Genomic DNA, 57,040 nt, shown 5'->3' on the forward strand with positions numbered 1-57,040 from the left:
CTCGCGCACTTCATCGCTGTAAACGATCAGATCCCTGATGGCGGAGGGCGTTGTCGGAGTGGTCACGGCGTGTGCCTTTCTGTTTTCGTCCGGCAGCTCGGGCCGGGTCAATTCTGCAGGTCTTATAGGCGCAAGGCGGAGATGCGCCAAGATTGGAATTTGTCCATATGGTCAAAAGCTGGCGAGGGCATCCCAGGAGAGCTCTTCCGCGAGGGCGCCGGTGCTGCGCAAGGTCAGGGCTGCAGCTGCAAGGCCAAGAGGGACTGCTCGCGTCAGGCCATAGCCTCTGGCGAGCGCCGCGACTGTTCCGGCAGTTAATGCATCGCCAGCCCCGGTGACATCGACGATATCTGTTTGAAGCGGTGCGAACCGGTGAAGTTTCCCGCTTTCGAGCACCAGCACATCAGATGCTGCACTGGTCAGGACAAAACTCTTGAGGCCGGTCTGCGACAAGGCCGCCGCGAGGTCTTCGGAAGACGTGTCGCGGGAAAGCCCTGTAAGTGTGGCCGCTTCGCCGCGGTTCAGCATCAGGCAATCCAGTTTGCCGAGAACCCCACGCAGCCGGACTGCCTTGGCATCCGAAACGGCATTGGCAACAAGACGCCCAGGCAAGGCACGCCCCGTCAGCCGGACCAGCATTGCAGCGGGCAGGTTGGCATCCAGAAACCAGATCGTATCGTCCGTCGCGGTTGCTGCGAGGTCCATGACGATACCGTCGAAGAGATCCTCCGGAGCTTCGGACAGAACACGGTCGTCAACGCAGGCGGCCGCAAGATCGCCTGCCGGATTATGCAGCGCGAGGTACTGGCCCGTTGCGAAACCTTTCCGGGCCTTCACATGCAGCTCGAGCCCTTCCTGGCTGAGCTGGCGGGAAAGCATGTCTGCAGCGCCGTCTTCTCCAACCGCTCCCACAAGGCGTGTTCCAACCCCGAGCCGAACCAGTGCACGGGCAATGTTCGTGGCAACGCCGCCAGGCTTCGCACTCAGTCTCGACGGGGTTGACGTTTCAGGGCGGATCGGCTCGCTGGCATGGGCGATCGTATCGTAATGGATCGCACCGATTGCGATGACGGGGGAGGAGATGTCTGAAGTCACGTTCTGGACTGTCTCATGAAAAGCCGGCATCAGAACAGAAGCGTTCGATGCGCCGGTACTGGCAACCGTTGAAAGCGCGGGCTAGCAGATTAAGCGGGGGGCGGCAACAACCTGGTACGATCCGAAAAAGGGACACCTGAAACAGGAAACGCAGAGCATCGGGAAGAAAGGCGGCGCATATGCGCCCAAGCATCTTACACCGACTGAGACTGAAGCCAAGAAAACGGCCGGCGCGGTGGCGTCTGCCTTAAGCCGATGGACCGGCTCCGGGTCTTTCGAGATGCGCGGCAACCCGTTTGCCGTTGCCGGCGCTTCGGTCACCTTGACTGGCTTCGGAGCTGCGATCGAAAGCATCAAATGGGTTTCAACCGTGGTCACTCATACGATTGATCCGGAGGGGGGCGGTTGGACAACGATGGTGGAAGTGGAGACGAAAGAGTGACGCGCGAGTTCGTTTCAAAAGTCTACTTAACGTTATTTAAGCTAGTCGGTTTTCCCTTCAGTATCGGTCAGAGGTCCGAACAAACCGCCAAAAGTTGTTTGTCCGGATGGTTTGACGTCAATGTCGTTTTGTTGTGCAAATTCTTCGAATGTTTTTTCGGTTTCATCCAACAATTCAGGTGGGCGTGCGGGATCGTAAGTACATCCGCTGAAAGAGTTAGATTTAAAAAAAACAGTCGAAAGTCCAGCAGACGAGAAATCACAAGATCGAAATATGCATTTTTGTGGAGCCGAAAGTACCCAACCGAGAAGACCTGCGAGGCTAACTGCCGGTCTAATTTTATAGCTTTTAAACTCACAATTTACAAAACGGCCGTCCATTGCTTCGATTGCATGCGAGTTCCTAAGGCCACTCAGATCCGAGCTCATGTTGTCGAAGACACAGTTAGCGAAGTGCCATCGATTTCCGGCTTTGTTCATTGTATCGATCGCTTCGTCAGAGAATTTAATACTCGCGCCTCTAATGAACTGATTTGGTATTTCACTTATTGGAACAAAGCTCGGTTTCTCCGAGAATGGATTGGTGCCAAGACTGGGTTCAGAGAAGGTGAACAGAATTGTATCTGTGAGAATCCGAGGGGGGGAATGTTCCGCACATTTTCGGAATATTTTTCGGATCTGATTGCTTCTTCTGATGCTGTCGGCACGTATAGCTTGACTCTCAGAATACACCCCCATCTGGGAGGCAACGACCTCATCGGATATCAGCTGAAGCGCATAGGTGGAATACTTATCGTTGGCTGCGGTGGCAACAGTTTCAAGCATGGCAATCGCCATGGTCTTATTACGCTCTTCTGGTTTTTGCAGGAGCTCGTTTGCCTTCTCAAGCAGAAGTCCAAGCTCAATTTCATCTTTGCTATCATTGGCCCGCTTCGCTTCTTCAACCTGTCTAGCGGTGATTACACCCCGCCACAGAACAGAAAAGAAGGTCGCTGCGGCCGCAAGGCCGACAAGGAAGGGAGTCGCAGCTCTTGCGCGCTTATCAAAATCTTCTCCTCCGAAGACAAAGACGTAGAGAAAAGCAAGCATGTATCCAGAGACAGCTATTGCTATCATGAGCAGCGTAATTTTTTTCCAGTCTCGCTCACCCAATTCGGATGCAACATCAGCGTAGTGAAGAACGCGGTTCCACTTTTGCGAAATGTGGTTTTTTCTAAAGAAACGCCAATAAACTCTGAGGCTTTTCATTTTGGTTTTCCCCGTTTTCACGGACACAAGCCGCTGATCGTCTTTCCGGCCGTTTTGCCTCCCTGATGGACGGTCCGGACCAAGGTCCGGACGGCGGGCCTCCAACGCCAATCTTCAGCCCGCCCGGTAGCCTAAGACAACCACCGCGCCCGGTGCATCGCGCGATGCTCGGGTTTTATGGATGAGTCGCCATAAGGTTGTCACTCACGATGAATGAAATCCGCTGCGGCTCTTGCCGCAAACTCTTGATGAAGTCGGCCGAGCGAGCGATTGTTGGCCCTGTAGAAATTAAATGTCCCCGATGTGGGACGTTGAATAACCTGAGGCCCCTAGAGCCCTTCTCCGAACGCCCAGAGCGCCATATTCCGGAGAAAACATGTCCTGGCAACTCTTCCAACAAGACGCCCTGACTTGGCTGCATGATCAGTCAGCCGAACAATATGACGCCCTCGTTACCGATCCGCCGTACAGCTCTGGCGGATTGCATGCCGGCAGCCGAACGGCGGACAGTGCCAACAGCAAGTACGTGAATGACCCCAAAAAGTATCCGGAGTTTTCAGGCGAAAACCGCGACCAGCATTCCTACATGCTCTGGTCAACCCTTTGGCTCACTGAAGCCTACCGCGTTCTCAAGCCCGGCTCACCGTTCATCGTCTTCACTGATTGGCGGCAGCTTTCGGTCATGATCGATGCAGTCCAGGCAGCCGGGTTCACCTACCGGGGGTGTGTTCCCTGGGACAAGACGGAAGCCTGCCGTCCGGCCAAAGGACGGTTTCGCCAGCAGGCTGAGTTCATCCTGTGGGGATCTAAAGGGGCTTGGCACGATAAGGATGGTCCCACCTATCCAGGGGTCATCCGTTGCGGCGTAATGGCAGCAGGCCCCAAACTTCATACCACGGGTAAACCGCTGCCTTTGATGGATGCACTCGTCCAGGTGTGCCCACTTGGCACCGTGCTCGATCCCTTCACAGGTTCTGGTACAACCGGTGTTGCAGCCCTTCGCGCTGGCCGCCGTTTTATCGGTTGCGAGAGGGAAGCAGCTTATTACGACATTGCTAGTCAGAGGCTTTCAAAGGTGGTGTGAAGTTTTCATGATAATAGCATTTCGCTTACGTTGTCCGACACCAGAGCAAAAACGGAAGTCAATTCAATGGCACCATTGAGTTTCAATGTGATCGGTTTCACCTTCGTGAAACGCATGAAAGCGCTTTACGAAAGCTATCGCGTAGCGGCCAAAGAACTGACGATTTCACTTGGTGCCAAGGTGCGTCAGCTAGAGGACTACAAACTCGGTGTAACAAATGGTTCTCCGCCTATCGAAGAACGCGATGAGGACGGATACCTCCTTTGGTCGCAAGAGCAAGTCTTGGAACTCGACATAGATGCGATCAACGACGCGCTCCACGGTCTTCGGAATAGTTTTGCGATTGCAGTCTTCCATGCTTGGGAAGCTTCCATTCAAATGCAGTCTCGCTTTAAGGCTGGTGAAAAGGCCACTATCAAAAGCTACAACGAACTAGTAAAAGCCGCATCTCTTATGAACATTCAAGTTCAACCTGAACTTCGTAAGATTTGCACATTGGTAAACTTGCTGAAGCATCAAAACCCCATCCTAGGAAAAAAACTGGCGTCTCAATGGCCAGAAGTACTACCCAGCAATGTTGCGACTGGAATTAATGTCGATTGGTACGAAGTGGTTCGACTTAGTGACGCAGATATGGAGTTTGTTTTCGATATAGTTTCTAAATCGGGACCGGACGTCGGACTCACAGCTTAAGAAAAATTTGTTAGAGGTGCAGTTTGCAGTTGTTGGGTCATGCAGATCCCGTTGCATCTGAGGTGGATCACTTATGACATCTAAAAACGAAAAACTCGGGCGTTCATCGACCATAAATTGGATGTTCCTTGGATCAGCAGCTTGGGTCGCATTAGGCGTTGGCGTCCTCTGGTTGAGTTCATCCGAGTGCGATTCTGATGTTCAAAAAGCGGTAATATCTTGCCTAACCGCAAACGAACTGGGTGACTTCTTGGCGGGCTTTTTTGCACCGCTTGCTTTTGCATGGTTGGCCTATGCCGTTGTGATCCAATCAAAGGAACTTTCAGCACAAAAAGAGGAGTTACGGCTAACTCGCAAAGAAATGGAGTTGACCAGAGAGGTCGCAATCGAAGCCAAAGACGCGACACGCGCCCAGGCGGAGGAAGCACGACGCAGTGCAGAGTTGTTTGGCACACAAACGAAGTTGATGGAGGAAAACCAGCAGAGTGAACGCCAGGCTAGGGCACACGAAGACTTTGAATATCTCGTATCTTCGCTAAGCCAGACGCTATTCGAAGCTGCAGTTTTATTGACACCGAAAAACATGGTGGGAGTTCGACGGGAGGAGGGAGTGCGGGGGTTCCTAGTCTCATTGAACCATTGCAATGCGATTTTATCTCAGTGGAGAGAAACCACCGATCCATCTCCTATCGATCGACAAATGCAGGGGCTGGCAAAAGCAGGAAATGTGGCCAAGGCTTTTGCAGACCTACTTCCGGAACTTTCGAACGTCGACAAACTCGTTTTCAAGGATTGGGGCTTACTAGAGCTAAGCAGGCTAATTGAAGAGGTCAATTCCGAAAAGTTGGTTGCCAAGTGAAGTTGCGCGAATCGCCAAACGAAGTTGCGCGCTACAGGAATCACGGGATGTTCCAATCAATAGATTACGCTAGGTAAGTTCTAAAATCGATAAGTGAGAACATATTGGAAACAAACAGCCATTTTCATTTTAATACCAATCGGTTTTGCCGACTTGTCAAATGAGAACAAAATGTGTACAAAGGCTCTCATTGAAACGGCGCGTCCATCGTGGAATAAGGAGCGTAAGCCATGTCGCAAAGTACACTTCGTCTCGTAGAAAGCAGCCAGATGGATAAGACAAAAGCGCTGGACGCAGCGCTCAGCCAAATCGAACGCGCCTTCGGCAAAGGTTCCATCATGAAGATGGGGCAGGGCCAGGTGGTTGAGGTGCAAGCCGTCTCGACCGGGTCGCTCGGACTTGATATCGCGCTTGGGATCGGCGGTCTGCCGCGCGGCCGTATCGTCGAGATCTACGGGCCTGAGTCTTCGGGTAAAACCACGCTTGCCCTGCATGCGGTTGCCGAAGCCCAGAAGACCGGTGGTATCTGCGCCTTTGTCGATGCGGAGCACGCGCTGGATCCGATCTATGCACGCAAGCTTGGCGTCGATATCGACAATCTGCTGATCTCCCAGCCGGACGCTGGTGAACAGGCACTTGAAATTGCCGACACGCTGGTGCGGTCCGGCGCCATCGATGTTCTGGTCATCGACTCGGTCGCCGCGCTGACGCCGAAGGCAGAACTCGAAGGCGAGATGGGCGACAGCCTGCCGGGCATGCAGGCCCGTCTGATGAGCCAGGCTCTTCGCAAGCTGACTGCTTCGATTTCCAAGTCGAAGTGCATGGTGATCTTCATCAACCAGATCCGCATGAAGATCGGCGTGATGTTTGGTTCTCCGGAAACCACGACCGGCGGTAACGCGCTCAAGTTCTATGCCTCCGTCCGTTTGGATATCCGCCGTATCGGTGCGATCAAGGACCGGGACGAAGTGGTCGGCAACCAGACCCGCGTGAAAGTCGTCAAGAACAAGCTTGCGCCTCCTTTCCGTCAGGTGGAATTCGACATCGTCTATGGTGAAGGTGTCTCCAAGACCGGCGAACTCATTGACCTCGGCGTCAAGGGCAACATCGTTGAAAAGTCGGGTGCCTGGTTCTCCTACAACAGCCAGCGTCTTGGCCAGGGCCGGGAAAACGCCAAGCAGTTTCTGAAGGACAATCCGGAAATTGCCGATGAAATCGAACTTGCGATCCGCCAGAACGCCGGCCTGATCGCCGATGCGATCATTGATCCGGACGCTGCATCGGAAGAAGCCGAGGACTGATCCTCAGCTTCCGGTTAGCGCTTACAAGAGCTCCGGACGTTTGTCCGGTCTTCCAAGGGCCTCCTTCCGCACTCCGGAAGGGGGCCTTTTGCTTTTCGGGACCCGCAACGGAGCGAAATCGGAAGAGGTCAGATCCTGTCGGAGCGATTGTCCTGCGCATGACGGCAGCCTTCATTCCGGAAATCGCCTGTTTCCCGGTAGCTTTCCTTTGGGTCGGGTCCGTGCAACCGCTGGACAGGGTTGGAGGTGAAAGTTAAAAGGCTGTTCCGGCGCGGATCGGAGACCCGGATCCAGCGCCTTCAAGATTTTCAACAGGCCCTCATATGCGGGGCTGTGACCGATGCGAGATCCGAATGACCGGCGTAAATGAAATCCGCTCTGCCTTTCTGGACTATTTCAAGACAAACGGCCACGAAGTGGTCGAGTCCGGGCCGCTGGTGCCGCGTAACGATCCGACCCTGATGTTTGCGAACGCGGGCATGAACCAGTTCAAGAACGTGTTCACCGGCCTGGAAAAGCGCGACTATTCCCGTGCGGTCACGGCACAGAAATGCGTTCGCGCCGGCGGCAAGCATAACGATCTGGATAACGTCGGTTACACCGCGCGCCACCACACCTTCTTCGAGATGCTGGGCAACTTCTCCTTTGGTGATTATTTCAAGGACCAGGCGATCGAACTGGCCTGGAACCTCGTCAACAAGGAATTCGGCCTGCCGAAGGACAAGCTGCTGGTAACCGTCTTTGCCGAAGACGATCAGGCGTTCGATCTTTGGAAGAAGATCGCAGGTCTCAGCGAAGACCGGATCATCCGTATCGCGACGTCGGACAATTTCTGGTCCATGGGCGATACCGGTCCGTGCGGCCCGTGTTCCGAAATCTTCTACGACCATGGCGACCACATCTGGGGCGGCCCTCCGGGCTCTGCGGAAGAAGATGGCGACCGGTTCATCGAGATCTGGAACCTCGTCTTCATGCAGTACGAACAGACGCCGGAAAAGCGTCTCGACCTGCCACGTCCGTCCATCGACACCGGCATGGGCATCGAACGGATCGCCGCTGTCATGCAGGGCGTCCACAACAACTACGACATCGACCTCTTCAAGGCACTGATCGCGGCGTCCGTCAACGCAACGGGTGTTGAAGCGGAAGGCGACGCCACCGGCAGCCACCGCGTGATTGCCGACCATCTGCGCTCCACGAGCTTCCTGATTGCCGATGGCGTGCTTCCGTCCAACGAGGGTCGCGGCTATGTGCTGCGCCGGATCATGCGCCGCGGCATGCGCCACGCCCATCTTCTGGGTGCGAGCGAACCGCTGATGCACAAGCTGGTTCCGGCGCTGGTGCGTGAAATGGGCCGTGCCTATCCGGAGCTGAGCCGCGCTGAAGATCTGATCACAGAAACGCTGAAGCTGGAAGAAACGCGTTTCCGCAAGACGCTGGAGCGTGGTCTCGGCCTGCTGGACACCGCAACCGAAGGCCTTGAGGCCGGCGGTCGTCTGGACGGGGAAACCGCGTTCAAGCTTTATGACACCTACGGCTTTCCGCTGGACCTGACCCAGGACGCGCTCAGAACGCGCGACATTTCGGTTGATACGGATGGCTTCGATGCTGCAATGGAGCGCCAGAAAGCGGAAGCCCGTGCGGCCTGGTCCGGGTCTGGCAGCGCAGCGACGGAGGCAGTCTGGTTCGCACTGAAGGAAAAGCACGGCGCCACGGACTTCCTCGGCTATGAGACCGAGACGGCCGAAGGTGTCGTTGCCGGTCTTGCAGCTGAAGACAAGGAAGTTGCCAAGCTGTCTGCAGGTGAAAGCGGTTTCGTGGTTCTCAACCAGACGCCGTTTTACGGCGAAAGCGGCGGCCAGGTGGGCGACACCGGCTGGATGCTGGCCAATGGCGTCAAGGTTGCCGTGACCAATACGCAGAAGAAGGCCGAAGGGCTCTTCGTTCATTCGGTCACCGTGGAAGAAGGCGAGCTGGTTCCGGGCCTTGCCCTGGAACTGAAGGTCGACCATTCCCGCCGCAAGTCGATCCGGTCCAACCACTCGGCTACGCACCTTGTGCATGAGGCCTTGCGCGAGGTCCTTGGCAATCACGTCGCTCAGAAGGGTTCGCTGGTAACGCCGGAGCGCCTGCGGTTCGACTTCTCGCATCCCAAGCCGGTGAGCGATGAGGAGCTGGCAACGGTCGAGGGCTTTGCCAACGAGATCGTGCTGCAGAACGCGCCTGTCGATACACGCCTGATGGCAGTCGATGATGCTATCGAAGCTGGCGCCATGGCTCTGTTCGGCGAGAAATACGGGGACGAGGTTCGCGTCGTTTCCATGGGGACCGCTCTCCATGGCCCCAAGCAGGGCAAGCCTTATTCGCTTGAACTGTGCGGCGGTACACATGTGAAGCGTACCGGCGACATCGGTCTGGTGACACTGGTTTCCGAAGGTGCGGTTGCTGCCGGCGTTCGCCGTATCGAGGCGCTGACTGGCGCAGAAGCCCGTGAATATCTGGATGCCCAGGACAAGCGCATGCGCGAACTGGCCAGCCTGCTGAAGATCAGCGCTGACGATGTTCCGGCTCGCGTGGCTCAGCTGGTTGAAGATCGCAAGAAGCTGGAGCGCGAACTGGCGGATGCCAAGAAGAAGCTCGCCATGGGCGGTGGAGCGGAAGGCGGCGCGCCGGTGAAGGACGCCGGCGCGTTCAAGCTGATGGCGCGTATCGTCGAGGGGATCAACCCGAAGGATCTGAAAGGCATGGCCGACGAGGCCAAGACCCAGCTCGGGTCTGGCGTGGTCGTTCTGATCAGCGTTGCCGAAGACGACAAGGCCGCCATCGTGACTGCCGTCACGCAGGATCTGACCGACAAGGTCAGCGCCGTGGATCTGGTGCGGATCGGTTCGGAAGCGCTCGGCGGCCGCGGTGGTGGCGGTCGGCCTGATATGGCACAGGCCGGTGGACCGGATGGGTCCAAGGCCGACACAGCCGTTGCCGCAATCGAGGCACACCTCACGGGGCTCTGATGGTCCTTCGGACAATCAAAATTGAAAAGGGCGGTCCCATCAGGGCCGCCCTTGTTCGTTTAAGATGCTCGGGCACTTCCCGGGGCGAAATTACACAAGCCCCTCCTTGGTCATCCCGGACACAGCAAAGCGAAGATCCGGGGACGGAGAGCCCTATCGCTCTCGGCATGGCCTCTTGAGGTCCTGCAAGGCTTGTCGCTCCCCGGTCCCGGCTCGCGCTTCGCTTGGCCGGGATGACGACGGAGGGGATATTGGTTGTTTTGTGGGGAAGGCGGCCCTACTGGCGCTTTTCCCGCTCGCCTGAAGGCATCAGGTCTTTTCCTCGCTACCAAGTTCAAACATGCCCCTCTTTGGTCATCCCGGACGCAGTGAAGCGAAGATCCAGGATCGGGGAGCTCTATTGCTCTCGGTATCGCCTCTTGAGGTCCTGCAAGGCTTGTCGTTCCCCGGTCCCGGCTCGCGCTGTGCTTGGCCGGGGTCACGTTGGAGGGGGGCGTCGTTTGAGGTGACCTGGTCAGGGCTGCCTCTGGTGGCCTGCCGGTTGGTTCAGTTCAGCAAAGCAGTCACTGCCAGCGCGGCTGCTGCGAAGAACGTCGAGACCAGCAACATTTTCAGCACGATGTGGTGAGGCGTGGTTTCTGCGGCGCGAACCTTGTCGGTGTCTATGGTCATGGTGTCCTCCTTCAGTTCGGTTGGCTATCCATGGAGATGGGGCCTGCGACAAAATTGCCCAATCACGTTCCGCTCACCCCTATGCACAGCTTCGTGCGGCGCGGTGAGGGCTGTCCGCGTGGAGAGCTTTGTCGTAGCCTGTCTTTCGGCTATTCATGAAAACGCGAGCAAAATCAGAAACGGGGGGCTCGGTGTCCGGCCACGAATTCAAACGGGCGCTCTATGAGGTGCTTGAGGACACGGGCAAACGCCGCATCGGCGCGCGCTTGCTGCGGAACTTCCTGATCGTCCTCATCCTGATCAACATCGCGCTTGCGGTGTTGGAAACCGTGCCGGAAATCCGAGACATCCTGAGCACGCATCTGCGTCTGATCCAGTTGGGCAGCGGACTTGTCTTTCTGGCCGAATACGTCATGCGTCTTTACGTGGCCGATCTCCATCCGCCGCTGCGCCGTTACGGGCCGGTGTTTTCCAGGCTGCGTTATGCGATCCAGCCAGATGCGATCATTGATCTGATCGGGGCCCTGCCGCTTTTGTTCGTGTTGTTCCTGCCCAATCAGGCGGTCACGATGGTCGTCATCCTGAGGCTGCTGCGCTTCCTGAAGCTGGCCCGGTATTCACCGGCGTTGCGTTCGTTGATTTCCGCCGTCGGCAACGAGCGCAGGGCTCTGCTCGGATCGAGCATGATCATCTTCGGGGTCATCCTGATGGCTGCCACCTTGATGTATCTGATCGAGCATGACGACCAGCCGGAAAAGTTCCGCAGCATTCTGCACGGCATCTATTGGGCGATTACCACTGTGACGACCGTCGGCTATGGCGATGTCGTGCCGGTCACCAATCTCGGCAAGACGGTTGGGGGTATCGTCATGCTGATGGGCTACGGGCTGATAGCCTTGCCGGTCGGCATCATTGCTTCGGCCTTTGCCCGGGAAATCCATAGCCGGGATTTTGTCGTCACCTGGTCGATGGTGGCGCGCGTGCCCTTGTTCGAAGACCTGAAGGCGACGGAGATTGCCGAAGTTGCGAAGTTGCTGCAGTCGCTTCGCGTGCGCAAGGGCGGTACGATTGCCGAGCAGGGCGATGTTGCGGACAAGATGTATTTCATCGCCGACGGAGAAGTCGAAATCCGGCTGCAGCACGACACGGTCTATCTGGGAGAAGGCAGTTTCTTTGGCGAATTGGCACTGATCAATCAGACACCCAGAACCGCGAAAGTGGTCGCTTACAAGGATTGCCAGCTTCTGGTGCTGGAAGCGGAAGCCCTCAAACACCTGATGGACAGGGATGAAGGGCTGGCCAAGAAGATCATGGATGAAGCGCGAGACCGTGTTGCGGCGGGAAAACGTGTGCTGGGCGAGCTGGCGGAAGAGGAACTTCAGCAGTCGGGCGTGTTTGCATCTTCAGAGAACACCGACCAGGAGCCGGAGCTTTTCCAGGGGGACGATTCCAAGGACGAAGCCGACTCTGAAGATGACATGATGGAGGAAGTTGCCGGAACGCAGAAGGATCCGGCAAAGTAGGCCTGTCGAAAGGGCGCTCAGTAGGGTGTCAGGCCACGGGGTACCTGGGCGTAGAGCGGATCGCCCTGCCAGAAGACATCTGTCGGGCCGACGACAAAGTCGACCAGGTTCCATCGGTTAAACTGGTAACGCAACAAGGCGAAGGTGACGAGGCCATCCATATACTCCGCCTGCGAGGCGAACGTCGTGCGGGACAGGTCAATGACGCCACCACCTGGGCGCTGCGGCGAAACCTGGACGAAAGCCCAGCCATGGCCGGAACGCATCCAGTTGACCACGAACTCGACCGGGGGCCCCACCCTTGCTTCCATCATCGGACGCATCGCATCGAGTATGTCCTTGCGCTCGGCAGTGCCGCGGGAGGGCTCGTGGACTGTTTGTGCCGATGCTGCCAAACCGGCACACATCAGCAAAAGGCTGCTCAAGAAAACAATTACAAGCTTTTGAAACTTCATCTAAAAATCCCCTTCTTCATAAAATGATTCAATGTTGTGCCTGCCTGAATGTAAATGGAGCAACGGGCGTCGTGGAACGGCAAAAGACTAACATGTTTGCAGTGGTTCTGACCTGCGGAAAAGATAAAGGCCTGACGCCTAATCGCACTCAACCAGACGGTTCGGTTTTTCTGAAACTGTCGCGTTCCTTGAACATCTGCAGCCATGAGGACAGCTTCGGCGCCGAACGCAGAAGCAACCGGCCTTCTTCTGACAGCTCGAAGAGAGCAAGCATCGGGACCGCATGGCAGTCGGCGAGGGTGAGTTGATCGCCCATCAGGAATGGACCTTCCGTCACAAGCGCTTCCAGTGTTTCGACGATCGTTCTTGCCCGGCCGAGCGCCGAGGCGATCTTGACTTCATCCGCGGGGGCGCCGCCAGAGGGCTTTGACACCCGTTCGACGAAGATGTCCCAGACGAGGGTCTTGTAGGCGTAATTGTCGAGGATGGAGAGAAGCTGAGCCATGCGCGCCCGCGGTTGTGGAGAGGCTGGCTGAAGCGGAGGGCCGTCGAAGGCTTCATCGATGTAGCGCAGGATGGCCGCTGTTTCGAACAGGGTGAAGTCGCCATGCTTCAGTGTGGGGATCTTGCCGAAAGGCTGCAGCTCAAGATAGCTTTCCGGCGGTCCACCCGGGGCAAACACATCGATCGGGACAAGCTCGTAGGCGATCCCCTTTTCGATAAGTGCCATTCGGGCCGAGCGCACATAGACCGAATAGTCCGCACCATAAAGTTCAATCATCGAGACCCTCCGTTCAAACGGTCGAGACGCAGCCTGTCACGGTTGTCGGTCAGGCGCCACACGCTGGCGAAGGTAGCGCCAAGGACACCGAGGCCGGTAGCGCCGCCAAGCAGAAACATGATCATGAGCTGGTATTTGACTGCTTCACGCGGATCGACCCCGGACAGGATCTGCCCTGTCATCATTCCGGGCAATGACACGACGCCTGTTGCCGCCATGGCGTTGATGATCGGCGTGAATCCTGACCGCAGTGCCTGACGGGAGAAGGGGCGTGTCGCTTCCCAGCGGGTGCAGCCCAAGAGCAACTGGGCTTCCACGTCGCGTCGCCCGCGGGCAAGCGACGTGTGAAGCGTATCAAGGCCGAGGCTGACCCCGGTCATTGTGTTGCCGAGCACCATGCCGAAAAGCGGCAGTGCATATTGCGGCATCCAGACCGGGTCGGGGCGGATGAGCCCTGCCAGGGCGTAGATCGTGACGAGCGTGCCTGCGACCAGCATGACGGCGACGCCGAGCCCCGGGCCCCAGAGGCCAGCAAGGCGACGGTCCTGCCGCGCCCAGATTTCGCGCCCTGCGAAAGCCAGCATCACGGCAGCAGCCAGCAGTGTCCACAACAGGGATCCGGCAAAGAAGATTGCCTTTAGGACAAGCCCGACCAGGATCAGCTGCACGCTCATTCTCAAGGCCGAAATGATGAGCGTGCGGGTGAGGCCGAGATCAAGCACGATCGAAAAAACCGCGTTCAACAGCAGGAACACCGAGGCGGCCACGAGGTCCCAATAGGTGAGGGCGAGATAACCGGTCACGCGGGCGCCCCCTGGCCAGCACCTGCCGTCAGCTGGCCTTTTTCCATGACAAGCCGTCGTGCCCCGAGCCGTTCGGGCTGGCCGGGGTCGTGCGTGACGATCAGAAGGGCGCGATTGGCAGCAAGCTGGTGTTTCAGGAGAGTTTCGACCAGGTCAACGGAAGGCGGGTCCAACGCGGAGGTGGGTTCATCCAGCAGAAGAACCTGCGGTGCTGTCTGGAGAGCGCGCACAAGGGCAAGGCGTTGGCGCTCACCGGTGGAAAGCCGGGAGACCTCCCAGGGGAGCGCATCGGCAAGACCAACCTCGCGCAGCAGGTTGGGAAGGTCGGAAGTTTCGGCGAAATGATCCTGAACACGGTCCGCCCACCAGCCGCTTTCGGCAGGCACGTAAGCCACCTTTCGGCGCCATTCAGGAGCCGGCATGGCGTCGCGCACCGTGCCATCCAGGGCAACATGGCCGGTGCTTTCATCGAGATCGGCAATTGCTCTGAGAAACAGGGATTTGCCTGCGCCGGAGGGTCCTGAAATCGCAACGGCTTCGCCCGCTTGCAAGGCAAGGTCCAGGGGGCCGATCAGAGGCGTCTTCAATTCGCGGATCGTCAACACCGTCCTCTCCTCTGGCTACCAGCCGGGTGAGCCTAGCGCGGGCCGGGAAGAGGGACAATCGGCAGGTTGTTGTTGGGCCGAAAGGCAAAACACCGCGGACAATGTCCGCGGTGTCGCTCCTTCGGCCTTCACAGGCAATGCCTTAGTGTGCGGCCATGGCCTTGGCCAGGTTCTCGTCGATCTTGTCCAGGAAGCCGGTAGTGGTGAGCCAGGCCTGATCCGGGCCGACGAGCAGGGCAAGGTCCTTCGTCATGTGGCCGGCTTCCACCGTGTCGATGCAGACCTTTTCCAGCGTCTGGGCGAAACGGGCAAGCTCCTGGTTGTCGTCGAGCTTGGCCCTGTGCGCGAGCCCGCGGGTCCAGGCGAAGATCGAGGCAATCGAGTTGGTCGATGTGCTCTCGCCCTTCTGGTGCTGGCGATAGTGGCGTGTGACCGTGCCGTGGGCGGCTTCCGCTTCCACCGTCTTGCCGTCCGGTGTCATCAGAACGGACGTCATCAGGCCGAGCGAGCCGAACCCCTGGGCAACCGTGTCTGACTGGACGTCACCGTCGTAGTTCTTGCAGGCCCAGACGTACCCGCCGGACCATTTCAGAGCGGAGGCGACCATGTCGTCGATCAGCCGGTGTTCGTACCAGATGCCGGCTTCCGCATACTTGTCCTTGAATTCGGCCTCGTAGATCTCCTGGAACAGGTCCTTGAAGCGGCCGTCATAAGCTTTCAGGATCGTGTTCTTGGTGGAGAGGTAACAGGGCACTTTTCTGTTGAGCGCGTAGTTCAGCGAAGCGCGGGCAAAATCGCGGATTGAGTCGTCGAGATTGTACATCGCCATGGCGACGCCGGCGGACGGCGCGCCATAGACTTCGTGTTCGATCACCTGTCCGTCTTCACCGGTGAAGGTGATGGTCAGCTTGCCCTTGCCGGGAAAGCGGAAGTCGGTGGCGCGATACTGGTCGCCAAAGGCATGGCGGCCGACGATGATCGGCTGGGTCCAGCCCGGCACCAGGCGCGGCACGTTCTGCATGATGATCGGCTCACGGAAGATAACGCCGCCAAGGATGTTGCGGATCGTGCCGTTGGGCGAACGGTACATGCGCTTCAGGCCGAATTCCTCAACCCGCGCTTCATCCGGTGTAATGGTGGCGCATTTGACACCGACGCCATGTTCCTTGATGGCGTTGGCCGCATCGACCGTGATCTGGTCGTCGGTCTCGTCGCGTTTCTGGATCGACAGATCGAAGTAGAGCAGGTCGATGTCGAGATAGGGGTGGATCAGCTTGTCCTTGATAAAGGCCCAGATGATCCGGGTCATCTCGTCGCCGTCGAGCTCGACGACCGGATTGTCGACTTTGATCTTTGCCATGGGACGCATTGCCTCGCGGGTCTGGAAAATGGGAAGGCGAAACGGAAATCTGAATGGTGCGAGTTGTACCTGATTTCTATTGTGTGCGCTTGTATACAATGTTGCGTCGCGAAGCAAGGGGGCTGTTCAGTTTGCTCCGGACCATGCCTCGAAGAAGGTTCTTGAATGGAAGTCTTCATAGGTGTTCCGAAGATTGCCCAAGGTTTGCGGCTAAATTTCGGACCTAAAGTTTTTCCTGATGCTCCCGGATTTCCTGCGCATGCGGCCGTACCAGATCGGCCACCGTCACTTGCCCAAGCTTTACCTGGAACGTTTTGCGTGCCGCCTCCAGCGCGGCTGAAGTTGCCCGGTTGGCGGCCTGTTCCAAAAGGCAGGTGGGGGCGTCGGCGGATTGACCGACGGCAAAAAGCTGTGGTGAGCCGAGGGCGGCATAGACCTCTGCCAGAGAGATGCTGTCCAGGCTCTTGGCCAGCACCCAGCCGCCGCCATGACCCTTGGTGGCCCCGACGAAACCCGCTTCCCGCAGCCCCGCCATGGTGCGCCGGACCAGGGAAGGGTTGGTGTTGAGCATCTTCCCGATCTGATCGGACGTCACAGGGGCTTCTGTCTGGTCCAGATGCAGGAGCACGTGAAGCACGCGCGGCAATCGGCTGTCGGTTCGCATGGAAATCTCCGTTTGGAAAACCTTATGCCGGATTCGGTTACGTGACAAATCAAGGCACATGAGATTGACGTGCGTGATTTTGTAACTTTATAAGTAACAAAATCGAGTTCACGCCTTGCCAGGAGTTCTGAATGTCACTTTTGTTTGACGGTGCGACCAGGGAGAGGCGCAATCGCTGGGCGGCGCTGGCCGCGCTCTACCTTGCCATGTTCATGAATATTCTCGATGTGTCGGTGGTCAATCTGGCGCTGCCGTCCATCCGCCGGGGGCTTGGCGCCACGGACACCCAGCTGGAATGGGTGCTGGTTGTTTATGTACTGGCCTTTGCCGCCGGTTTGCTGCCTTTCGGCCGGTTTGGAGACGTGGTCGGCAGGGGGCGGGTCTTCCGCTGGGGTGTCGCCGGGTTTACCGCCAGTTCCCTGGCATGCGGTCTGGCGCCTGATATAGGCACCCTGATTACCGCCCGCGGCCTGCAGGGGCTCTGCGCGGCAATGATGGTGCCGCAGGTACTTGCCATTGTTCACGTGATCTTTCCGGCAGAGGAAAAAGGCAAGGCCATCGGCCTGTTCGGCTCCGTCAGCGCACTTGGGGCCGTGGCGGGGCCGCTGGTGGGCGGGGCAATCGTGGCGGCCGATGTCTTCGGGCTGGGCTGGCGGCCGATCTTTCTGATCAATCTGCCTGTCGGGCTGATCTCGCTGGCCGGCGCTCTTCGCTTTCTGCCGCACCTTGAGACCGAAAACCGGGTGACGCCGGATTGGTCCGGAACGTTTCTTTTCGCCCTTGCAGTGCTGTCGCTGGTGTTTCCGCTTGTGGAAGGCAGGCAATTCGGCTGGCCGTTCTGGTGTTTTGCCTTGATGGGGCTAAGCGCGGTTCTGGCTGTTCTGTTCTACCGGCTGCAGGTTCAGAAGGCGCGCCTCGGCCAGGCGCAGCTTCTGCCGGTGCTGCTGACAGGGGACCGCGTGTTTGTTGCGGGCGTCGCGTTTGTCGCGCTGTTCTTTTCCGGTCTTGCAGGCATGTTCTTCATGATGGCGCTCTTCCTGCAGGCAGGCCTTGGATTATCGCCCATGACAGCCGGGCTCATCCTGGCGCCACATCCGGTTGGCGTCATCCTTGCGTCCGCGATGACAGGCCGCTTCGGAGCCCGCTATCAGGCGGCAAGGATCAGCCTTGCCATGCTGGCTGTTTTCTGCGGTCTGGTGGCGGTGCGCCTGCTCGTTTCCAATGGGACATCGGCAAGCCTGCTGGTGTTGCCATTCCTGATTGTCGGACTTGGAACGGGAACGGTGATCCCGGCATTGTTCCAGCTCGTGCTGTCGCGGGTTTCCGGACCGGATGCGGGAGCAGGGTCCGGAGTTCTCCAGGCCTTCCAGCAGATCGGCATGGCGCTTGGCATCGCGGTGCAGGGCCAGATCTTCTTCCAGGTTCTGGCGGCTGGTCGTAGTGAGGCTCTGTACCGGGATGCCGCGGCTGCAGCGTTGCTCTATCCGGCGAGTTCGTGTTTCGGGCTGGCTGTGCTTGCCGTTGGTCTTGCCTGTAAATTCCGCTCTGGATGAATTGTGGATTCAATGCTGCTGCTGGCGGACAGCACTGGCGCGTGCGGGCCGCTTTGGACAACAAACCTGAAAAACTGCCCACGAACCAACAATGTCAAGAACAGCATTTTCAGAAGCTGATCAGACGCACGGCGATTTGAGGCGTTGGTTGTGAGTCCCATCCAGCGGTACAGAAATCGGATCAAGTTGAGCGTGTGATCGATTCAAATCTTCCGTAGATGCCGGTCCGGATTGGTAATTCTACGCGGGCAAGGTTTCTCGTGAATTTAGTAGTGATTAGGAAAAATTGACGAGCAATTTGACCGACGTGAAAGAAATAGATGCTCGTGGGTTCAATAGTTCCAGAATAGGGCCGTATTTCCTCTTTCAGGTTCAGAATTTGTTGAGGCGGGTGCCGAAACACTTCTGGTATCGGGTCGCACTTCGACCCGGGCAACGCAATGGACCGAAGGGGCTTGTTTCGTGCTCGAAACCGTTCGATCAAGAGGAAACGCGCTGTTCAAGCGCGTCTTTGTGCGGGCAACGCTTTATGGCGTGTTCGGATTGCTGGCTTTTTCGCTGGTTCTGATCGGCATCGATTATCTGACACAGACGGACAAGATCGAGGAACGCCTTGCTCGGACTGCTCACGACAAGGCGCTGTTTGTCACCAATATCGCGGCGCGCGAAATCGCCAACAAGAACTATGGTGAAGTCGAGCGGCTTTTGAATGCGATTGCGGGTGACAAATACATCATCGCAGCCAAGGCCTATAGCCGTTTCGGTCAGGAGTTTGCCAGCGACTTCACCTCCGCAGAACCCTCGAGCGCCGTGCAGTTCAACGAAGACGCCCTGAATGTAGCGCAGTCGGGCAAGGCTCAGTATTCGGAAACCGCCGACATGATCGAATACATCCTGCCGGTTTCCCGCAGCGGGGAAGTGGTGGGGTCCGTTCTGGTGCGCATTTCGAAGCACGAGCTTGCGGGCGTTCTGAGGGAAAAGATTGTTCAGGTGGTATTGATCCTGGCGGTTCTTCTTCTTGCCTTCGTACCCGTGATTGCTGCCCTCATGTACCGGGCGACGGCAGGTGTCAGCCGCGTGACGCAGGCAGCCAATGAGGCCGCAGCCGGCTACCTCGACTGCAATCTGGAAACTGATGCACCGGGCGAGGTGGGTGACCTGCAAACCGCGTTCCGCGGAATGATGGTCAAGCTGCGCGAGAACATTCTGCGGATCGAGGAACTCGCCTACACCGATCGCATCACCGGTTTGCCCAACAGGGCCAAGCTGGACAATGTCGCGATGACGCTGATCGACCTGCGCCCCAAGGAAACAGGCAGCGTTCTTTACATCGGACTGGACCGCTTCAAACTGATCAACGACATGCACGGGCATGCCGTAGGCGACAAGCTGTTGCGGCTGGTTGGCAACCGGTTGGCTGTACTGGTCGACGAGCTGGCCAAGCCTCTGACGTCAAAACCCCCCTGCGTTGCCCGGTTTTCCGGCGACGAATTCGTCGTACTGTTACCCGGCGTCGATGATCTGCCGACGCTTGCCAAGTTGTCCAGAACGATGGTCGAGCGGCTGGGTGGGGCCTATAGAATTGGGCGGCTTTCCCTTTCGCTGACCGTCAGCGCGGGGATCGCGAGATACCCGGAGCACGGTACAACGGCCGAGGAAGTTCTGCGAAACGCCAACATGGCCATGTATGAAGCAAAGGGGGCAGGCAGGGCTCAGTCGATCGCCTACAACGATATCATTCGCGAACGGATGACCGAGCGCGAACAGATCCGGCACAGGCTGCAAAGCGCGCTGAGAGACCGCACGCTATCCGTTCACTACCAGCCGAAGGTCGACATTTCGTCCGGCAAGATTGTCGGTTCTGAAGCGCTGCTGCGCTGGAACGATGCCGAACTCGGGTCCGTGCCGCCCTACAAGTTCATTCCCGTGGCAGAAGAATGCGGCCTGATCGTTCCGATCGGGGAATTCGTGCTGGCATCCGCGCTCTCCGACATGAAATCGCTGCACCGGCAGAATGTCGATGTATCTGTCGCCGTGAATGTTGCGCCGGCGCAGCTGCAGGCGAAGGGATTTACCGGCAGAATGCTCGGGATCATTGGCGAGAGCGGGTTCTCGACGGAGAAGCTGGAACTGGAAGTGACGGAATCGAGCCTTGTCGACTATTCGCAGAACCTTCTGGATCAGATCCTGCCGATCAAGAAAGAAGGCGTCAAATTTGCAATCGACGACTTCGGCACCGGCTATTCCTCGCTGCACAGTCTCGCAAGCATGCCGTTCGACACGCTGAAGATCGACCGGTCCTTCATCATGGACATTGCCAATTGCGAGGATCGACGGACCATCGTCGAGCTGATCCTGATGCTGGCAAGACAGCTCAATCTCAACACCGTGTCGGAAGGGGTCGAGACCCAGTTGCAGATGGATTACATCAATCTGTGGGGCGGGACGCTCGGCCAGGGCTACTTGTGGAGCCCGGCGGTGCGGTTCGGCGAGTTCTCGCGAATGGTCATGAAGCGGCAAGGAGAGGCGAATGCGGCCGAGCCCTGGAGGCAGGCAGCCTCCTGAACTCCGATGAGGAATGTCCTGACGGCCGTATTTGCCTAGTCGTGTACGTCGACCAGACCTTCAAACAGAGCGTTTTTTGATCCGTCGGACAGGCATTCCACGGTCAGCGCCTCCGTGAAGGCCTGCTGGTCAGAGGCTTCGACGGGGCTTTCTGCGAGTAGCGTCAGGATCTCGTTGCCCAGGCGCAACAGCTCCGGACGGACATCCTTGATCAGGTCGGGTACGTTCTGCGGACGAGCTTCACCGCTCTCCCAGCGTTCGATCCAGCAGGTTTGAATGTCCTTGGCCGCATCGATCTGCGCCTGGAAAAACAAGGTGACATTGTCAGCCGACAGGCCGTTTTCGACGGCCTTTTCGCGGGCTGCATCCAGCACCACCTTTTCCCTCGGCAGATCCTCGACAGGTTTGTCGTTATCCGCTTTCCAGGCTGCAACCGACTGCATGAACGAAAGACGTTCGTTGATAGCGCCGAACAGCTTGTCAGGTGCCGCCCAGCCAGGAGTGACGGTGGCAGCAAGAAGCGATACCGCGAGAGCGGTCAGGGGAATCGATTTCAACATGGCCGAAGACTTTCACAGGTCACCGCCCGCGGCAAGTCTTTGGTTGTGGTCTACTTCTTTTCAACCGAACGGCTGATCTCGGTGATCACGCCGAATGCGACGGCGGCCATGATCTTCAATAGTCCGCTGTCGAGCGCCTGTTCGCGTGTCAGATTGCCAAGGAAAAAACCCGGTCTTGGTTCAGTGACTGCACCCAGAGTAACGCCGGCCAGAAGTGCCAGCTGAATGCAGCCAAGGAAAAAGACGACACCAGCGATAAGCGTTCCCAATTTGGTAAAGGGCATTGCAAACTCTCATGATGTGCTTTGTATGCGAGTGAGGTTATCTTTCGTTAGGGTTTCTGCAAGTAAAAATCACAATTACCCTAAATACAGAAAAGTTTAATAAACAAAGGTTTTGATTTTTATCTTTGATTGGATGCTTCAAAGGTCAGATTTTTCAGGTGGCTGACGCAATTTCCTGAAGAAGTGTTTCGAGATCTGAAGCTTGTCGATGGTGCTGATCCGGCTGATTTCGGTGGCGGCCTTCAGGCGGCAAAATTTCGGTGCAATGTCGCATTCAGACCGAATATGGCGAAAATTCGCTTGCAGAATATCGCCAATCCTTGCAAATCTAGACGATGCGATGGTTTCGCCCGAACAAGCGTAAGGGCGGATGAAATGGGAACACGGTGAGGCGTACCCAACAGGGACCAATACCGTGGCTGCCCCCGCAACTGTATGCGACGAGCAAAGCCCTACAAGCCACTGGAGCGATCCGGGAAGGCGGGCGGCGCAGAGACTCGCGAGCCAGGAAACCTGCCATCCAGCGGTCCCATCGGGGCCGGTTCACACCATCTGCTCGCGCACGGAGGGTGCGCAAAGGAGAAATGACATGCATATCGAACCGGGCATCGTCGACGGTGCCAAAATCGTACTCAGCTACGGTACCGCGGCTGCTTCCTTCGGCCTTCTGGGCAAAATGGCTCTCGACACGATCCGCAAAAGCGGCGTTCTCAGCCTTGCCGTTCGCTCCGTCATCACGACGGTTGCCGTATTCTGCTTCTTTGAAATCCTGCCGCATTACCCGGTCGGTGTTTCCGAAGTGCACTTCATCCTGGGCTCCACGCTGTTCCTGATGTTCGGCGCTGGTCCGGCAGCAATCGGCCTTGCTGCAGGCCTTCTGCTTCAGGGGGCGCTGGTTGCTCCTTTCGACCTGCCGCAGTACGGCATCAACGTCACCACGCTGCTTGTGCCGCTGTGGGGTGTCAGCCTGCTGGCAAACCGCATCATTCCGGAAAAGACCGCCTATGTTGACGTTTCCTACGTTCAGGCACTGGCTCTTTCCACCACGTTCCAGGCCGGTATCGTTGGCTGGGTCGCGTTCTGGGCATTCTACGGCCAGGGCTTCGGCGCCGAGAACATGGTTTCCGTCGGTTCCTTCGGCTTTGCCTACATGCTGGTGATCCTGGGCGAGCCGCTGGCTGACCTGGCTGTTCTGGCCGCTGCCAAGACCCTGGCACCGCTGACGAAGAACCTTGCTTTCGAAAACAGGCTGCACAACGCGGCAGCTTAAGTCTTCGGCTTTTTGCTGAATTCAAGTCACGAAGGGCGGCCCCGGGGCCGCCCTTTTTGTTTGTCGTTCCGACGACGCCTTGACAACGAACAATCAGAGCTTCGTTGCCTCGGTGGAGCGGATCTTCTTCCAGTTGGCTTCCGCCTTGGCGATGGTACCGGACTGGTCTTTCTGGAACTCGCGGAAGATGGCCTCGTTCAGGAACAGATAAAGCTTGCCGTCGACAACGGCCGCGAACTGCGGATCGCCGTCGAACTTCTTGCCGACTGAAACACCGAAGGTGCAGAAGCCGCCGTTTTGCGGCAGGTACTGATCCGGATGCGCGGTAAAGGCATCCATGGCTTCCTGCGATGCGAAGTAGTAGGCAACACCGTCGTGGACGGCCGTATATTGTGCGGTTCCGTCAATCCGGTTGCCCAGGCTGACAAAGGCCACGGGGTCGACACCATGAAGACCGAGCGGGCTGCCGGCGGCGGTCAGGCCGCTGGAGGTGTTGTATTCGTCCGCGGCCATTGCCGGGGCCGACAGAGCGGCAAGAGACAGCAGCGTTGCGGCAATGGCGGATTTCATCAAGGACATGTTCTACTCCTGAAAGAGTGTGAAGGTTGAAGGCCGGATTTGCTCCGGTGTCTCTACCTTGCGTCCGAAGCTGAGGCGTCTCCATGTTCGCAAGTTCCCGAAGATTTGCAGATCGTCCGGATTGCAGCTCAAAAAAACACCGGCGTGAAGGCCGGTGTCATTGTGCGCTGAAGGGGGGCTGTCAGGCGGCCTGCGCAACCGTTTCCTGCGGTTTGGCAAGGCTGACCACTGTCAGAACGGCAATGGCGTTTACCAGGTAATAGGCGAAGTCGAGGCCGGTGAAGCCAAGTGCGAAGGGAGCTGCCAGGAACACGATGCCGACGGCAAAATCGACCGCCAGATGAACCGAATAGGGCAGAATGCGGATGATGCCGGTCTGGTGATCTGTCAGGATCGTCAGCGCCAGGGCCGCAAAGCCTGTCAGGAACGATAGCCAGAAGGCGATCGGGTTGGATTGGCCGAGATCAAGGAATACGGGCAGGGAAATAAGGCCGATCGCGACGGGATAATCGAGATAGGCGTGCATGGTCTTGGTGACGAAGCGAACAGACATCTTTCAGGTGCTCCAGGTTGGTTTCATGCGGGCGAATTGCCCACGAGCCCAAAGATGTTGGTCGACTTCGGTTCTATCCATGCACGAAAGTCCCTGAAAATTGACCGATCGTCCGGGAGCCTTGCGCTTTGCGGTGTTGAGGCAAAAATGCGGGAGTAGCACTTCAACCGGAACCGGCCTTTCATGAAACATGACGCCCTGACCCAGATCCTGGATGCCTTGAAGCTACGAGGATCCGTCTATTTCCATACCTGCTTTTCGCCGCCCTGGGCCGTGCGGGTGCCGGCCTTCGGCAATGTCGCGCGGTTTCACATGGCAATGCGTGGTGGCTGCTGGCTGGCGGTGGATGGTGTTGAAAAGCCGATCCGCCTTGCGACCGGCGATCTCGCCGTCATTCCGCACGGGGCCGCTCATATCCTGAGCGATGAACCGGACCGTCCCGCGGCCGAAGTGGACGAGGTCGTGCGGCAATCCGGTTATACGGGGGAAGGCGCGCTCTATTACGGCGGTCCGGACGAGGAGCTGGCCTGTAAACTGTTCTGTGGCCATTTCGAATTCGAGGAAGGCTCGGTCCATCCGCTGCTCGATGCCTTGCCCGCCGTCATTCATCTGCCCAACACACAGACGATGAACGCCTTCTGGCTGGAAGCAGTGATGCGATTTGTTGCCAGCGAGGTGCGCGCCGGGCAGCCGGGGTCCGAGGCGATCATCCACCGGTTGACGGAGATCATCTTCATCCAGGTGGTGCGAACGTTCGTCGACAGGGAGGGGGACAGGGCCGGATGCCTGGCGGCTGTGCTCAACCCGAAGCTCGGGCGCAGCATGTCCAAGATCCATCTGGCGCCGGAAAAGCCCTGGACGGTGGAGAGCCTTGCCCGGGAGGCTGGCATGTCCCGGACGGTTTTTGCAGACAGGTTTACGAACCTCGTCGGCATGACGCCGCTGGCCTATGTCACCCACTGGCGCATGGAACGGGCACGGCGCGACATTCGGGAGACGGATCTGCCCCTGATCGATATTGCCGAAAACATCGGCTACAGCTCGGAAGCCGCCTTTAACCGGGCCTTCAAGCGTCAATTCAACCAGACGCCCGGACAAGTGCGACGGCAGGGCCCGGCAGTGCCAGCCTGATGTGAATCAGTTGGCGGCCAGATAGGCCGGCAGATCGGCAACGCTCTCGAGAACGGCATCCGCCAGGGTTTCCAGGTCGTGGCGCGCGCTTGTGCCCGTCAGGACACCGATACATAGTCCGGCGCCCGCCGAACGGGCCATTTCCAGATCATGCGTGTTGTCGCCGACAACGGCGATCCGGTCCACTGCAAGACCTGTTGCCTCCGCAAAGCCGCGAACCATGCCCGGTTCCGGCTTCGGGCCAAAACCCGTGTCGTAACCCGTGACGAAGGCAAAACGGGGCGCAAGCCCGGTGCCGGCGAGAAAGGCCCTAATGGCCGCTTCGCTGTCGCTGCTGGCAACACCCAAAGTGAACCCGGTTCCGCTCAAGGTCTCGACCGCATCAGGAATGCCGGGGAGCGGTGCTGCATCATGCATGCAGCCGATGAATACCCGGTCGAGATCTGCGGTCAGCGGGCCTTCCTGAAAATCAGCACCGCAGGCAATCCAGGCCGCCGCGATTTCCGCAGAGTTGCCGGCTGCAAGCAGGGACCCAGCCGCGGACTTTCCGGTCACCAGATCCATGCCGGTCTGTTCCAGCAACCTGTCGGCCAGGGCGCGGTCGCCTCTGGCTGCATGGAGCGAGGTTTCGCGATAGGCCGGTGCCCATGTCGCGTCGAAATCCAGCAGGGTGCCGTCCTTGTCGAAGAGGATGGCGGTGATGTTGCCTGTGAGGTTGTTCAAGTCCGGTCTCCCGTGGATTTCAGGTTGGACCGCAATGTGTCGAGGGCGGATTTCAAATCCTCGAAAGCCTTTTCCGAAAGACCGGATGCCTCAGCCACACACTGCGGCACGGCAGCCGCCTTTTCCCGAAGCGCTTTACCCTTGGCTGTCAGGCAGACATTGACGACGCGCTGGTCCTCCAGATCGCGGACGCGGGAGACAAGCTCCATTGCTTCCAGGCGTTTAATCATCGGTGTCAGCGTGTTGTATTCCAGGCTGAGCGCATCGCCGATATCCTTGACCGTCCTCTCGTTTCTGCGCCAAAGCAGGGTCATCACCAGATACTGCGGATAGGTGAGGCCGAGCTCCTCCAGCAAAGACCGGTAAAGGTGATTGAAGGCCAGATTGGCCTCATAGACGGCAAAACAGAGAAAATCGTCGAGATCTCCGCCTAAGGCGTCCGGGCCGGTGTTCTTCAAGGGCTTCGAGGCGCCCTTGTTTTCAGTGCGTTCTGACATGAAACGTTCCTAAGCAGCATTTTTTTTCTTGGCAAGCGTTGACAGAGCGAACTTGCCGATACATATACATCGCACACGATTAAATCGTACACGAGTTAAATGGAGATCATCCGATGGAAAACAAGATCGTTGGGCCGCAGGTCAACCGTCGCCAGGCGCTGATTGGCGGCGGTGTCCTTGGGCTCGGTCTGGTGATGGCGCCGAAGTTCGGTGCCGCAAAACAACTGCTTGAACAGGAGAATCTGAAAATGACGACTTTCACGACATCCGATGGCGCAGAGCTTTTCTACAAGGACTGGGGGCAGGGTCAGCCGATCGTCTTCTCCCATGGCTGGCCGCTGTCGGCTGATGCCTGGGACGCGCAAATGCTGTTTTTCGGCCAGAACGGTTTTCGGGTGATTGCCCATGACCGCCGCGGCCACGGCCGCTCCAGCCAGCCCTGGGACGGCAACAACATGGACCGCTATGCGGACGATCTTGCCGAACTGATCGAGCATCTGGATTTGAAGAACGTGATCCTGATCGGTCATTCCACCGGTGGTGGCGAGGTTGCCCATTATGTTGGCCGGCATGGCAATGACCGGGTCGCCAAGGTCGTTCTCGTCGGTGCTGTGCCGCCGCTGATGCTGAAAACGGCAGACAATCCGGACGGCACGCCGATGGAGGTGTTCGACGGTATTCGCCAGGGGACCGCCTACAACCGGTCGCAGTTCTTCAGGGATCTGACGGTGCCGTTCTACGGTTTCAACCGCGATGGGGTCGACACCAACGAGGGTCTGCAGGAAAGCTTCTGGCTGCAGGGCATGGCCGGCGGCATCAAGGGTCAGTACGACTGTATCCGCGAGTTCTCGGAAGTCGACTACACCGGTGACCTGAGGGCCATCAAGGTGCCAACGCTGATCGTGCATGGCGACGACGACCAGATCGTGCCCATCAAGGCTTCTGCCCACCGGGCGGCGGAAATCGTCGATGATGCCACCTTGAAGATCTATGAAGGCGGCGGCCACGGACTTGCTCAATTGCAGGCCGAGGAGTTCAACAACGACGTTCTGGCATTCATCCGCGGATAAGCGGTGTCGGCAAAAACGGGCGGCTCGGTGAGCCGCCCTTTTTCGTTGCCAGCCTCAAATCGTCTCCCCCGCACGAAGCGCAGCAAAGACCCGGGCCCGGATCTGCTGCACGGGAAGGTCAACTAAGGTAACCTTGCGTCATGAGCCCCCGAGAATGTCCTGCACCCAGGCATTAGCGCTTTTCGGGGCTAGTGTCTGACTGTTGCCCCACGCTCGTTGAGAAGGAGATCGAACAGAAACGGCACATTCATGGAGCCGAAACGGCTTGCGCGTGCGACGCCTTCGTCGGAGATCTCCACAATGCCGAACATCTTGTAGAGGCGGAAAAGATAGTTCGAAGACTGGTCCAGATCGAAATCGTAGCGGGGATCGGAAAAGAACATCCGGAAGGTGTGCAGCGCCTCGAGCGGGAAACCCGTGTGATGCTCCCGCAGATTGTCGAATTTCGTGCAGAAGTCTTCCAGCGTTTCCCTGTTGCCATCCAGCTCTTCCATCTGGATGCGCTGGGCGATTACAAAGTCGGCGATATGTTCCTTGCCGTAGTCGGTCAGGCCGCGTTCGATCAGGTGCCCCTGCAGCTCATCGGGCAGGGGCTTTTCCGTGGTTCTCATGTAGCCGAGGTGTTCCAGACGGGCATAAAGTTCGTTCGTGACGCTGCCGGGCCCTGTCAGAAAGACTGGTTCGTGCTCATCGTCCATGAGCTGTATGGCACCGCGCAGGGTCGAAAAATCGCCATCGCTGAGTGCATGCACCAGAAAACTCGTGTCCGGCCACCATTTGGCTGATTGCGGGTCGTTTGTCGCCGAGAAGAGAATGAACTCTTCCCCGGCTCCATTCCGGACAACCGGCTGATGGTTCTGGTTTTGAAGGACCATTTGAAATGAGCTCCCTGGCGCAAAAAAGAGGGCGGCCGGAGCCGCCCTACTTCTACCCAAGGGTGTATTTGCAAATCAACCGATAATGGCGTTGAGCGTTGCGCTCGGACGCATGACGGCGTTCACCTTTTCCTGCGGAGCATGGTAGTAGCCACCGGTGTCGGCGGGTGAACCCTGAACGCCGTTGAGCTCGGCAACAATGGCATCTTCCTTGGAAGAGAGCGCTTCGGCGATCGGTGCGAAATGCGCCTTCAGCTCGGCGTCCTTGTCCTGTGCTGCCAGTGCTTGTGCCCAGTAAAGCGCGACGTAGAAGTGGCTGCCGCGGTTGTCCAGGCCACCGACCTTGCGGGACGGGGACTTGTCGTTGTCGAGCAGCTTCTCGACGGCCTTGTCAAGCGCGTCCGCCAAAACCTGTGCCTTGTCGTTGCCCTTGACGTTCGCCAGGTGTTCCAGCGATGCACCGAGGGCACAGAACTCGCCCAGGCTGTCCCAGCGCAGGTAGTTTTCTTCCATCAGCTGCTGAACGTGCTTGGGAGCGGAGCCGCCTGCACCGGTTTCGAAAAGACCGCCACCGTTCATCAGCGGAACGATGGACAGCATCTTGGCCGAGGTGCCGACTTCCAGGATCGGGTAGAGGTCGGTCAGGTAGTCACGCAGCACGTTGCCGGTGATGGAGATCGTGTCTTCGCCGCGGGCGATACGCTCGGTGGAATACTTCGCCGCATCGGCCGGAGCCATGATCTGCAGGTCGAGACCGGAAGTGTCGTGTTCCGGCAGATAGGCTTCCACCTTCTTGATCAGTTCCGCGTCATGAGCGCGGGTCTTGTCCAGCCAGAAGACGCCCGGCATGCCGGACAGACGAGCGCGGGTGACGCCGAGCTTGACCCAGTCGCGGATCGGCGCGTCCTTGGTGCGGCATGCGCGCCAGATGTCGCCTTCTTCAACGGCATGTTCGATCAGGGTGTTGCCGGCAGCGTCGACGATGCGGATGGTGCCGTCAGCCGGCGCCTTGAAGGTCTGCGGATGCGAGCCGTATTCTTCGGCCTTCTGGGCCATCAGGCCGACGTTCGGCACGGTGCCCATCTTGGCCGGATCGAGCGCGCCGTTTTCACGGCAGAAGTCGATCACGGCGGAGTAGACGCCGGCATAGGAGCTGTCCGGGATCACGCACTTGGCGTCGCCTTCCTTGCCGTCCGGGCCCCAGCCCTTGCCGCCTGCGCGGATCAGCGCCGGCATGGAGGCGTCGATGATGACGTCGGAAGAGACATGCAGGTTGGTGATGCCCTTGTCGGAGTTCACCATGTACATGGCCGGGCCGTTGTCGAGAGCGGCCTTGATGTCGGAATTGATCTCGGCGGCCTTGTCTGCCGGCAGCGTGGCGACCTTGGCTTCCAGATCACCGATGCCGAGGTCCGGATTGACGCCGAGTTCGGCAAAGGTTGCGGCGTGCTTGTCGAAGACGTCCTTCAGGAACGCCCGCACACAGTAACCGAAGATGATCGGGTCGGAGACCTTCATCATGGTTGCCTTCATGTGCAGCGAGAACAGGATACCCATGTCCTTGGCATCCTGGATTTCCTTTTCCAGGAAAGCGAACAACGCCTTGGCGCTCATGTAGGTGCCGTCGACGACGTCGCCTTCGTCCAGGGCAAAGTCGCCCTTGAGAACCGTTGCGGTTCCGTTCTTGCCGACGAATTCGATCTTCGCCTTGCCTGCGGAGCCGGCAGAAACGGTCACCGACTTTTCGTTGGAGAAGAAGTCGTTTTCACCCATGGTGGCGACGTGGGTCTTGGAAGACGGCAGCCATTCACCCATGCGGTGAGGGTTCTTCTTGGCGTATTCCTTGACGGCTTTCGGCGCGCGGCGGTCGGAGTTGCCTTCGCGCAGCACCGGGTTCACGGCAGAACCCTTGATCGCGTCATACTTGGCCTTGACGGTCTTTTCCTCGTCCGTCTTCGGCTCGGACGGATACTCAGGCAGCTTGTAACCCTGGGCCTGAAGTTCCTTGATGGCGGCGTTGAGCTGCGGCTGCGATGCCGAGATGTTCGGCAGCTTGATGACATTGGCGTCCGGCTGCTTGACCATTTCTCCGAGGACCGCAAGATCGTCGGACTGCTTCTGTGCGTCCGTCAGATACTCGGGGAAGTTCGCCAGGATACGGCCTGCGAGGGAGATATCCTTGGTACCGACGGTCAAACCGGCTGCCTTGGTGAAGGAGCGGATGATCGGCAGGAACGAGGCGCTGGCCAGTTCCGGTGCTTCGTCGACCTTGGTGTAGATAATGTCGGCCATGACAGTCACATTTCCTAGCGTTCGAACATTGGTCAAAGGAGTGGTGCGGGACCGCTCCCGATGAATTTCGACATGCGTATACAATTGTACGCAATCAATTGAAAGCCCTCCGGAAGGCGAAGGCTGTGAAGTCCGCAGGTGTTCTAGCAAAGCCGCCGGAAAAGGCAATCAGGAGTGGAGGGAGTGGCATCGGCCCGAGCCTGATTTGAACCGGGCAGACTGGCGTTCCGACGGAGGTTGGCCGGCAGTTACGGGCGATCTGCCGGAAACGTTCCGACCGGGGCCGGAATATCCATCAGGCTGAAGGAAGGGACGGTCTGCGTCAGGCTGACTTGCGAACGAGGAAGCCTTGCAGGTCGGCAATGTTCATTGGTTTGCTGAAGGCATATCCTTGAACGTAATTTACACCGAGCATGCGCAGCTTGTTGATCGAGTCTTCCGTTTCGACCCCTTCGGCAAGGGCTTCGATGCCGAGCCCGTGTGCCATGTCGACGATTGTCTTGATCAGCTTGAACTGCTCCGGATTGCTGGACAGCGGAGAAATCAGGGCCCGGTCGATCTTCAGAAGATCGGGTTTAAGCTTTGTCAGCGCGATAATCGATGCATGGCCGGTACCGAAATCGTCGATTTCTATTCGAATGCCGAGCTTGCGCAGGGCGTTGACGGTTTCGACTTCATCGTCCGACAGCGTATCGAAGAAGACCGACTCGACCAGCTCGAATGCGATTTCGGCACGGACCTTTGGCAGGTTCTGGATGTATTCGGCAAGTCCGGGTTCCGCCAGCCTCTGGTAGCTGACGTTGAAGCTCACCTTCGGAAAAACGACCCCCGTGCGTTCCTGGGCCAGGATAAGATCGAGCGCTTTCGACATGATGTGGCTGTCGAAGGCAGCCGCCTTGCCCGCTTCCTGAACCGCGTCCAGGAAAGCTGCGGGACCGAGAATGCCCTGCTTGGGATGGTTCCAGCGGGCGAGCACTTCAATCCCGACAATAGCACCTGTCCGTGTGTCATGCTGGGTCTGGAAATAAGGCTCGAACTCGTCGTTTTCCAACCCGTAGAGGACCGCTTCGGCGGTTTTCATCAGATGCTGCGCATCTTTCTTCAGGCCTGGATTGAACATCACAGCCCTGTTCTTTCCGGCCTTCTTGGCTTCGTAAAGCGCGATGTCCGCGTCGACCATCATGCTGTCGAGCTTGCCACCGCTTATGCTGGAATGGGTTACACCAACCGAGGCGCCCACGCGAAGCTTGGTTTTCGAGACGACATGGGGACGTTGCATCCAGCTTTTCAGTCCCTCAAGGAAATCGGTTTGCTGGTCTGCGCCGATCGCAGGAGACGCCACCACGAATTCATCGCCGCCAATACGAGCGATGATCGAGTTGACGGGAGCAATCGCATTCAGTCTTTCCCCCACCAGCACAAGCAGCTTGTCGCCGGCTGCATGGCCGACTGTGTCATTGATGTTCTTGAAACCGTCCAGGTCGATCTGGAACAGGGTCATGTCGGGCAGGGTGCCGTCGTCCTGGCGCAGCTTTCCGATGGCGTGGCGAAGTCCGCGGCGGTTCAGCAGGCCGGTCAGGTCGTCGTGGATAGAGCGATGGTGCGCTTCAAGCCTTGCGCTTTCCATGTGGTCGAGAAATCTCTTGAGTGAAGCGGCAATATAGATGCCGCCCAGGCAATTGATTGTTCCCAGGATGTAGTGGTTCATCAGATGCCACCAGGAATAACTGGAGGAAGGCCAGACAAGTTCCGGGTGGAGGAGCGTCAGCACCGAATGATGGACAAGGGCGGCAACAGTGGTCATCAGCACCGATCGCCAGCAGACGTAGGCAATGATGATCGACGTATTGATGAAATAAAGCATATGCACTTCAAGCATATACTCGCCATTGTGGATGTCGGAGGCGACGTAGAGCCCGAACATCCATGTGGAATTGATCGCGACGGTCACGATCAGCCGCGTGCGCAAGGCCGACGCGTCGGCCATGACAGTTGCCGTCGTGACGGCACCGATCAAGGCCAGAGGAAGGGCAACAAAAAGCACTGAGCCGCCGGTAAGATAAGATGCGATAACGGCTATTGCTGCAGCCAGCCAGAAGTACCAGACGAGAATCCAGCTCACAGCCTGGCGAAGTCGCTGCACGTTCAGTGCCGAAACATCGACCCAGAAATTATTCATAAACGAAGGTTTCATTCGACCGGTCGTGCCTCCGATAGTCTGGGGCCGTGCTGGTCGATACCGCACAACCGTGCAAATTCGGCATTGAGCAGAAAAAGTGCGTTGGAAGATTTCAGACTTTGCGACTGTTGCGCGGATTGCGGAATGGCAACCACCATCCAGTCGAAAGGTCCGGGTGCTGCGATGGGGGCTCCGGTAAGCGCTACCGAAGTGAAGCTTTGTCGTTCAGAAAACCAGGGCGGAAATACAGCCACTGCCTGCAGTCCCACCGCACCGGCGTTCTTTGTCACAAGCAGTCCCGCACTGAACAACACGGCAACGCAAAGCATTGAAACTGCTGGACAATAAGTCCGGAAGATGATTGCTGATTTCCGCACGAAATACACCCTAATTGAAGCGTGAAAAGCAGTATCCCATGCACTTATTGAGGGTGTGTAAAGTTGAGATTGTATCTTTCCTGCAATTTATCTCAAATATTAACAATAAGATGGTTGTGTCCCTGGGTAATATTTGCAGTGTTGTTTAATCTTAGGGGTAATCGCGTGATTTCAGGATGTCTGGACTTCCAGGCCTTCGGAAGGCGTTGGGCAATCCATTCGCGCATGCTTCAATCTCAGGCTTCGACGCTCTCCGGTTGCCAGAACGCGGAAGCGCCTTCGGGAAAGCCTGCCAGCACCCGGTCGAGCTCCCGCTCGTCGATTGAAGACCGGCGCAGGGCCGCCGCGATATCCTCAATTGCGCTGTTCGGTGCCAGGTTGTGATGCCGGCGGACCGACTTGACTTCGCGGATCAGTGTTTCCCGGTCAGGGAAGGCAGGTGGCAACAGGCCGGACGGATGCCAGTCCTCGACGAAAATCGCCCGGGTCACGGCCGGAAGAATATTGGCGAAAGCAAGGGCCTGTTCCGTCGTCAGATGATCGCGGAAGGTATGCAGGACGGCGCGTAGCGTGTGATAGGCCTGATGATGGGTCTGCAGCATGCAGGTATCACGAACATCCTGGATGAAGGCATCAAACTCCACCGATGCGCGGAAATAGGTTTGCGGCATGGGCATTCCTGTTCACTCCCGTTGTGCCTTTTGGTTTTACATCCTTTCCGCCGGAAAGCGGCAGGTTTTCGCACGCCCTTTTGCGAGAGGGGCCGATTGGCGTCCGAATGCACAATCCTGTGGCGCGTGGCCTTTCCTTTAAGTCTTTTCATCGGGCGTTCCTTCCGTTACATCCCCGCTTCATGAGCAAGAATGCACACATCAGAGACGAAGCCCGCGCCGTGACGGCCAAGCCGCCGGCGGTGATCCTTTGCGAGCCGCAGCTTGGCGAGAACATCGGCACGGCGGCAAGGGCGATGGCGAATTTCGGTCTGGTGGATCTGCGGATCGTCAATCCGCGCGACGGCTGGCCGAGTGAGAAGGCAAGAGCCGCGGCAAGCCGGGCGGATCACGTCATCGACAAGGTGCAGGTTTTCGACAGTGTCGAAGCGGCTATTGCCGATCTGCAATTCGTCTTCGCCACCACGGCCCGCTCGCGCGAAGTGCCCAAGCCTGTGCGGGGGCCTGATGAAGCTGCCAAAAAATCCGTCGAACTTGGAGAACAGGGCGCCGCGACCGGTTATCTGTTCGGCCGAGAGCGCTGGGGCCTCAACAACGAGGAAGTTGCTCTCGCCGACGAGATCGTCACGCTGCCTGTCGATCCGGATTTTGCCTCGCTGAACATTGCGCAGGCAGTGCTGGTGTGTGCCTATGAATGGCGCAAGACCGCGACGTCCGGCGCATTGCCCTTTATCCTGTCGGAAGAAGTGCATCCTCCGGCGAAGAAGGACGAAGTGCTGCGTTTCTTCGAGCACCTGGAAGGGGCACTCGACAAGGCTACCTTCTTCCGTCCGCCGGAGCGGCGGCCGCATATGGTGCGCACGCTGCGCAACATCTTCCAGAAGGCGGAGTTGACCGACCAGGAAGTGCGCGCGCTGCGTGGTGTCGTGGCCTCGCTGGAAAAACGGGAAACGCGACCGCGCAAGGACAGATCAGGTTCAGGCAGCGAAGAATAGAGGCAGATCTTGCAGGGTTCGGGGCCGGTACTCTTTTTCGATTCAGGTCTTGGCGGGCTCACGGTGCTGCGCGAAGCGCGATATCTGCTGCCTTATGAGCCGCTCCTTTATGTCGCCGACGATGCGGCCTTTCCCATCGGCCGCTGGCCGGAAGCGGAATTGAAAGAACGGATCGTATCCCTTTTCGACGATCTGATTGCCGAACACGGCCCCAAGGCGGTGGTGATCGCCTGCAATACAGCCTTCACCCTCGCAGGGGACGCCTTGCGCGAGAGACATCCTGACGTGCCTTTTGTCGGTACTGTTCCGGCAATCAAGCCGGCGGCGGAGCGCACCTCATCCGGGCTGATCTCGGTTCTGGCAACGCCGGGCACGGTGCGCAGAACCTACACACGTAGCCTGATCGAGAGTTTTGCCAGCCAGTGCCATGTCCGGCTTGTCGGATCGGACAAGCTGGCGGAACTGGCCGAAAAACACCTGCGTGGTGACACTGTCTCCGACGCAGATCTTCTGCCGGAAATCTCTGACTGTTTCCTGGAACAGGACGGCAAGCGAACCGACATCGTCGTGCTGGCATGCACCCATTATCCGTTTCTTGCCAACCGTTTCCGCAGGATTGCTCCCTGGCCGGTCGACTGGCTGGATCCCGCGGAAGCCATTGCCCGCCAGTTGGTCCGTGTTCTGGGGGAGGGGGCCGCAAGTGAGCCTTCGCGCCATCTGCCAGATCGGGCGATCTTCACCTCCGGTACGAAGGATGCGGGGGTGTCACGGCTGTTGGCCGGGTTCGGTCTGGTGCTGGACTGATTGGCAGCATAGTCACAAAGGCCTTTTTCCCCTGGCCATCGGTCGCCCGGATCTTTTCGACGAACCGAGCCACACAGCAACGTTAGGCATCATCCCGAACGCGCGCGCCTTTGAGAAGTGCGCTCAGTGCCGTGTCCCACCGGTCAGGTGAGAAAACGGAACGTGTTCCCTGGGAAGGGTAGACGTTTGGCTTGGCCTCACGCAGCCAGGCATTTGACGGCCAGGCCGTCGTCGGAGCGCTTGGCGGCGCGCTTCAGTTCCATGATCTCGTGGTTGAGCGTATCGGGATGCAGCGTCAGGCCCTTGGGCAGGCTGAGGATCGATATGGAACACTGCAGCAGCGGGAACTGCCGCGTCGTGCCGAAGCGGTCCTGGGCTTCGATGAAGCCGCGTTCCCGGTGCTCGGGTTCATAGAAGCTTTCCACATCCAGGCGGAATGCACGTTTCAGCGCCAGCATGCGCGCAGCAACATCGGTCTGGTCGACATTCTGGAAACCGGCGAAGAAATCGTCGCCGCCGATATGGCCGTAAAACGTGCCTGACCCCGAAATATGACGCTGCAGCAGTTCGCTGAACAGAATGATCGCCCGGTCGCCCTGGCGATAGCCATAGGTGTCGTTGAACGGCTTGAAGTTATCGAAGTCGAAATAACACATGTGCCGGTCGTACGTGCCTTTGCGCCCGCTTTCGGCGATGAACCTTGAAATGGCGCCATTGCCGGGCAGGCGGGTCAGCGGGTTCTGGTCCTGCGCTTCCTGAAGACGCTTTTCGTGAATGATCTTCAGGAGAGACGTGGCTGACAGGAAACCGGCATAGCGGAAGTTCTCGGTGATGATGATGCCATCCGAATTGATAGAGGAGGCAAAGGTCACCAGCAGCATGTCGGCATTGGAATCGATGTCGGCGATCGGGCAGGCGCGCACAAAAGAGCGCAGCGGGAAATCGAGGGCCGCCTTGGCATCGTCGTCGTCCGGTGCGCCCGCATAAAGATAGGCCTTCAGGTCGCGTTCGTGGATCAGGCCGCGCGGCTCGTTGTTGGCATCCACAACCGGAACCACACTGGCCTCCTGGTTATGGACCACCATGTCGAGCAGGTCGTTCATGGAAGCGTTCGACTGGATGGTCGGTACCTTGATCAGCTCGTTGCGGATCCGGTCCAGCTCCTCCCGGCGCTTGCGGCCGACACCCGGCGCGCGCACATGGTCATAAAAGAGCTTGGCGGAAGAGGCTTCCTGGAACGGCTTGGCGACGAAGTAGCCCTGGATCAGGTCGCAGCCGGCTTCCCGGCAGGCCTTGAACTCGCTCTCCGTTTCAACACCTTCGGCAATCACCCTTGCGCCCAGCACGTGCGCCAGGTTGGCCACCGTGGTGACAAACAGCTTGCGCCTTGCGTCGCAATCGATGCCGTTCAGGAAGAAACGGTCGATCTTGACGTAGTCGGGCGACATGTCGTGCAGCAGCCGCAGCTCGGAGGAGCCCCGGCCGAAATCGTCAAGCGCGATCAGGAAGCCCAACTGGCGCAGATCGTTGACGGCGTGGTGGGTAACGTCGGTGAAGGTCTGCTGGTGCCGCTCGGAAAATTCCAGGCAGATCTGGTTCACCTGCAAGCCGGCTTCCGCCACAAGGCCTGCCAGCCGCATGCGCGGATCGTTGTCCTGGCCGAGGTCGCGTCCATCCAGCTTGAAATAGAGTTTGGTGCCCTGGGCGATCTTCAAACTGCCGAAGCGGTTCATCGCCTTTTCCAGAAGATGGGCTTCCAACTGGGGCAGATACCCTTCGGCGTGGGCAAAATCGATCAGTTCGTCAGGCGATTGCGCACCGACAAGATCGCAGTTCCGGATCTGGGCCTCATAGCCGTAAACAACACCGGTGCCGATATCGACGACCGGCTGAAGGGCATAATCCAGTTTCGCCAGCGTGTCCTTCGGCGTACGACAGAGCAAGCCGGGCGCTTCCGGAACTGTCTGAAGAACTGGTTGACGATTCGCTGACATTCTAGATCCTATTGCCGAGGTCCGGCCGATAAGCTTCCGTTGTTTGATGGGGTCTCGGAACAGTCCGTTGCACTGATATTATTCGCTATGGTTGCAACGGCGATTGCATAGTGAAAAGCTGCAATTAAAAATCTCTAAATGTATGCATTGTTTTCCCCATTTTGTGGACGCTACGTCATAAATTATGGCAATGAATTCCATCTGAACCGTTAAATATGCCTGCTTGTCCGACAAAATAAGCAGAATTGGCCGGGTTCGGCGGGTCTTTTCCGAAGCGGACCGGGTGCACGGATTGACATTTCAAGGCTCTGCCTGTATCTCCGCGCGGTCCGGCAGACAATGTCTTCCGGATCTACGCACCCGTGGGCATCCGGCCGGCGCCGTCTAGCCGGGTCCCTGTCGATCTGACCTTTCCGTCGCAAGACGGGTTGTGACGATAAAGGAGGGCGCGTTTCCTTTTAAATAACAACGCGAATTCAAAGGAAACCGCGATGTCGAAGCGCCATAGCGTTAAGTACAAAATTGACCGCCGGATGGGCGAAAACATCTGGGGTCGTCCGAAGAGCCCGGCCAACAAGCGTGAATACGGCCCGGGTCAGCACGGCCAGCGCCGCAAGGGCAAGCTGTCCGACTTCGGTGTTCAGCTCCGCGCAAAGCAGAAGCTGAAAGGCTACTACGGCAACATTTCCGAAAAGCAGTTCCGCAAGGTTTATGCTGAAGCGTCCCGTATGAAGGGTGACACTTCCGAAAACCTGATCGGCCTGCTGGAGCGCCGTCTGGACGCCATCGTCTACCGTGCGAAGTTCGTCCCGACCGTTTTCGCAGCACGTCAGTTCATCAACCACGGCCACGTGAAGGTGAACGGCAAGCGCGTCAACATCTCGAGCTACCAGATCCGTCCGGGTGACGTGATCGAAGTTCGTGAGAAGTCCAAGCAGCTCGCCCTGGTTCTGGAAGCAACCCAGTCCGCAGAGCGTGATGTTCCGGATTATATCGACGTCGACCACAACAAGATGACCGCGACCTACTCCCGCGTTCCGGGCTTCTCTGACGTACCGTACCCGGTACAGATGGAACCGAACCTGGTGGTTGAGTTCTATTCGCGCTAATCAGCGCCGAATACGGTTTGACGGAAAGGCCCGCCTCTGGCGGGCCTTTTCTTTTTGCCGGCCCTTGTTTGAGACGGATGCCGGGCGTCAGATGTCGTTTCGCGGTATTCGAAGAACTTGACCCGGGAAAATAACGTTTGGACTGCTTAGGATGTGCTGGTTGGCATCGAAGATCGGTTGATAGTCGCCGTTGCCATACTGGTCTTGCGCGATCTTGGTCAGGGTATCACCCGACTTCACCGTGTAGGGCTGCCAGCCACCGTATCCCGCCAGGATCCTGGGGCCGAACAGGACAGGGATGACGACGGACGGGCCATTTTCGTTGCCGGTGTCGTCGGCCAGGGTCAGGAACAGGCGATTGAGCTGAAACTGGTTGGTGTCCGGGATATCGATATATCCCTGGAACTGCTTGAGGCCGAGTGAGCCGACCTGGGTGAAGGAGGCATATTCGTCGTGACCTTCGGAAACCCGAATGCTCAAGGTTCCTTCGAATGCGGTCGCATTGCCCGCGATCAGTATTCTTGATCCCACCAAATCGAACGGCTGTGGTTGCTGAATATCCAGAGTTACAGTCATATCAATACCTTCCGCGTAAAAAGTCTCAGGTATCTTCCGCTGCCCCCAGCCGACACTGACAAAGGTACAACGTTTTGGCGGAAAAACGATAGATGCAACTTTGCCGGGGGTCTGCGCTCACGGCTGGAGACCCCCGGTCTTGGTGGATTTGCCCGGCCGCTATTCGTCGGTCAGGGCTAACGCCGGTTATTGAACCCCGATTTCCTTGTAGTAACGGGCAGCGCCCGGGTGGAACGTGGCCGTGCCGAGTGTCTGTGCAGCATAGTCTGGCGACAAGGCCTTGGCCCAGGGGGCATCGGTTGTGATGCTGCCAAGGTTTTCCCAGAAGGCCTTGGTGATCCGGTAGACGAGTTCTTCGTCAAGGTCCGCACGCACACCGATCCCCACTGCCGTGTCGTTCGACATGACCGGACCGTCATTCACCTGATTCTCGTAGAGACCTGCCGGAATTTCAGCCCGCTGGCGGAACTTGCCGAGGAACTTGTCGACCTCTTCACCCTGATCGTCTTCCGGTCCGATGAAGCGGACTGTCTCGGTTTCGGTGAACTGGATGAACTGCTGGCACGGGTCGATGCAACCGTTGACATACATTTCCACCTTGCCGTCCAGGAAGGACTGGAAGCCGGTCGCCCAGTTTGCCTTGATGGCGTCGTAGTCCTCACCGGCGACTAGTCCGGTGGTGGCCTCGATCCAGCCCTTGGCTGCGTTGTAAGCACCGCCTCCTTGCGGTCCGAGGAAGACCGTTGCACCTTCGATGTCGTCCAGAACGGTGATGTCGCTGTCACCACGAACGGCGAAGTGATACTGGCCGTAGGGGAACCACATCAGCACCTGCACATTCTTGGCAAGTTCCGGGGCTTCCGGCTCGTTCTTGTACATGGCCGCACCGTTGCTCATCAGGATGTGGATGGTCGGCGAGATCATGTACATGTCGAGATTGCCGCGAGCGGTTTCCATCTGGTGAAGCGTTGCCGCGCCGCCGCCTGCGACTTCGATGGAAACATCATCGAGCTTGTTCGTCACGATGTTGGCGAAGGTCGCCATGGTGATTGCCTGACCGAGGCTTGGCTCGATGGTCTGCATCTTGAGCGTGGTGTCTTGAGCCGACGCAGAGCCGGCCAGTATCAGGCCCGCAAGGGCTGTAAAGGCAAATCGTTTCATTCCGTCCTCCCGTGGAAAATTGCTCTTTTCATTGTGATGGATTGGGCGCGGCGGCAGGGCTCCGGTGCCGCATTGCGTGAAAGGCGAGGTCCGCCAGGATCAGAACCGCGGCTGCACCGGCAATGGCCACATTCGGCACCAGAACCAGCAGGCCGAGGCAAATGCGCAAAATACGCTCCCAGTACGGCAGGCGCCCCCGGTCGAACCCGGCCAAAGCGGAAGCGATCGACCACATGGCGAGCGCGAAAGCGGCGATGATCCAGAAGAACGCTCCCCAGGAGACTGTCGCGAGATCGACCATCGCCTTGCTGTCCGGCGCGCCGGTGCCGAACCAGGCGAACAGCACCTGCAGCTTGTAGAGAACCGCCGGGTGATAGACGAAGACAAAGGGAATCAGGAAGCCGGCAATGCCGATCCGGGCGGCTTCGAAACCCGTGCGGATCGGGTCGGCCCCGGCAATCGGGGCGGCGGCAAAGGCGGCGAGCGCAACGGGCGGGGTAACCGTGGACATGACCGCAAAGAAGACCACGAACAGGTGCAGCGTCAGTTCGGGGATACCAACCGCATCAATGCCGGAAGAGAGCGCGATCACGATAATGAAATAGGTCGCGCCAGGCGGCAGACCCATGCCGAGCACGATGGCGCCGAGGGCAACGACGATGAGTACGAGCGGCAACGGCCCACTGGCCAGCTGTGTCAGCAACAGCGCAAGGCGGCCGGCAAAACCGGACACCTGGATCAGGCCGACGATCAGTCCGATAGCCGTAACGATGACGACGATTGTAGCTGCCATGCGACCCGCGTTGACGAACGCCTGCCAGAGGCGTGTGCGGGACCGGAATTCGCTGAACAGGACCAGCGCGGAGACGATGGCGGCAACAAAGCCGTAGAACCCCGCCTTGGGTACGGACGGCTGGCTGAACAGGAAATAGGTAAGGACACCCAGCGGCACGACAAAGACAAGGCACTGCACCCATTCCTTGCCTGTCAGCGGCGGCCGTTGCTCCTTCGGCAGGGCCCCGATGCCAAGACGCCGGGCCTCGAAATAGACGGTCAGGAAGGTAGCGAAATAGAACATGATCGCGGGCAGGATGGCCGACACGACGATGTAGCGGTATTCCAGCCCGATCTGCCCGGCGACGAAGAAGGCGACGACCCCCATCACCGGCGGCATGATCTGACCGCCGGTGGAGGCGGCAGCTTCCACGGCGCCGGCAAAGGCGGGCTTGAAGCCGGATTTCTTGATGACCGGAATGGTCATCACGCCGGTGGAGACGACGTTGGAGATGGCCGCGCCGGAGAGCGTGCCGAATAGGGCGGAGGAGGCGACCGCCGCGTGAGCGGCACCGCCGACGAGCCCTCCGGTGAGCCGGTTGGCGATCTTCATCAGCAGGTCGCCCGCGCCCGAAGCCATCATCACCGCACCGAAAACGATGAAGATCAGCACGCTGCCGGACACGACCTGCAGGGGCTGACCGAACTGGCCTCCGGTCTGGGCCCAGAAGTTCAACACCATGGCGCGCAGGCTCTGCCCGAATGTGGAGTCGGATCCGGCCAGAATGCCGGTCCAGTCCGGCAGGTAGCCGCGAATGAAGAAATAGACCACCCAGAACAGGCAGAAGGCGACGATGAAGCCGCCGAACATGCGCCAGGTCAGATAAAGCGTAATGGCGGAGGCGATCGGGAACATCACGAAGTCGATGGGGCTGGCGCTTGGCAGTGCCCCGCCGTCGGTCGCGAAGATCTTCAGCATCCAGGACACAAAGGCGGCGAGCGCAAGCAGCGTCAGCGCCCAGTTGAGCCAGCGCCAGGCGCGGCCCCGGTGCAGTGTCAGCAGACAGATGGCAAAGGAAAAGACGATTGGCAGGCCGATGATCAGCCCGGTCGGCAGCAGGAAGGATCGTTCGAACGAGCGGTAACCGGCACCCATCCAATGATCACGCAACAGGGCGCGCTGATCGCGGCGCGACAGTTCATCGAAGCCTTGTGTTGTGGTCTCGATGAACCAGCGGACAAAATCCGTGATCGGGCCGGAGGCCGCATATGTAACGATCACGAGCACGAAAAGCACGGCGAGACAGTCGGCAATCCACTTGTCGCTACGGGCAATAGCCGGGGCGTCGCCTGTTGCCGTGCTCACCTCAACGTCCTCCCTTTTCGGGCGAAACATGATCCTGCAGGGCAGGGCCGCGATAGGCCTCGGTCAGTTCCTCCGGCACTTCCGATCCATCCTTCAGGAACGGAAGAATACCGCGCCGGGCGGACTTGCCGCGCATGGCGGCGATATCGGCATCCGACCGCGTCACGCGCTGCGACATACGCCGGCCCCAGCGGGCCAGAAGGTCGTACATGCGGGCGATCTCGGCCTCATGGTCGTCCGTCTTGGCCAGGTCGTGGAATTCGTCGGGATCGTTCTGCAGGTCGAACAGCATCGGCCGGAAACCGCCTTCGGCATGGATCAGCTTGAAGCGGCCGTCGAACACCATGAAGAGACGGGCATCCCAGGTGCTGACGCCAAGGGAGGCGCACATGGGGGTGACGGAATAGTCGTATTCGCTGATGACCGCCTCTCGCCAGTCGGGCGTCTCCCCGCGCAGCCAGGGGCTCAGACTGCGGCCTTCCAGGATGTGACCGACTTCGGCCCCGCCGGCAGCTTCCAGAAATGTCGGGGCAAGGTCGATCGCCTCCACCAGTGCGTCGCAGGTGGTGCCTCTTGTGGCATCGGCTTCGGAGCGCGGATCATAGACGATCATCGGGATCTTGACCGAAGGCTCGTGGAACAGGTCCTTTTCGCCGAGCCAGTGGTCACCGAGATAATCGCCGTGGTCGGAGGTGAGCACGATCATCGTGTCCTCCATCCGGCCGGTCTCTTCCAGGTAGTCCAGGAGCCTGCCGAGCTGGTCGTCGCATTGCTTGATCAGGCCCATGTAGGCGGGAATGACCTTTCGGCGCACATCTTCCTGCTGAAAGGCAGCTGCGATCTTGTTGGCCATGAAAGCCGCGTAGACAGGGTGGGCGTTGTCGCGCTCGACATCGGCGCGGACCGCTGCGGGAACATGGTTCTGCCCGTACATGTCGTGGTAGGGCGCCGGCACGATGTATGGCCAATGGGGCTTGATGTAGCTGACATGCGCGCACCATGGGGCTTTCGCCTGTTCGATGAATTCGATCGTGCGGGTCGTCAGCCAGGGTGTTTCGCTGTCTTCCTCGCGAATATTGGCGGGCTTGTCCGCATTGTCGAACATCCAGCCGGACGCCTTCTCGCCGTTTTCGACGCCGGCGTTGGCGAAATCCGCCCAGGGGTTCTCTCCCGCATAACCACGGGACTTGAGGTATTCGTTGTAAGGCGACCGTTTTTCGTCATAAAAGCCGTCCGGCCCTTCGCCCCAGAGCCCGTCGTCCCGCACCCAGACATCAAATCCGCACTCGGCCTGCCGGGCGCCTATGATGCTGTCCGGGGACAGCCCGAGCCGGGTCATGCCTTCCGCATCCACCTTCATGTGCGTCTTGCCGATAAGCCAGCAGTCCATGCCGGACTTGCGCAGGTGATCGCCGAGCGTGTGTTCGCCGACCCGGAGCGGGAAGCCATTCCACTGTGCCCCATGGGAGGACGCATAGCGCCCGGTGTAGAAGCTCATCCGGCTGGCGCCACATATGGGAGATTGCACATAGGCATTGGTAAAGCGCACGCCCCTGGCGGCAACCCGGTCAAAATTCGGGGTGTGCAGATACGGGTGTCCCGCGCAGCTCAGATAGTCGAAGCGCAGCTGGTCGTACATGACGAACAGGATATTCACTCAGATGTCCTCCCAAGGTGCCGCTTCTGCGGCCTTCTTGGGGGGAAGACTAGCACTCCGGAGGTATATCCCTCAATTAACTCGAACTCATGGATATAACTTCAGGTTATACTCATTCAGGTCTGAGGAGCGCAATTGCGGCCTTCCTCGCGAACGATGTCTGCAAAGGCGAGGGCAGCAGGCGTCAGCAGCCTTTCCTTGGTCCAGGTAAGGGCAATATCCACCGTCAGCATGCTCAGGTCGACAGGCAGCGCCGTCACGGACCACCGTTCCCTGACCTCGTCCACAATGAGCGATGGAAACGAACAGACGATGTCGGACTGTTCCAGAACGGACAGGATACTGAGGATCGAATCGGAGCGGATGACAGGATCGGGCCCTTGCAGACCGTGCAGGCGGAAGAAGTCCTGAAAAAGAGGCCGGCGGCTGCTCGGACCGATAACGGCCCATCGTGCATTCAACAGATCCTGCGGTTTTGACAGGTCCTTCAGGTAGGACTGCTGGCCGGCAAGGAAGGTCACCGATGTCGTCAGCAGTGGTTCGACATGAAGCCCTGCCTTGGGCTGTCCGTCAGGAGCCGGGCCGATGACGAAATCCGCTTCGCCCGACCTCAGCGCGTGAAAGGCCTTCGGGGCGTGGCCTCCGGTGATGTTCAGCTCGATGCCCGGAAACCGGTTCTGAAACCGGCGCAGCACAGGAGGAATGATCTTCAGCGCGGCGAGCGGCGAGACCACGACCGAAATCATGCCGACATATTGCCCGCGTGACTGGGCGACATCTTCCGAGAGCTTTTTCAGGTCGCTTTGGATGCGGCGGCAGCGGTCGATGACAGTCTGGCCTTCCAGTGTCGGCACGATGCCGCTCGGCACCCGGTGAAACAGAACAACGCCGAGATCGCCCTCGATCTTCTTCAACGCCTTGGTGATTGCGGGCTGAGATTTCCCAAGGACCTTCGCGGCCGCGGCCAGGCTTCCAAGGGTCGCGACAGCGTCGATCAGTTCCACATATTGGGCTTTCACGCCATGGGCCTTCCGGTTGATTTCTGGCAGTGCCAGACTGTGCCAAAGTTCGGTTGATCAGGCTACAGAGCGCTGCATTTCGGCTTGGGACAAGGGGCGAAAACCGCCGTTATCGGGCTTGCAGCTGGCGCTGGTACTTGCTCTCATGGTTTTCGCAACAGGTGTGATCAATTCCATTTGGTTATCGGTCGATCCTGTCTTCCCATTATTCTTGGCAACGGACTTTCACTAGGTTCCCTTAGGTGGGAGTTGACGTCCGTCGCCGGTCGTCGGTCCCGTCAAGTGGAGGAGACATCAATGAACAAGATACACAAGGGCCTTTGTGCGGGCCTGCTCGCGTCCGTCTTTGCTTTCGGTGCGCTGCCCGCGCAGGCCGAGACCTACATCGTTGCCGTTGGCGCGGCTTCCAACAGCTTGCAGGGCCGCAGCGCGCAGAAGTTTGCCGAGGAGCTGCAGGCGCGCCTCGGCGATGCCGACAAGGTCGAATTTTATGCCGACGCACAGCTGGGCGACGAGAAGGAGCTGATGCAGAAGCTGCGTCTCGGCACCGTGCAGTTCACCCTGATTTCGTCCATCATGACCAACGTGGCGCCGGAATTCGCTCTGTTCGATATGCCGTTCCTCGTCAAGGACCGCGAGCATCTGAAGGCCATCGACGCCAATCTGGTCAAGACGGAGCTGGCTCCCAAGGCGGAAGCCGCCGGTCTTCATGTGATTTCGACCTGGGAAAACGGGTTCCGCCAGATCACGAACAACTCCCGCCCGATCAACACTCCGGCTGACCTGGACGGGCTGAAAATCCGTACACCGTCTTCCGAGTGGCGCGTCGCGATGTTCAAGGAGTGGGGCTCCAACCCGACGCCGATGGCATTTTCGGAAGTGTTCGTGGCCCTGCAGACCGGCACCATGGACGGGCAGGAAAATCCGCTCACCAACATTGTCGGCGCCAATTTTCAGGAAGTTCAGAAGTATCTCAGCCTGACAGGTCACGTCTATTCGCCGACCTACCTGACGACGGGTGCCGGAACCTGGGGCAAGCTGCCGGAAAACGTCAAGACGGCCGTATCGGAAGTTGCCGCTTCGGTGCAGGACTGGTCGCTCAATGAAGGCGAGACTGCGGACAGGGAGCTGGTCGACAAGGTGCGTGCCGCCGGGGTCGAGGTGAACGAGGCCGACAAGTCCGCTTTCATCGCAGCATCTGCGCCGATCTACGAAGCCTTTGCAGCAAAGGTTGAGGGTGGCGACAAGCTGGTGGGGCTGGCGCAGAGCCTTGCCGACTGATCAAACAAGCAACTGACAAAACAGCCGGCCGGACCAACCGGCCGGCAATTTCTCTGGGAGGAGCCATGATTGCTTTGTTCGAGCGCCTTTTGTTGCGCGCAATCGAGGCTGTCTGCATCGCACTTCTGCTCGCCTTGACGGGAGCGGTCATCTACTCGACGACAATGCGCTACCTGGGGGCTTCGCCGTCCTGGTACGACGAACTGGCCAGCGTGATGCTGGCGTGGTTGACCTACTTCGGCGCGACCTACGCTGTCTTCATGCGGCATCACATGTCCTTTTCCGGCCTGGTTACTGCCATGCCGAGAGGGCTGGCGGTGGCGCTGACGGCCTTTTCTGAGCTGCTCGTCATCGCCTTCTTCGCAATTGTTGCCTGGTACGGCTATGCGGTTCTGGCGGTTGCCAAGTGGGATTCACTCCTCAGCCTTCCGTGGATGACGCTCGACATCGTGCAATCGGTCATCCCCATCACCTCAGGTCTCATGATCATCGGAACGCTGCTGACGCTGCCACGCACGTTGCGCGACGCTGCCGCCGGCGTTGATCGGGAACACGCGGAAATCGAACACGCAATTGCCGAGGCTGAAGAAGAGGCCAAGGCCATGCACGCACGTGAGGGCACGCGATGATCCTTCTTCTGACAACGATCGTCCTCATCGGACTGATCCTGATCAACGTGCCGATTGCCGTGGCAATCGGGATTGTCGCTCTCGGCGGGTTCGTCCTGACTTCGGGTACGGACCGGCTCTACGACATGGCCATCGCGCTCTATTCGGGCTCGACCTCGTTTCCGCTGATCGCCATTCCGCTGTTCATCCTTGCCGGTAACCTGATGAACACGTCAGGCATTTCCGTCAGGCTGATCAACTTTGTCACTGCTCTCATCGGCTTTGTCCGTGGCGGGCTGGGCATGGTCAACATCGGTGTTTCGATGGTCTTTGCCGAAATTTCCGGGTCAGCCGTGGCCGATGTGGCCGCCACCGGTACAGTGCTGATCCCGGAAATGAAGAAACGCGGCTATTCCCGAACGCTTGCGGCGGCAATCACCTCGTCTTCGGCGTCCCTTGCCATCATCATTCCGCCGTCCATTCCCATGATCCTTTATGGTGCAATTGCCGAAACTTCGGTGCTGAAGCTGTTCGTGGCCGGTATCGTTCCGGGCGTTCTCGGCGGCGGACTGCTGATGATCGTCACCTATATTCTGGCGGTTCGCTACAACCTGCCGCGCGCTGAAGGCTTCGACCTTCGCCACGTTGCCAAAACCTTCCGGGAAGCTTTCTGGGCGCTCACCATGCCGGTGATCATCCTGGGCGGCATATTCTCCGGTATTGTCACGGCAACGGAAGGCGCCGGGCTGGCGGTACTGGCGGCCCTGGTGATCGGCCTGTTCATCTACCGGGATCTCGATGTCCGGCGCCTGCGCAAGACCATGCTGGAAGGTATCAGTCAGACGGGTGTGGTCATGCTGCTGGTGGCAACATCCGCCGCGCTCGGGCTGTTCCTGACGCAGGCCCAGGTGCCGCAGCAACTGGCCGCGCAGATCACCGAACTGACCACCAATCCCTTCATCGTGCTGGCCTTGCTCAACCTGCTCTTGCTGGTGCTTGGCATGTTCCTGCACGGGGCGGCGGCAATCATCCTGGTCGTGCCGGTGGTCATGCCGCTGGTGAATGCGGTTGGCATCGACCCGATCCATTTCGGCATCATGGTGACACTCAACCTTGCCATCGGTCAGCAGACACCGCCTGTTGCCTCGGTGCTGATCACATCCTGCTCGATTGCCAAGGCGGGCATCTGGGAAACGTCCCGTGCCAACCTGCCGTTCATCGGCGTGCTCGCCCTGATCCTGCTTCTGGTGACCTACGTTCCCCAGGTTTCCCTTGCTTTGACGGAGTTTATTCAATGACGACGCCCAAACCGCGTTTGGTTCTGACCCTTGGCGATCCGGCGGGTATCGGCTCTGAACTGGTCGCCCGGCTTCTTGCCGAGGAGGAAGCCCGCCAGGCGGCGGATATCCTGATCCTTGGAGACGAGGGAGAGCTGAAAACCGGCATGGAGATCGCCGGTGTCCGTTTCGACTATCAGGTCGTCTCATCGGCTGCGTTGCCCGAGCAAGGGTCCGGGGTTCCGGCATTCCTGCAGGTTGGCAAGGCTCCGGAAGGTGGCTGGAAACGTGCCGAGGTGAGCGCGGAAGGTGGCGCGCATTGCCTGGAAACGCTTGGCATGGGGGTCGACATGGTTCGGGCAGGCAAGGCGGATGCGCTGGTCTTTGCCCCGCTCAACAAGGCATCACTTCATTCGGCCGGCATGAGCCAGTCGGACGAGCTGCACTGGTTTGCCGACCGGCTGGGCCACAATGGCAGTGTCTCGGAACTCAACGTGATGGACGGTCTATGGACCAGCCGGGTAACGAGCCACATCGCCCTGCGCGATGTTGCCGACCTCATCACCGAAGACAAGATCATCGAGGCTGCGCGGCTGATCCATTCGGCCTTGAAGGATGCCGGTTTCGAGAGCCCGCGGATTGGTGTCTGCGGCCTTAATCCGCACAATGGCGACAACGGCAATTTCGGAACGGAAGAAATCGAGATCATCACGCCTGCAGTCGAACGTGCCAAGGCGCTGGGCCTGCCTGTGGAAGGGCCTTATCCCTCCGACACCATTTTCCTGAAAGCGGTCGCAAAGGAACTCGACGCCATCGTGACGCTCTATCACGATCAGGGGCAGATCGCGATCAAGCTGCTGGGCTTCTGGCAGGGGGTGACGGTGCAGGGCGGTCTGCCGATCCCGATCACCACACCGGCACATGGAACCGCCTTCGACATTCGCGGCAAGGGAACGGCCAATGTCGGCCCGATGCGCAACGCCTGGAACATTGCCTGCGCCATGGGAACGCGGCGCCGGACTTCCCGAATTTCCAATTGAGTGGATCAGTCATATGAAAATCAAATCCGTACGCACGCGCGTCTGGACCTGGAAAGGTCCGACGGTCCCGCCGCAGGGCAACTTCTGCACCAACGCTTCCGATGCCCTTTGGATGAAGGGCGATGCCATGTCGTCCTTCCGCTTTCACCAGTGGCTGACATGTGAAGTCGAGACGGAAGACGGCACCATCGGCATCGGCAACGCCGCCTTGGCTCCCTCGGTCGTCAAGAAGGCCATCGACGACTGGTACGCACCACTGGTGATCGGCGAAGATCCGTTCGACTATGCCTACATCTGGGAAAAGATGTACCGGCGCAGCCACGCCTGGGGGCGCAAGGGGATCGGCATGACGGCCATCTCGGCCATCGATATCGCGATCTGGGACCTGATGGGCAAGCTGGTCGGCAAGCCGGTTTTCAAGCTTCTGGGCGGTCGCACCAAGGAAAAGATCCCGGTTTATTATTCCAAGCTCTACGCCGGATCGATCGAGGCGATGCAGAAGGAAGCCGAGGAGGCAATGAAGGGCGGCTACAAGGCCTTCAAGTCCCGCTTTGGCTTTGGCCCCAAGGACGGCATGCCGGGCATGCGGGAAAACCTGAAGCGGGTCGAGGCGGTTCGCGAGGTCATCGGCTACGACAATGACCTCATGCTGGAATGCTACATGGGCTGGAACCTCGACTATGCCAAGCGCATGTTGCCGAAACTCGCTCCCTACGAGCCACGCTGGCTCGAGGAGCCCGTGATTGCCGATGACGTTGCCGGGTATGCCGAACTCAATGCTATGAACATCGTGCCGATTTCCGGCGGCGAACACGAGTTTTCGGTGATCGGCTGTGCCGAGCTCATCAACCGCAAGGCTGTCAGCATCCTGCAGTATGATACCAACCGGGTTGGCGGCATTACGGCGGCGCAGAAGATCAACGCCATTGCCGAAGCTGCCCAGATCCCGGTCATTCCCCATGCGGGCCAGATGCACAACTACCATCTGACCATGGCCAACACGAATTGCCCGATCAGCGAGTATTTTCCGGTGTTCGACGTCGAGGTCGGCAACGAGCTCTTCTATTACATCTTCGAAGGCGACCCGGAAGCCGTGGACGGCTATCTGCAGCTTGACGACGATCTGCCCGGCCTCGGCATCACGATCTCGGACAAGCATCTCCAGCATTTCGACATTGCCGAGTGACCTTCCGGCTTTCCTGCTCCGGCCCGCAAGCCGGGGCAGGAAGCTCATCCATTATCTTCAAAGACAAAAGCACGTAGCCCCATGACCCCTTATTCCGGTATCTGGCCTGTCGCCCCGACACCCTTTCACGAAGACGGTTCGCTTGATGAACCGGGCATGCGCCGCGTGCTGGATTGCCTTATCGACCAGGGCGCGGATGGCATCTGCATCCTGGCGAATTTCTCCGAGCAGTTCCTGTTGTCGGATGCAGAGCGCGAGTTGCTGACACGGCTTTGCATTGAGCATATCGACGGCCGCGTTCCTGTCATCGTCACGATCAGCCATTTCGCGACACGGATCGCGGTAGAGCAGGCGCAGCTTGCCAAGTCGCTTGGTGCAGCCATTGTCATGATGATGCCGCCCTATCACGGAGCTCTTTTGAAAGGGAACGCCCAGCAGACGTTTGATCAATTCGCCGCCGTCGGCGAGGTCGGCATTCCGATCATGATCCAGGATGCGCCCCTGTCCGGCGTCGACTTGCCGGTGCCGCTTCTGGTGAAGATGGCCCGCGAGATCGAGATGGTGAAGCTCTTCAAGATCGAATGCCCGCAGGCTGCCAACAAGTTGCGGTTTCTCATTGCTGAAGGCGGCCCTGCCATCGAAGGCCCATTTGATGGCGAAGAAGGCATCACGTTGCTGGCGGATCTGGACGCAGGCGCGCGCGGATCGATGACCTCGGGGATGATCGTTGACCAGATCAAGCCTGTCATCGAGCTCTATCACGCGGGCCAAACCGACGAGGCAGCAGATGCCTATGCGCGGGTTCTGCCCGTCATCAATCACGAAAACCGCTTGTGCGGCTGGCGCTCCTGCAAGGCGGCGATGGTCGAAGGCGGTGTCATCAAATCCGATTTCTGCCGGCATCCGATCGACCCGCTGCCGCAGCCGGTCCGCGAGAGGCTACTGACGCTTCTGCGCCGGCTCGATCCCCTGGTTTTGCGCTGGGGGCAGTGAGGAAAACTCCGGGCGGTCAGCCGTCCGTTAGTCCAAACACAGACATGAGGCCTGGTATTTGACTGTCTGGAAAGGAAAAAATCCGGTATCGATTGAGACCGCCAAGCGGGTACGCCAACGACTGAGCGGATCGATCGATATGTATGGAACCTTCGACATGGCGATCCTGTCTCGCCTGCGGTTCAAACAGCTTGCCCTTGTGGCAAGCCTGGAAGTCACGACCAATCTGCACGAATCCGCGCGCGAGCTGAACCTTTCCCAGCCCGGGGCGACAAAACTTTTGAAGGAAGTGGAGGACACGCTCGGGGTCACGCTGTTCGAACGTCTTTCCAGGGGCATGAAGCCAACGGCCTATGGCGTGGTGGTTGCCCGGCATGCCCGCCAGATCATTTCCGAGACCGGGCGGCTGAAGGCGCAATTGTCGGCGATGCAGCGCGGTGAATATGGCAAGGTGCGGCTCGGCGCGATCATGGAAGCCTTGCCGGGGCAGGTATCCGAGCTGCTGATGAACCTGATGGAGACCAATGTCGGTCCGCAGATCAGCCTGATGGTGTCGACTTCCGACAATCTCATTTCCGCGCTCAACGAAGGTGCGCTGGATATCGTGCTGGGACGGCCGGTGGAACATCTCGACATGACCGGCATTCGGTTCGAACCGCTCTGGCAGGAGAGGCTCGCTGTCGTGGCGGCGTCGTCGCATCCTCTGGTGCCAAGCAAGCAGCTCAGTCTCGTGGAACTTGGTGATTTCAGCTGGATCCTGCAGCCAAGGCCCAGCCCGATGCGCATGTCGATCGAGCTTGCTTTTGCACATGCGGATCTGCCCGCACCGCATTACGGCCTTGAAACCTCGTCGATGCTGATGACGACGCTGGCGGTCGGAAAAAGCGACATGCTGGCCGTTCTGCCGCAGTCGGTTGCCGACTACTATCAGGAAAACGGCCTGATCCGCATTCTGCCGGTCAGGCTGGAAGAGCACATGAGCCGATACGGGCTTTTGATCCCGAACAAGGATGAATTCGATCCGGAAGTCGAGGCACTGGTCTCGCTCATTCGCGCCTCTGTCTGACCGGGAAGGGGGGCCCCTCCCGGCCGGTATTTTCTGGTCAATACTCCTGGGTCAGACGATCCCGCCGCCAGCCCCGGAAACCTCCGGACGGATCTCCGCGACCTTTTGCCGGTATCCGGCAGTCCGATAAGCCGCAACAGGGTCGATGGCGCCGCCGTTTTCCAGTCTTGCCATGGCCAGGATCGGCTCGACATCGGTGCGGAAAGCGGTTTTCAGGGTGGTTGTTGCCATCAAGGCGTCATTCGTGTCCTGAAAACCTTCCAGGGCAGACCTGTCGACCAGCAGTGCCTCGGCATAGGCGCGCTGAACTTCCATGGCGGAGACCATCAGACTTTCGATGGGGTCGGTCACGTTGTGAGACTGGTCGAGCATATGTGCCGGGTCGAAGCCGGGCGCCTTCCGCGTTTCGGCGTCCACCAGTTCGTTGAACACCAGGAACAACCGGTACGGATCGACGGAGCCCGTATCCAGATCGTCATCGCCATACTTGCTGTCGTTGAAGTGGAAACCGCCGAGCTTTCCGAACTGGATCAGCCGGGCAACGATCATCTCGATATTGGCGTTGGGGGCATGGTGGCCGAGATCGACAAGGCAGTAGGCCTTCTCGCCCAGTTCCTGCGCGATCATGTAGTTGGTGCCCCAGTCCTGCACGACAGTTGAATAGAATGCCGGCTCATACATCTTGTGCTCGGTGAACAGCCGCCAGTCGTCCGGCAGTTCCGCATAAATCGCTTTTACCGCGTCCAGATACCGCTCGAACTGGCGTGTGAAGTTGGCCTGGCCGGGGAAATTTGATCCGTCGCCGATCCAGATGGTCAGGGCCCTGGAGCCGATGGCCTTGCCGATCTCGATGCATTCCAGATTGTGCTCAATGGCTTGCCTGCGCGTGCTGGCATCCGTGTGGCTGAGTGAGCCGAACTTGTAGGAAAGTGGCTGGCCGTCCTGATCCTGAAAAGTGTTGGAGTTCATGGCGTCAAAGCCAAGCCCGAGCGAACTTGCCTTGGCCTTCAGCTCCGCCGGGTCGGCCTTGTCCCAGGGAATGTGCAGGGAAACGTTTGGTGTTGCCCGGGTCAGCTGCTGGATGACACTGCAATCTTCCAGTTTGTCGAAGATATGGCGCGGTTCGCCCTTGCCGGGAAAACGCGCAAAGCGCGTGCCACCGGTGCCGACACCCCAGGACGGCACGGCAACGCCATAGGCGGCGACCTTCGCCTTGACGGCATCGATGGAAACGCCGCGCCGGTCGAGCCTTTCGCCCAGGGTTTCATAGTCACGCTTCAGGTCGGCTGTGCGGGTCTCGTTTTCCCCGGCGACCAGCGATGTGTCGATCATCATGAGAAGATCCTTTCCCGGATTTTCTTCGATCCGTTTGTTCCAAGATCACTTCCCTCAATCCACTTCCTCATCCTGAGGAGCGAGCCTGCTCGCGTCTCGAAGGATGGGCGGCAAGCTCTGATCGTGTGGCCCATCCTTCGAGACGGACCTGACGGTCCTCCTCAGGATGAGGGAAGATGTGGTTCGATTACCTTGAGGACTGCTACCGCGTGAAAGCCTGAACGTTGCCGGCGTCGACGTTGATGATGTTCCCGGTCGACTTGGCGGAAAACTCGGAGGCGAAGAAGTAGGTTGCCTCGGCGATATCTTCCGGCAGCACGGACAGTTTCAGCAGCGAGCGCTGGCGGTAGTGTTCCTCCAGCTCCGACGTGTCCTTGCCGTAGGCTTTGGCGCGTTCCTTCAGCCAGTCACCGGACCAGATCTTGGACCCGCGCAGGACAGCGTCCGGATTGACCACATTGACGCGGATCCCCTCCGGAGCGCCTTCCAGGGCAAGGCAGCGGGCCAGGTGCAATTCGGAAGCCTTGGCCGTGCAATAGGCGCTGGCACCGGGAGACGCGGCGAGGCCGTTCTTCGATCCGATGAACACGATGGAACCACCGACCCCTTGCGTCTTCATGACCTTGAAGGCCTCACGGGACACCAGGAAGTAACCGGTCGACAGGATCGACATGTTCCGGTTCCACAGGTCGAGCGTGGTGTCCTCGATCGGGGCGGAAGACGCGATGCCGGCGTTGGAAACGAGAATGTCGACACCGCCGAATTCCAGTGCAGCTCTGGCAAAGCTGTCTGCCACGGCGTCTTCACTGGTGACATCCATCGTCACCGTGCGCACGACGTCCCTGGAATAGCGTGCGGAGAGATTGTCGGCGGCGGCCCCGAGTGCGTCCGCGTCGATGTCGGCCAGCACCACGCAGGCGCCTTCGCGCAGAAAGCGTTCAGCGGTGGCCGAGCCGATGCCGCCGGCGCCGCCGGTTACCAGCGCGATCTTGCCTGCAAGGCTCTTGGGTTTGGGCATGCGCTGGAGCTTGGCTTCCTCCAGAAGCCAGTATTCGATGTCGAAGGCTTCCTGTTCCGGCAGGCCGCGATAGGTGGAAACGCTGGAAGCGCCGCGCATGACGTTGATGGCGTTGGTGTAGAACTCGCCGGAAATCCGCGCGGTCGCCTTGTCCTTGGCGAAGGTGATCATGCCGACGCCCGGCACCAGGTAGACAACGGCGTTCGGGTCGCGAAGGGCAGGGCTGTCGTCGTGCTTGCAGCGCTCATAATAGGCCGCATAGTCGTCACGGTAAGCTTCCGCTGCCTGACCGAGCCCGGCAAGCGTTGCCTCGATGTCCGGGGTGGCGGGATCGAAATCGACCACGAGCGGGCGGATCTTGGTGCGCAGGAAATGATCCGGGCAGCTTGTGCCGAGGGCGGCAAGGGCTTCCATGTCATTGGCGCAGACGAATTCCAGCACAGCGTCGCTGTCGTCAAAATGACCGACCATATGCTGCTTGCCGGATACCATCCCCCGGATTGCGGGCATCAGGCGGGCGGCAACCCCACGCCGGTCCGATGGAGCCAGGGCGCGGTGTTTCGAGCCGCCGAAGGCATCTTTTCCTGCCGTCTTTTCCTCAAACCAGGCAATCGCCTTGTTGATGATCTCCAGGGTGGTTTCGTAGCAGGTCCTGGCGTCGTCAGCCCATGTAAAGAGTCCGTGGCTTTCCAGAACGACCCCGCGAGCCTCCGGATTTTCAAGGCAGAATTTTTCCAGCCACAGGCCCAGTTCATAGCCCGGGCGCTTCCAGGGCAGCCAGCCGATGTCGGCGCCGAAGATCTCCTGCGTGATTGCCTTGCTGTCGCTTGCCGCGGCAATGGCGATGATTGCGTCCGGATGCATATGGTCGACATGGCTTTTCGGCACATAGGCATGAAGCGGGGTGTCGATGGAGGCGGCGCGCGGGTTCAGGTTGAAGGTGCAATGGGGCAGGCAGGCGACCATCTCGTCTTCAAACTCGACGCCGCGATAGAGCCCTTTAAGTGCCCGCAGCTTGTCCATGTAGAGTGTCGCAAAACCATCCATCTTGATGGTGCCGACATCGCCGCCCGAGCCCTTGACCCACAGTACCTCGACCTGATCGCCGGTGAGGGGATCCTTCTCCATCGCCTTGGCGGAGGTGTTGCCGCCACCGTAGTTGGTGATGCGCTTGTCGGAGCCCAGGAGGTTTGAGCGATAGAGCAGCAGCTCCGCTTCGCTCATGCCGGAAGCCTTCTGGTCATCCCACAGGTTTGCAAGCCGGGAACCGGCAGCGGAATTCAACATCTTTTCCTCCCAGGTAAGCCTGACGGCTTGCGTCTCGTTGTTTAGAAACTCGCTTGAACGGATCAGGTTGTCAATCAAAAACGATCAATATCAATCATATTGCGCTGCAAAATGATCATTTTTGATTTTTTATGATTGACATTGACCGGTGTTGGTGGAAACGTTTGATCAATGGGAGGACCAGATGCACGAGAAAGAACGCCACAGGATCATATTGTCCGCAGTCCAGGATCGTCCGGTCGTGACGGTACAGGAGCTGGTGGCGTTGACGGATTCCTCAGAAGCGACCATCCGTCGTGACATTGCCCAGCTGCATGTGCAGAAGAAGCTGCGTCGTGTGCGGGGTGGGGCGGAGAGCATTCATCCACCGCAGTTCGTCGGTCTGGCGGGGCGTCCGTTCAGTGTCAACGAAACGATCAACATCGCTCAGAAACGCGCAATCGCGCAAAAGGCGGTGGAGCTGTGCGAGGATGGCGATGCCATCATCATCAACGGCGGCACAACCACCTTTCAGATGGTGCATCCGCTGGCAACCAAGCGCTGCCAGGTGTTCACTAACTCGTTTCCGATTGCCGAGCATCTCCTCAAGAATTCCAAGAACACCATCATGCTCTCGGGCGGGGTGATCTATCGCGAACAGAACATCATCCTGAGCCCCTTCGACAATGACGTGACCCGGAACTTCTACGCGACGCGCATGTTCATGGGCGCCCAGGGGCT

At 58.7% G+C, this 57,040-nt stretch carries 53 protein-coding genes and 1 riboswitch (2 of these 54 only partly in view); of the genes, 24 read left to right on the top strand and 29 right to left on the bottom strand.

Annotated features, from left to right (window positions below):
* Both FIV03_RS16605 and FIV03_RS16610 read right to left on the bottom strand, forming a co-directional pair.
* On the bottom strand, positions 1–66 hold the beginning of the coding sequence (locus tag FIV03_RS16605; RefSeq protein WP_152510330.1) for a pseudouridine-5'-phosphate glycosidase. It extends 867 nt beyond the left edge of the window; the window shows 66 of its 933 coding nt (coding positions 1–66); the start codon lies at positions 64–66; its stop codon lies off the left edge, out of view.
* 105 nt (positions 67–171) lie between these two features.
* Complete coding sequence (locus FIV03_RS16610; protein ID WP_209009683.1) at positions 172–1,095, bottom strand: PfkB family carbohydrate kinase; 924 nt, start codon at positions 1,093–1,095, stop codon at positions 172–174.
* Between the two features lie 235 nt (positions 1,096–1,330).
* Between FIV03_RS16610 and FIV03_RS16615 the strand changes: the two genes are divergently transcribed.
* Positions 1,331–1,537, top strand: a complete 207-nt coding sequence (locus FIV03_RS16615; RefSeq protein ID WP_152510332.1) for a hypothetical protein — start codon at positions 1,331–1,333, stop codon at positions 1,535–1,537.
* A 41-nt stretch (positions 1,538–1,578) separates the two neighbouring features.
* On the opposite strand, the gene FIV03_RS16620 is transcribed toward FIV03_RS16615, so the two are convergent.
* On the bottom strand, positions 1,579–2,784 hold the full coding sequence (locus tag FIV03_RS16620) for a hypothetical protein (protein ID WP_152510333.1): 1,206 nt from the start codon (positions 2,782–2,784) through the stop codon (positions 1,579–1,581).
* A 248-nt stretch (positions 2,785–3,032) separates the two neighbouring features.
* Here FIV03_RS16620 and FIV03_RS32050 point away from each other — a divergent pair, with 248 nt between their 5' ends.
* The 6 genes from FIV03_RS32050 to alaS all read left to right on the top strand — a co-directional run bounded on the left by FIV03_RS32050 (position 3,033) and on the right by alaS (position 9,732).
* Positions 3,033–3,194 carry a Com family DNA-binding transcriptional regulator gene (locus FIV03_RS32050; RefSeq protein ID WP_353622189.1) on the top strand — a complete coding sequence of 54 codons (162 nt, stop codon included), beginning with the start codon at positions 3,033–3,035 and terminating at the stop codon, positions 3,192–3,194.
* Positions 3,161–3,868 (top strand): site-specific DNA-methyltransferase, encoded by a 708-nt coding sequence (locus FIV03_RS16630; protein WP_152510335.1) that lies wholly within the window; start codon positions 3,161–3,163, stop codon positions 3,866–3,868. The genes FIV03_RS32050 and FIV03_RS16630 overlap by 34 nt, the downstream gene beginning before the upstream one ends.
* A 66-nt stretch (positions 3,869–3,934) precedes the next feature.
* Positions 3,935–4,561: a hypothetical protein gene (locus FIV03_RS16635; protein ID WP_152510336.1), complete on the top strand. Its 627-nt coding sequence runs from the start codon at positions 3,935–3,937 to the stop codon at positions 4,559–4,561.
* 73 nt (positions 4,562–4,634) lie between these two features.
* Positions 4,635–5,420, top strand: coding sequence for a hypothetical protein (locus FIV03_RS16640; protein WP_152510337.1), 786 nt, complete (start codon positions 4,635–4,637; stop codon positions 5,418–5,420).
* Positions 5,421–5,650: 230 nt separating this feature from the next.
* Complete coding sequence (gene recA / locus FIV03_RS16645) at positions 5,651–6,721, top strand: recombinase RecA (RefSeq protein ID WP_031269221.1); 1,071 nt, start codon at positions 5,651–5,653, stop codon at positions 6,719–6,721.
* 353 nt (positions 6,722–7,074) lie between these two features.
* Positions 7,075–9,732, top strand: a complete 2,658-nt coding sequence (gene alaS, locus FIV03_RS16650) for an alanine--tRNA ligase (RefSeq protein WP_152510338.1) — start codon at positions 7,075–7,077, stop codon at positions 9,730–9,732.
* 546 nt (positions 9,733–10,278) lie between these two features.
* Here the strand turns inward: alaS and FIV03_RS31885 are convergent.
* A complete protein-coding gene (locus FIV03_RS31885) occupies positions 10,279–10,404 on the bottom strand; it encodes a hypothetical protein (RefSeq protein WP_023000808.1) in 126 nt (41 codons plus the stop codon).
* A 191-nt stretch (positions 10,405–10,595) separates the two neighbouring features.
* Between FIV03_RS31885 and FIV03_RS16655 the strand changes: the two genes are divergently transcribed.
* A complete protein-coding gene (locus FIV03_RS16655; protein WP_209009684.1) occupies positions 10,596–11,927 on the top strand; it encodes a cyclic nucleotide-gated ion channel in 1,332 nt (443 codons plus the stop codon).
* A gap of 17 nt (positions 11,928–11,944) precedes the next feature.
* On the opposite strand, the gene FIV03_RS16660 is transcribed toward FIV03_RS16655, so the two are convergent.
* The 6 genes from FIV03_RS16660 to FIV03_RS16685 form a co-directional block, all read right to left on the bottom strand.
* Entirely contained in the window at positions 11,945–12,382 is a 438-nt protein-coding gene (locus tag FIV03_RS16660; RefSeq protein ID WP_152510340.1) for a hypothetical protein, read from the bottom strand.
* A 148-nt stretch (positions 12,383–12,530) separates the two neighbouring features.
* Positions 12,531–13,163 carry a glutathione S-transferase family protein gene (locus FIV03_RS16665; RefSeq protein ID WP_152510341.1) on the bottom strand — a complete coding sequence of 211 codons (633 nt, stop codon included), beginning with the start codon at positions 13,161–13,163 and terminating at the stop codon, positions 12,531–12,533.
* Positions 13,160–13,966 carry an ABC transporter permease gene (locus FIV03_RS16670; protein WP_152510342.1) on the bottom strand — a complete coding sequence of 269 codons (807 nt, stop codon included), beginning with the start codon at positions 13,964–13,966 and terminating at the stop codon, positions 13,160–13,162. The genes FIV03_RS16665 and FIV03_RS16670 overlap by 4 nt, the downstream gene beginning before the upstream one ends.
* Complete coding sequence (locus FIV03_RS16675; RefSeq protein WP_152510343.1) at positions 13,963–14,571, bottom strand: ABC transporter ATP-binding protein; 609 nt, start codon at positions 14,569–14,571, stop codon at positions 13,963–13,965. Before FIV03_RS16675 ends, FIV03_RS16670 begins: the two co-directional genes overlap by 4 nt.
* Positions 14,572–14,713: 142 nt before the next feature.
* Positions 14,714–15,931 carry an NADP-dependent isocitrate dehydrogenase gene (locus FIV03_RS16680; RefSeq protein WP_152510344.1) on the bottom strand — a complete coding sequence of 406 codons (1,218 nt, stop codon included), beginning with the start codon at positions 15,929–15,931 and terminating at the stop codon, positions 14,714–14,716.
* 223 nt (positions 15,932–16,154) lie between these two features.
* Positions 16,155–16,595, bottom strand: a complete 441-nt coding sequence (locus FIV03_RS16685) for an Rrf2 family transcriptional regulator (protein WP_152510345.1) — start codon at positions 16,593–16,595, stop codon at positions 16,155–16,157.
* Positions 16,596–16,726: 131 nt separating this feature from the next.
* On the opposite strand from FIV03_RS16685, the gene FIV03_RS16690 reads away from it, so the two are divergent.
* Together FIV03_RS16690 and FIV03_RS16695 are read left to right on the top strand one after the other, a co-directional pair.
* Positions 16,727–18,148 (top strand): MFS transporter, encoded by a 1,422-nt coding sequence (locus FIV03_RS16690; RefSeq protein WP_152510346.1) that lies wholly within the window; start codon positions 16,727–16,729, stop codon positions 18,146–18,148.
* A gap of 462 nt (positions 18,149–18,610) precedes the next feature.
* Positions 18,611–20,713, top strand: a complete 2,103-nt coding sequence (locus FIV03_RS16695; RefSeq protein ID WP_152510347.1) for an EAL domain-containing protein — start codon at positions 18,611–18,613, stop codon at positions 20,711–20,713.
* A gap of 35 nt (positions 20,714–20,748) precedes the next feature.
* Here FIV03_RS16695 and aroQ read toward each other — a convergent pair whose 3' ends face one another.
* Entirely contained in the window at positions 20,749–21,273 is a 525-nt protein-coding gene (gene aroQ / locus FIV03_RS16700; RefSeq protein WP_152510348.1) for a gamma subclass chorismate mutase AroQ, read from the bottom strand.
* Between the two features lie 50 nt (positions 21,274–21,323).
* Positions 21,324–21,557, bottom strand: a complete 234-nt coding sequence (locus tag FIV03_RS16705; RefSeq protein WP_023000821.1) for a hypothetical protein — start codon at positions 21,555–21,557, stop codon at positions 21,324–21,326.
* Between the two features lie 324 nt (positions 21,558–21,881).
* A riboswitch (cobalamin riboswitch) is annotated at positions 21,882–22,093 on the top strand.
* Positions 22,094–22,146: 53 nt separating this feature from the next.
* Between FIV03_RS16705 and FIV03_RS16710 the strand changes: the two genes are divergently transcribed.
* Positions 22,147–22,827, top strand: a complete 681-nt coding sequence (locus FIV03_RS16710) for an energy-coupling factor ABC transporter permease (RefSeq protein WP_152510349.1) — start codon at positions 22,147–22,149, stop codon at positions 22,825–22,827.
* A 93-nt stretch (positions 22,828–22,920) separates the two neighbouring features.
* Here FIV03_RS16710 and FIV03_RS16715 read toward each other — a convergent pair whose 3' ends face one another.
* Both FIV03_RS16715 and FIV03_RS16720 read right to left on the bottom strand, forming a co-directional pair.
* Positions 22,921–23,406 (bottom strand): YHS domain-containing (seleno)protein, encoded by a 486-nt coding sequence (locus tag FIV03_RS16715; protein WP_023000823.1) that lies wholly within the window; start codon positions 23,404–23,406, stop codon positions 22,921–22,923.
* A 181-nt stretch (positions 23,407–23,587) separates the two neighbouring features.
* Complete coding sequence (locus tag FIV03_RS16720; RefSeq protein WP_152510350.1) at positions 23,588–23,959, bottom strand: hypothetical protein; 372 nt, start codon at positions 23,957–23,959, stop codon at positions 23,588–23,590.
* A 183-nt stretch (positions 23,960–24,142) separates the two neighbouring features.
* Between FIV03_RS16720 and FIV03_RS16725 the strand changes: the two genes are divergently transcribed.
* Positions 24,143–25,090, top strand: coding sequence for an AraC family transcriptional regulator (locus tag FIV03_RS16725; protein WP_152510351.1), 948 nt, complete (start codon positions 24,143–24,145; stop codon positions 25,088–25,090).
* A gap of 6 nt (positions 25,091–25,096) precedes the next feature.
* On the opposite strand, the gene FIV03_RS16730 is transcribed toward FIV03_RS16725, so the two are convergent.
* Both FIV03_RS16730 and FIV03_RS16735 read right to left on the bottom strand, forming a co-directional pair.
* Entirely contained in the window at positions 25,097–25,813 is a 717-nt protein-coding gene (locus FIV03_RS16730; RefSeq protein WP_152510352.1) for an HAD family hydrolase, read from the bottom strand.
* Entirely contained in the window at positions 25,810–26,310 is a 501-nt protein-coding gene (locus FIV03_RS16735) for a MarR family transcriptional regulator (protein ID WP_152510353.1), read from the bottom strand. The genes FIV03_RS16730 and FIV03_RS16735 overlap by 4 nt, the downstream gene beginning before the upstream one ends.
* A 248-nt stretch (positions 26,311–26,558) precedes the next feature.
* On the opposite strand from FIV03_RS16735, the gene FIV03_RS16740 reads away from it, so the two are divergent.
* Positions 26,559–27,380, top strand: coding sequence for an alpha/beta hydrolase (locus tag FIV03_RS16740; RefSeq protein WP_152511957.1), 822 nt, complete (start codon positions 26,559–26,561; stop codon positions 27,378–27,380).
* 188 nt (positions 27,381–27,568) lie between these two features.
* Here the strand turns inward: FIV03_RS16740 and FIV03_RS16745 are convergent, their stop codons facing one another.
* From FIV03_RS16745 to FIV03_RS16765, 5 genes are all read right to left on the bottom strand, one after another.
* Positions 27,569–28,255: a hypothetical protein gene (locus FIV03_RS16745; RefSeq protein WP_152510354.1), complete on the bottom strand. Its 687-nt coding sequence runs from the start codon at positions 28,253–28,255 to the stop codon at positions 27,569–27,571.
* A gap of 75 nt (positions 28,256–28,330) precedes the next feature.
* Positions 28,331–30,556: an NADP-dependent isocitrate dehydrogenase gene (locus FIV03_RS16750; protein WP_353622172.1), complete on the bottom strand. Its 2,226-nt coding sequence runs from the start codon at positions 30,554–30,556 to the stop codon at positions 28,331–28,333.
* Between the two features lie 313 nt (positions 30,557–30,869).
* Positions 30,870–32,726, bottom strand: coding sequence for a bifunctional diguanylate cyclase/phosphodiesterase (locus FIV03_RS16755; RefSeq protein WP_173013873.1), 1,857 nt, complete (start codon positions 32,724–32,726; stop codon positions 30,870–30,872).
* Positions 32,727–32,737: 11 nt separating this feature from the next.
* Complete coding sequence (locus FIV03_RS16760; RefSeq protein WP_152510357.1) at positions 32,738–33,016, bottom strand: hypothetical protein; 279 nt, start codon at positions 33,014–33,016, stop codon at positions 32,738–32,740.
* A gap of 323 nt (positions 33,017–33,339) precedes the next feature.
* Complete coding sequence (locus FIV03_RS16765; RefSeq protein WP_152510358.1) at positions 33,340–33,780, bottom strand: DUF2267 domain-containing protein; 441 nt, start codon at positions 33,778–33,780, stop codon at positions 33,340–33,342.
* Between the two features lie 176 nt (positions 33,781–33,956).
* Between FIV03_RS16765 and FIV03_RS16770 the strand changes: the two genes are divergently transcribed.
* Together FIV03_RS16770 and murI are read left to right on the top strand one after the other, a co-directional pair.
* On the top strand, positions 33,957–34,769 hold the full coding sequence (locus FIV03_RS16770) for an RNA methyltransferase (protein ID WP_023000834.1): 813 nt from the start codon (positions 33,957–33,959) through the stop codon (positions 34,767–34,769).
* A 9-nt stretch (positions 34,770–34,778) separates the two neighbouring features.
* The gene (gene murI, locus FIV03_RS16775) at positions 34,779–35,573 is read left to right on the top strand and encodes a glutamate racemase (protein ID WP_152506181.1); all 795 of its coding nucleotides are present in this window, start codon (positions 34,779–34,781) and stop codon (positions 35,571–35,573) included.
* 197 nt (positions 35,574–35,770) lie between these two features.
* Here murI and FIV03_RS16780 read toward each other — a convergent pair whose 3' ends face one another.
* On the bottom strand, positions 35,771–37,567 hold the full coding sequence (locus FIV03_RS16780; RefSeq protein WP_152510359.1) for an EAL domain-containing protein: 1,797 nt from the start codon (positions 37,565–37,567) through the stop codon (positions 35,771–35,773).
* Positions 37,568–38,058: 491 nt separating this feature from the next.
* On the opposite strand from FIV03_RS16780, the gene rpsD reads away from it, so the two are divergent.
* Positions 38,059–38,676 (top strand): 30S ribosomal protein S4, encoded by a 618-nt coding sequence (rpsD, locus tag FIV03_RS16785; RefSeq protein ID WP_023000837.1) that lies wholly within the window; start codon positions 38,059–38,061, stop codon positions 38,674–38,676.
* Positions 38,677–38,763: 87 nt separating this feature from the next.
* Here rpsD and FIV03_RS16790 read toward each other — a convergent pair whose 3' ends face one another.
* The 5 genes from FIV03_RS16790 to FIV03_RS16810 form a co-directional block, all read right to left on the bottom strand.
* Positions 38,764–39,252, bottom strand: coding sequence for a LysM peptidoglycan-binding domain-containing protein (locus tag FIV03_RS16790; RefSeq protein ID WP_152510360.1), 489 nt, complete (start codon positions 39,250–39,252; stop codon positions 38,764–38,766).
* Between the two features lie 186 nt (positions 39,253–39,438).
* Positions 39,439–40,413 (bottom strand): TAXI family TRAP transporter solute-binding subunit, encoded by a 975-nt coding sequence (locus FIV03_RS16795; protein ID WP_152510361.1) that lies wholly within the window; start codon positions 40,411–40,413, stop codon positions 39,439–39,441.
* 28 nt (positions 40,414–40,441) lie between these two features.
* Positions 40,442–42,553, bottom strand: a complete 2,112-nt coding sequence (locus FIV03_RS16800; RefSeq protein WP_173013874.1) for a TRAP transporter fused permease subunit — start codon at positions 42,551–42,553, stop codon at positions 40,442–40,444.
* A gap of 1 nt (position 42,554) precedes the next feature.
* Positions 42,555–44,210 carry a sulfatase-like hydrolase/transferase gene (locus FIV03_RS16805; protein ID WP_152510363.1) on the bottom strand — a complete coding sequence of 552 codons (1,656 nt, stop codon included), beginning with the start codon at positions 44,208–44,210 and terminating at the stop codon, positions 42,555–42,557.
* A gap of 116 nt (positions 44,211–44,326) precedes the next feature.
* A complete protein-coding gene (locus tag FIV03_RS16810; protein WP_055655099.1) occupies positions 44,327–45,229 on the bottom strand; it encodes a LysR family transcriptional regulator in 903 nt (300 codons plus the stop codon).
* 297 nt (positions 45,230–45,526) lie between these two features.
* On the opposite strand from FIV03_RS16810, the gene FIV03_RS16815 reads away from it, so the two are divergent.
* From FIV03_RS16815 to FIV03_RS16845, 7 genes are all read left to right on the top strand, one after another.
* Complete coding sequence (locus FIV03_RS16815) at positions 45,527–46,510, top strand: TRAP transporter substrate-binding protein (RefSeq protein WP_023000843.1); 984 nt, start codon at positions 45,527–45,529, stop codon at positions 46,508–46,510.
* A 65-nt stretch (positions 46,511–46,575) separates the two neighbouring features.
* Positions 46,576–47,139 carry a TRAP transporter small permease subunit gene (locus FIV03_RS16820; RefSeq protein WP_152510364.1) on the top strand — a complete coding sequence of 188 codons (564 nt, stop codon included), beginning with the start codon at positions 46,576–46,578 and terminating at the stop codon, positions 47,137–47,139.
* The gene (locus tag FIV03_RS16825; RefSeq protein WP_077292523.1) at positions 47,136–48,416 is read left to right on the top strand and encodes a TRAP transporter large permease; all 1,281 of its coding nucleotides are present in this window, start codon (positions 47,136–47,138) and stop codon (positions 48,414–48,416) included. Before FIV03_RS16820 ends, FIV03_RS16825 begins: the two co-directional genes overlap by 4 nt.
* Positions 48,413–49,435, top strand: a complete 1,023-nt coding sequence (locus FIV03_RS16830; protein WP_152510365.1) for a 4-hydroxythreonine-4-phosphate dehydrogenase PdxA — start codon at positions 48,413–48,415, stop codon at positions 49,433–49,435. The genes FIV03_RS16825 and FIV03_RS16830 overlap by 4 nt, the downstream gene beginning before the upstream one ends.
* 13 nt (positions 49,436–49,448) lie before the next feature.
* A complete protein-coding gene (locus tag FIV03_RS16835) occupies positions 49,449–50,621 on the top strand; it encodes an L-rhamnonate dehydratase (RefSeq protein ID WP_023000847.1) in 1,173 nt (390 codons plus the stop codon).
* 81 nt (positions 50,622–50,702) lie between these two features.
* The gene (locus tag FIV03_RS16840) at positions 50,703–51,614 is read left to right on the top strand and encodes a dihydrodipicolinate synthase family protein (RefSeq protein ID WP_152510366.1); all 912 of its coding nucleotides are present in this window, start codon (positions 50,703–50,705) and stop codon (positions 51,612–51,614) included.
* 58 nt (positions 51,615–51,672) lie between these two features.
* Complete coding sequence (locus FIV03_RS16845; protein WP_152510367.1) at positions 51,673–52,680, top strand: LysR family transcriptional regulator; 1,008 nt, start codon at positions 51,673–51,675, stop codon at positions 52,678–52,680.
* A 51-nt stretch (positions 52,681–52,731) separates the two neighbouring features.
* Here the strand turns inward: FIV03_RS16845 and rhaI are convergent, their stop codons facing one another.
* Both rhaI and FIV03_RS16855 read right to left on the bottom strand, forming a co-directional pair.
* Positions 52,732–54,015 carry an L-rhamnose catabolism isomerase gene (gene rhaI / locus FIV03_RS16850; RefSeq protein ID WP_152510368.1) on the bottom strand — a complete coding sequence of 428 codons (1,284 nt, stop codon included), beginning with the start codon at positions 54,013–54,015 and terminating at the stop codon, positions 52,732–52,734.
* A gap of 202 nt (positions 54,016–54,217) precedes the next feature.
* On the bottom strand, positions 54,218–56,320 hold the full coding sequence (locus FIV03_RS16855; protein ID WP_152510369.1) for a bifunctional rhamnulose-1-phosphate aldolase/short-chain dehydrogenase: 2,103 nt from the start codon (positions 56,318–56,320) through the stop codon (positions 54,218–54,220).
* A 184-nt stretch (positions 56,321–56,504) separates the two neighbouring features.
* Here FIV03_RS16855 and FIV03_RS16860 point away from each other — a divergent pair, with 184 nt between their 5' ends.
* Positions 56,505–57,040, top strand: the 5' portion of a protein-coding gene (locus FIV03_RS16860) for a DeoR/GlpR family DNA-binding transcription regulator (RefSeq protein ID WP_031269240.1). 271 nt of this gene lie beyond the right edge of the window; the window shows 536 of its 807 coding nt (coding positions 1–536); its start codon is at positions 56,505–56,507; its stop codon lies off the right edge, out of view.

It is taken from the genome of Labrenzia sp. THAF187b (genome assembly GCF_009363375.1).
In the GTDB taxonomy this organism is placed as follows: Bacteria; Pseudomonadota; Alphaproteobacteria; order Rhizobiales; family Stappiaceae; genus Roseibium; species Roseibium algicola.

Excerpts from the sequence above, each read along its gene's own strand:
- FIV03_RS16620 (WP_152510333.1), bottom strand. The coding sequence starts at position 2,784 with ATGAAAAGCCTCAGAGTTTATTGGCGTTTCTTTAGAAAAAACCACATT.
- FIV03_RS32050 (WP_353622189.1), top strand. The coding sequence starts at position 3,033 with ATGAAGTCGGCCGAGCGAGCGATTGTTGGCCCTGTAGAAATTAAATGT.
- FIV03_RS16630 (WP_152510335.1), top strand. The coding sequence starts at position 3,161 with ATGTCCTGGCAACTCTTCCAACAAGACGCCCTGACTTGGCTGCATGAT.
- FIV03_RS16635 (WP_152510336.1), top strand. The coding sequence starts at position 3,935 with ATGGCACCATTGAGTTTCAATGTGATCGGTTTCACCTTCGTGAAACGC.
- FIV03_RS16640 (WP_152510337.1), top strand. The coding sequence starts at position 4,635 with ATGACATCTAAAAACGAAAAACTCGGGCGTTCATCGACCATAAATTGG.
- recA (WP_031269221.1), top strand. The coding sequence starts at position 5,651 with ATGTCGCAAAGTACACTTCGTCTCGTAGAAAGCAGCCAGATGGATAAG.
- alaS (WP_152510338.1), top strand. The coding sequence starts at position 7,075 with ATGACCGGCGTAAATGAAATCCGCTCTGCCTTTCTGGACTATTTCAAG.
- FIV03_RS31885 (WP_023000808.1), bottom strand. The coding sequence starts at position 10,404 with ATGACCATAGACACCGACAAGGTTCGCGCCGCAGAAACCACGCCTCAC.
- FIV03_RS16660 (WP_152510340.1), bottom strand. The coding sequence starts at position 12,382 with ATGAAGTTTCAAAAGCTTGTAATTGTTTTCTTGAGCAGCCTTTTGCTG.
- FIV03_RS16665 (WP_152510341.1), bottom strand. The coding sequence starts at position 13,163 with ATGATTGAACTTTATGGTGCGGACTATTCGGTCTATGTGCGCTCGGCC.
- FIV03_RS16680 (WP_152510344.1), bottom strand. The coding sequence starts at position 15,931 with ATGGCAAAGATCAAAGTCGACAATCCGGTCGTCGAGCTCGACGGCGAC.
- FIV03_RS16685 (WP_152510345.1), bottom strand. The coding sequence starts at position 16,595 with ATGCGAACCGACAGCCGATTGCCGCGCGTGCTTCACGTGCTCCTGCAT.
- FIV03_RS16690 (WP_152510346.1), top strand. The coding sequence starts at position 16,727 with ATGTCACTTTTGTTTGACGGTGCGACCAGGGAGAGGCGCAATCGCTGG.
- aroQ (WP_152510348.1), bottom strand. The coding sequence starts at position 21,273 with ATGTTGAAATCGATTCCCCTGACCGCTCTCGCGGTATCGCTTCTTGCT.
- FIV03_RS16705 (WP_023000821.1), bottom strand. The coding sequence starts at position 21,557 with ATGCCCTTTACCAAATTGGGAACGCTTATCGCTGGTGTCGTCTTTTTC.
- FIV03_RS16710 (WP_152510349.1), top strand. The coding sequence starts at position 22,147 with ATGCATATCGAACCGGGCATCGTCGACGGTGCCAAAATCGTACTCAGC.
- FIV03_RS16715 (WP_023000823.1), bottom strand. The coding sequence starts at position 23,406 with ATGTCCTTGATGAAATCCGCCATTGCCGCAACGCTGCTGTCTCTTGCC.
- FIV03_RS16720 (WP_152510350.1), bottom strand. The coding sequence starts at position 23,959 with ATGTCTGTTCGCTTCGTCACCAAGACCATGCACGCCTATCTCGATTAT.
- FIV03_RS16725 (WP_152510351.1), top strand. The coding sequence starts at position 24,143 with ATGAAACATGACGCCCTGACCCAGATCCTGGATGCCTTGAAGCTACGA.
- FIV03_RS16735 (WP_152510353.1), bottom strand. The coding sequence starts at position 26,310 with ATGTCAGAACGCACTGAAAACAAGGGCGCCTCGAAGCCCTTGAAGAAC.
- FIV03_RS16740 (WP_152511957.1), top strand. The coding sequence starts at position 26,559 with ATGACGACTTTCACGACATCCGATGGCGCAGAGCTTTTCTACAAGGAC.
- FIV03_RS16745 (WP_152510354.1), bottom strand. The coding sequence starts at position 28,255 with ATGGTCCTTCAAAACCAGAACCATCAGCCGGTTGTCCGGAATGGAGCC.
- FIV03_RS16755 (WP_173013873.1), bottom strand. The coding sequence starts at position 32,726 with ATGAATAATTTCTGGGTCGATGTTTCGGCACTGAACGTGCAGCGACTT.
- FIV03_RS16765 (WP_152510358.1), bottom strand. The coding sequence starts at position 33,780 with ATGCCCATGCCGCAAACCTATTTCCGCGCATCGGTGGAGTTTGATGCC.
- FIV03_RS16770 (WP_023000834.1), top strand. The coding sequence starts at position 33,957 with ATGAGCAAGAATGCACACATCAGAGACGAAGCCCGCGCCGTGACGGCC.
- FIV03_RS16780 (WP_152510359.1), bottom strand. The coding sequence starts at position 37,567 with ATGTCAGCGAATCGTCAACCAGTTCTTCAGACAGTTCCGGAAGCGCCC.
- rpsD (WP_023000837.1), top strand. The coding sequence starts at position 38,059 with ATGTCGAAGCGCCATAGCGTTAAGTACAAAATTGACCGCCGGATGGGC.
- FIV03_RS16790 (WP_152510360.1), bottom strand. The coding sequence starts at position 39,252 with ATGACTGTAACTCTGGATATTCAGCAACCACAGCCGTTCGATTTGGTG.
- FIV03_RS16795 (WP_152510361.1), bottom strand. The coding sequence starts at position 40,413 with ATGAAACGATTTGCCTTTACAGCCCTTGCGGGCCTGATACTGGCCGGC.
- FIV03_RS16815 (WP_023000843.1), top strand. The coding sequence starts at position 45,527 with ATGAACAAGATACACAAGGGCCTTTGTGCGGGCCTGCTCGCGTCCGTC.
- FIV03_RS16820 (WP_152510364.1), top strand. The coding sequence starts at position 46,576 with ATGATTGCTTTGTTCGAGCGCCTTTTGTTGCGCGCAATCGAGGCTGTC.
- FIV03_RS16825 (WP_077292523.1), top strand. The coding sequence starts at position 47,136 with ATGATCCTTCTTCTGACAACGATCGTCCTCATCGGACTGATCCTGATC.
- FIV03_RS16830 (WP_152510365.1), top strand. The coding sequence starts at position 48,413 with ATGACGACGCCCAAACCGCGTTTGGTTCTGACCCTTGGCGATCCGGCG.
- FIV03_RS16835 (WP_023000847.1), top strand. The coding sequence starts at position 49,449 with ATGAAAATCAAATCCGTACGCACGCGCGTCTGGACCTGGAAAGGTCCG.
- FIV03_RS16840 (WP_152510366.1), top strand. The coding sequence starts at position 50,703 with ATGACCCCTTATTCCGGTATCTGGCCTGTCGCCCCGACACCCTTTCAC.
- rhaI (WP_152510368.1), bottom strand. The coding sequence starts at position 54,015 with ATGATGATCGACACATCGCTGGTCGCCGGGGAAAACGAGACCCGCACA.
- FIV03_RS16855 (WP_152510369.1), bottom strand. The coding sequence starts at position 56,320 with ATGTTGAATTCCGCTGCCGGTTCCCGGCTTGCAAACCTGTGGGATGAC.